Annotated in this window: 45 protein-coding genes and 1 tRNA gene (1 of these 46 running past the window's edge); 20 read left to right on the top strand and 26 right to left on the bottom strand. The window is 42.0% G+C overall.

The window, feature by feature from the left end; genetic code table 11:
* From MHN81_RS16570 to MHN81_RS16560, 3 genes are all read left to right on the top strand, one after another.
* Window positions 1–878: the 3' end of an amidohydrolase gene (locus MHN81_RS16570; RefSeq protein ID WP_239426252.1), read on the top strand. 889 nt of this gene lie to the left of the window's left edge; 878 of the gene's 1,767 nt are visible here — the last part of the coding sequence; its start codon lies beyond the left edge, outside the window; the stop codon is at window positions 876–878.
* Window positions 879–1,145: 267 nt separating this feature from the next.
* On the top strand, window positions 1,146–3,164 hold the full coding sequence (locus MHN81_RS16565) for a methyl-accepting chemotaxis protein (protein WP_275447016.1): 2,019 nt from the start codon (window positions 1,146–1,148) through the stop codon (window positions 3,162–3,164).
* Window positions 3,161–4,405, top strand: coding sequence for an extracellular solute-binding protein (locus MHN81_RS16560; RefSeq protein WP_239426250.1), 1,245 nt, complete (start codon window positions 3,161–3,163; stop codon window positions 4,403–4,405). The genes MHN81_RS16565 and MHN81_RS16560 overlap by 4 nt, the downstream gene beginning before the upstream one ends.
* 735 nt (window positions 4,406–5,140) lie before the next feature.
* On the opposite strand, the gene MHN81_RS16555 is transcribed toward MHN81_RS16560, so the two are convergent.
* Window positions 5,141–6,928 carry a S41 family peptidase gene (locus MHN81_RS16555; RefSeq protein ID WP_239426249.1) on the bottom strand — a complete coding sequence of 596 codons (1,788 nt, stop codon included), beginning with the start codon at window positions 6,926–6,928 and terminating at the stop codon, window positions 5,141–5,143.
* 413 nt (window positions 6,929–7,341) lie between these two features.
* On the opposite strand from MHN81_RS16555, the gene MHN81_RS16550 reads away from it, so the two are divergent.
* From MHN81_RS16550 to MHN81_RS16535, 4 genes are all read left to right on the top strand, one after another.
* Window positions 7,342–8,037 carry a fimbria/pilus periplasmic chaperone gene (locus MHN81_RS16550; protein ID WP_023398223.1) on the top strand — a complete coding sequence of 232 codons (696 nt, stop codon included), beginning with the start codon at window positions 7,342–7,344 and terminating at the stop codon, window positions 8,035–8,037.
* Between the two features lie 53 nt (window positions 8,038–8,090).
* Window positions 8,091–10,499, top strand: a complete 2,409-nt coding sequence (locus MHN81_RS16545) for a fimbria/pilus outer membrane usher protein (protein ID WP_239426248.1) — start codon at window positions 8,091–8,093, stop codon at window positions 10,497–10,499.
* Complete coding sequence (locus MHN81_RS16540) at window positions 10,499–11,365, top strand: hypothetical protein (RefSeq protein ID WP_023398225.1); 867 nt, start codon at window positions 10,499–10,501, stop codon at window positions 11,363–11,365. The genes MHN81_RS16545 and MHN81_RS16540 overlap by 1 nt, the downstream gene beginning before the upstream one ends.
* Window positions 11,366–11,538: 173 nt before the next feature.
* Entirely contained in the window at window positions 11,539–12,045 is a 507-nt protein-coding gene (locus tag MHN81_RS16535; protein WP_023398226.1) for a hypothetical protein, read from the top strand.
* A gap of 489 nt (window positions 12,046–12,534) precedes the next feature.
* On the opposite strand, the gene MHN81_RS16530 is transcribed toward MHN81_RS16535, so the two are convergent.
* Window positions 12,535–12,951, bottom strand: a complete 417-nt coding sequence (locus MHN81_RS16530; protein WP_239426247.1) for a BLUF domain-containing protein — start codon at window positions 12,949–12,951, stop codon at window positions 12,535–12,537.
* Between the two features lie 100 nt (window positions 12,952–13,051).
* On the opposite strand from MHN81_RS16530, the gene MHN81_RS16525 reads away from it, so the two are divergent.
* The gene (locus tag MHN81_RS16525; RefSeq protein ID WP_239426246.1) at window positions 13,052–14,836 is read left to right on the top strand and encodes an ATP-binding protein; all 1,785 of its coding nucleotides are present in this window, start codon (window positions 13,052–13,054) and stop codon (window positions 14,834–14,836) included.
* Between the two features lie 176 nt (window positions 14,837–15,012).
* Here MHN81_RS16525 and MHN81_RS16520 read toward each other — a convergent pair whose 3' ends face one another.
* Genes MHN81_RS16520 through MHN81_RS16495 form a run of 6 tightly spaced genes read right to left on the bottom strand, consistent with a single transcriptional unit; the run spans window position 15,013 to window position 22,170 of the window.
* The gene (locus MHN81_RS16520) at window positions 15,013–16,305 is read right to left on the bottom strand and encodes an ATP-binding protein (protein ID WP_239426245.1); all 1,293 of its coding nucleotides are present in this window, start codon (window positions 16,303–16,305) and stop codon (window positions 15,013–15,015) included.
* Entirely contained in the window at window positions 16,298–17,563 is a 1,266-nt protein-coding gene (locus MHN81_RS16515) for a sigma-54 dependent transcriptional regulator (protein ID WP_239426244.1), read from the bottom strand. The genes MHN81_RS16520 and MHN81_RS16515 overlap by 8 nt, the downstream gene beginning before the upstream one ends.
* A 57-nt stretch (window positions 17,564–17,620) precedes the next feature.
* Window positions 17,621–18,844, bottom strand: a complete 1,224-nt coding sequence (locus tag MHN81_RS16510; protein ID WP_239426243.1) for an FtsX-like permease family protein — start codon at window positions 18,842–18,844, stop codon at window positions 17,621–17,623.
* 10 nt (window positions 18,845–18,854) lie between these two features.
* Complete coding sequence (locus tag MHN81_RS16505; RefSeq protein WP_023398232.1) at window positions 18,855–20,144, bottom strand: ABC transporter permease; 1,290 nt, start codon at window positions 20,142–20,144, stop codon at window positions 18,855–18,857.
* Between the two features lie 10 nt (window positions 20,145–20,154).
* Window positions 20,155–20,877, bottom strand: a complete 723-nt coding sequence (locus MHN81_RS16500) for an ABC transporter ATP-binding protein (protein ID WP_023398233.1) — start codon at window positions 20,875–20,877, stop codon at window positions 20,155–20,157.
* Between the two features lie 24 nt (window positions 20,878–20,901).
* Window positions 20,902–22,170 carry an HlyD family efflux transporter periplasmic adaptor subunit gene (locus MHN81_RS16495; RefSeq protein ID WP_239426242.1) on the bottom strand — a complete coding sequence of 423 codons (1,269 nt, stop codon included), beginning with the start codon at window positions 22,168–22,170 and terminating at the stop codon, window positions 20,902–20,904.
* A 455-nt stretch (window positions 22,171–22,625) separates the two neighbouring features.
* Here MHN81_RS16495 and MHN81_RS16490 point away from each other — a divergent pair, with 455 nt between their 5' ends.
* The gene (locus tag MHN81_RS16490) at window positions 22,626–22,850 is read left to right on the top strand and encodes a hypothetical protein (RefSeq protein WP_023398235.1); all 225 of its coding nucleotides are present in this window, start codon (window positions 22,626–22,628) and stop codon (window positions 22,848–22,850) included.
* Window positions 22,851–23,027: 177 nt separating this feature from the next.
* On the opposite strand, the gene MHN81_RS16485 is transcribed toward MHN81_RS16490, so the two are convergent.
* Both MHN81_RS16485 and MHN81_RS16480 read right to left on the bottom strand, forming a co-directional pair.
* Window positions 23,028–23,492 (bottom strand): nuclear transport factor 2 family protein, encoded by a 465-nt coding sequence (locus MHN81_RS16485; protein WP_239426241.1) that lies wholly within the window; start codon window positions 23,490–23,492, stop codon window positions 23,028–23,030.
* Window positions 23,493–23,737: 245 nt separating this feature from the next.
* Window positions 23,738–24,364, bottom strand: a complete 627-nt coding sequence (locus tag MHN81_RS16480; RefSeq protein ID WP_239426240.1) for an NAD(P)H-dependent oxidoreductase — start codon at window positions 24,362–24,364, stop codon at window positions 23,738–23,740.
* A gap of 451 nt (window positions 24,365–24,815) precedes the next feature.
* Between MHN81_RS16480 and MHN81_RS16475 the strand changes: the two genes are divergently transcribed.
* Entirely contained in the window at window positions 24,816–26,993 is a 2,178-nt protein-coding gene (locus MHN81_RS16475; RefSeq protein WP_239426239.1) for a fasciclin domain-containing protein, read from the top strand.
* 67 nt (window positions 26,994–27,060) lie between these two features.
* On the opposite strand, the gene MHN81_RS16470 is transcribed toward MHN81_RS16475, so the two are convergent.
* The 3 genes from MHN81_RS16470 to MHN81_RS16460 all read right to left on the bottom strand — a co-directional run bounded on the left by MHN81_RS16470 (window position 27,061) and on the right by MHN81_RS16460 (window position 33,269).
* Window positions 27,061–27,936 (bottom strand): ROK family protein, encoded by an 876-nt coding sequence (locus MHN81_RS16470; protein WP_023398239.1) that lies wholly within the window; start codon window positions 27,934–27,936, stop codon window positions 27,061–27,063.
* A gap of 1 nt (window position 27,937) precedes the next feature.
* The gene (locus MHN81_RS16465; RefSeq protein WP_239426238.1) at window positions 27,938–29,185 is read right to left on the bottom strand and encodes an MFS transporter; all 1,248 of its coding nucleotides are present in this window, start codon (window positions 29,183–29,185) and stop codon (window positions 27,938–27,940) included.
* A gap of 1,111 nt (window positions 29,186–30,296) precedes the next feature.
* Window positions 30,297–33,269, bottom strand: a complete 2,973-nt coding sequence (locus tag MHN81_RS16460) for a TonB-dependent receptor (RefSeq protein WP_239426237.1) — start codon at window positions 33,267–33,269, stop codon at window positions 30,297–30,299.
* Between the two features lie 512 nt (window positions 33,270–33,781).
* Between MHN81_RS16460 and MHN81_RS16455 the strand changes: the two genes are divergently transcribed.
* Both MHN81_RS16455 and MHN81_RS16450 read left to right on the top strand, forming a co-directional pair.
* The gene (locus MHN81_RS16455; protein ID WP_239426236.1) at window positions 33,782–34,648 is read left to right on the top strand and encodes an AraC family transcriptional regulator; all 867 of its coding nucleotides are present in this window, start codon (window positions 33,782–33,784) and stop codon (window positions 34,646–34,648) included.
* Window positions 34,649–34,776: 128 nt separating this feature from the next.
* Complete coding sequence (locus MHN81_RS16450) at window positions 34,777–35,565, top strand: serine hydrolase (protein WP_023398243.1); 789 nt, start codon at window positions 34,777–34,779, stop codon at window positions 35,563–35,565.
* 61 nt (window positions 35,566–35,626) lie between these two features.
* Here the strand turns inward: MHN81_RS16450 and MHN81_RS16445 are convergent, their stop codons facing one another.
* A complete protein-coding gene (locus MHN81_RS16445) occupies window positions 35,627–38,131 on the bottom strand; it encodes an FtsX-like permease family protein (protein ID WP_023398244.1) in 2,505 nt (834 codons plus the stop codon).
* Window positions 38,121–38,840, bottom strand: a complete 720-nt coding sequence (locus MHN81_RS16440; protein ID WP_023398245.1) for an ABC transporter ATP-binding protein — start codon at window positions 38,838–38,840, stop codon at window positions 38,121–38,123. Before MHN81_RS16440 ends, MHN81_RS16445 begins: the two co-directional genes overlap by 11 nt.
* Between MHN81_RS16440 and MHN81_RS16435 the strand changes: the two genes are divergently transcribed.
* Both MHN81_RS16435 and MHN81_RS16430 read left to right on the top strand, forming a co-directional pair.
* Window positions 38,839–39,465 (top strand): arylesterase, encoded by a 627-nt coding sequence (locus tag MHN81_RS16435; protein ID WP_036975387.1) that lies wholly within the window; start codon window positions 38,839–38,841, stop codon window positions 39,463–39,465. The genes MHN81_RS16440 and MHN81_RS16435 overlap by 2 nt on opposite strands.
* 141 nt (window positions 39,466–39,606) lie before the next feature.
* Window positions 39,607–40,227, top strand: coding sequence for a hypothetical protein (locus tag MHN81_RS16430; protein WP_023398247.1), 621 nt, complete (start codon window positions 39,607–39,609; stop codon window positions 40,225–40,227).
* Between the two features lie 44 nt (window positions 40,228–40,271).
* Here MHN81_RS16430 and MHN81_RS16425 read toward each other — a convergent pair whose 3' ends face one another.
* The 4 genes from MHN81_RS16425 to MHN81_RS16410 all read right to left on the bottom strand — a co-directional run bounded on the left by MHN81_RS16425 (window position 40,272) and on the right by MHN81_RS16410 (window position 44,413).
* Entirely contained in the window at window positions 40,272–41,525 is a 1,254-nt protein-coding gene (locus tag MHN81_RS16425; RefSeq protein WP_023398248.1) for a HAMP domain-containing sensor histidine kinase, read from the bottom strand.
* A 4-nt stretch (window positions 41,526–41,529) separates the two neighbouring features.
* Window positions 41,530–42,240: a response regulator transcription factor gene (locus MHN81_RS16420; RefSeq protein WP_239426235.1), complete on the bottom strand. Its 711-nt coding sequence runs from the start codon at window positions 42,238–42,240 to the stop codon at window positions 41,530–41,532.
* A 283-nt stretch (window positions 42,241–42,523) separates the two neighbouring features.
* Window positions 42,524–42,940 (bottom strand): winged helix-turn-helix domain-containing protein, encoded by a 417-nt coding sequence (locus MHN81_RS16415; protein WP_023398250.1) that lies wholly within the window; start codon window positions 42,938–42,940, stop codon window positions 42,524–42,526.
* A 366-nt stretch (window positions 42,941–43,306) separates the two neighbouring features.
* Window positions 43,307–44,413: a DJ-1/PfpI family protein gene (locus tag MHN81_RS16410; protein WP_239426234.1), complete on the bottom strand. Its 1,107-nt coding sequence runs from the start codon at window positions 44,411–44,413 to the stop codon at window positions 43,307–43,309.
* Between the two features lie 257 nt (window positions 44,414–44,670).
* Here MHN81_RS16410 and MHN81_RS16405 point away from each other — a divergent pair, with 257 nt between their 5' ends.
* Entirely contained in the window at window positions 44,671–45,138 is a 468-nt protein-coding gene (locus MHN81_RS16405) for a DUF3293 domain-containing protein (RefSeq protein WP_023398252.1), read from the top strand.
* Between the two features lie 314 nt (window positions 45,139–45,452).
* On the top strand, window positions 45,453–47,840 hold the full coding sequence (locus MHN81_RS16400; RefSeq protein ID WP_239426233.1) for a hybrid sensor histidine kinase/response regulator: 2,388 nt from the start codon (window positions 45,453–45,455) through the stop codon (window positions 47,838–47,840).
* On the opposite strand, the gene MHN81_RS16395 is transcribed toward MHN81_RS16400, so the two are convergent.
* From MHN81_RS16395 to MHN81_RS16385, 3 genes are all read right to left on the bottom strand, one after another.
* Window positions 47,820–48,146 (bottom strand): cupin domain-containing protein, encoded by a 327-nt coding sequence (locus MHN81_RS16395; protein WP_239426232.1) that lies wholly within the window; start codon window positions 48,144–48,146, stop codon window positions 47,820–47,822. The genes MHN81_RS16400 and MHN81_RS16395 overlap by 21 nt on opposite strands.
* Window positions 48,147–48,225: 79 nt before the next feature.
* Window positions 48,226–48,301, bottom strand: a tRNA-Ala gene (locus MHN81_RS16390).
* A gap of 167 nt (window positions 48,302–48,468) precedes the next feature.
* Complete coding sequence (locus MHN81_RS16385) at window positions 48,469–48,996, bottom strand: NAD(P)H-dependent oxidoreductase (RefSeq protein WP_239426231.1); 528 nt, start codon at window positions 48,994–48,996, stop codon at window positions 48,469–48,471.
* A 120-nt stretch (window positions 48,997–49,116) separates the two neighbouring features.
* Between MHN81_RS16385 and MHN81_RS16380 the strand changes: the two genes are divergently transcribed.
* Window positions 49,117–50,013 carry a LysR family transcriptional regulator gene (locus MHN81_RS16380; RefSeq protein WP_023398256.1) on the top strand — a complete coding sequence of 299 codons (897 nt, stop codon included), beginning with the start codon at window positions 49,117–49,119 and terminating at the stop codon, window positions 50,011–50,013.
* Window positions 50,014–50,024: 11 nt separating this feature from the next.
* Here the strand turns inward: MHN81_RS16380 and MHN81_RS16375 are convergent, their stop codons facing one another.
* Window positions 50,025–50,759, bottom strand: coding sequence for a transporter substrate-binding domain-containing protein (locus tag MHN81_RS16375; protein ID WP_239426230.1), 735 nt, complete (start codon window positions 50,757–50,759; stop codon window positions 50,025–50,027).
* Between the two features lie 396 nt (window positions 50,760–51,155).
* Here MHN81_RS16375 and MHN81_RS16370 point away from each other — a divergent pair, with 396 nt between their 5' ends.
* The 3 genes from MHN81_RS16370 (at window position 51,156) to MHN81_RS16360 (ending at window position 53,443) form a co-directional block, all read left to right on the top strand.
* Window positions 51,156–51,539, top strand: a complete 384-nt coding sequence (locus MHN81_RS16370) for a hypothetical protein (protein WP_023398258.1) — start codon at window positions 51,156–51,158, stop codon at window positions 51,537–51,539.
* A 404-nt stretch (window positions 51,540–51,943) separates the two neighbouring features.
* A complete protein-coding gene (locus MHN81_RS16365) occupies window positions 51,944–52,585 on the top strand; it encodes a response regulator transcription factor (protein ID WP_239426229.1) in 642 nt (213 codons plus the stop codon).
* 222 nt (window positions 52,586–52,807) lie between these two features.
* The gene (locus MHN81_RS16360; RefSeq protein WP_023398260.1) at window positions 52,808–53,443 is read left to right on the top strand and encodes a cohesin domain-containing protein; all 636 of its coding nucleotides are present in this window, start codon (window positions 52,808–52,810) and stop codon (window positions 53,441–53,443) included.
* Window positions 53,444–53,594: 151 nt separating this feature from the next.
* On the opposite strand, the gene MHN81_RS16355 is transcribed toward MHN81_RS16360, so the two are convergent.
* The 3 genes from MHN81_RS16355 to MHN81_RS16345 form a co-directional block, all read right to left on the bottom strand.
* On the bottom strand, window positions 53,595–54,752 hold the full coding sequence (locus MHN81_RS16355; RefSeq protein ID WP_239426228.1) for a PQQ-binding-like beta-propeller repeat protein: 1,158 nt from the start codon (window positions 54,750–54,752) through the stop codon (window positions 53,595–53,597).
* Window positions 54,753–54,839: 87 nt separating this feature from the next.
* Window positions 54,840–56,222 (bottom strand): winged helix-turn-helix domain-containing protein, encoded by a 1,383-nt coding sequence (locus tag MHN81_RS16350; RefSeq protein WP_239426227.1) that lies wholly within the window; start codon window positions 56,220–56,222, stop codon window positions 54,840–54,842.
* 180 nt (window positions 56,223–56,402) lie between these two features.
* The gene (locus MHN81_RS16345; RefSeq protein WP_023398263.1) at window positions 56,403–57,155 is read right to left on the bottom strand and encodes a hypothetical protein; all 753 of its coding nucleotides are present in this window, start codon (window positions 57,153–57,155) and stop codon (window positions 56,403–56,405) included.
* Window positions 57,156–57,671 lie beyond the last annotated feature (516 nt).

The following is a 57,671-nucleotide window of genomic DNA, read 5'->3' as shown; positions in this document are numbered from 1 at the left end:
CTTGGCTAAAAATAGCGAATGAAGATAAGCTCACACTCAGAACACATTTGGGCTTGTGGGCATATCCGCAGATGAATGATGCCACTCAACTAAGTAAACTCAAGTCTCTCTACCAAGCCGATCCAGCTAGCTTGCTAAAGGTTAATCAAGTCAAATTTTATGTCGATGGGATATTGATCAATACTACTGCTGCAATGCACGAACCCTATCACCAAGATTGGTTAGAACTGGATGGTAACAAAGGGCTCAATTACTTCACGCAAGCTCGCTTAGAAAAGTATATAAAAGCACTTGAACCAACAGGCTTTGATTTTAATATCCATGCAATTGGAGACAGAGGTATACATGAAGCGCTCAACGCCATAGAAAATGCTTCTTCTGGCGCAGCTCGACACAGATTAACGCATTTAGAAGTCGTTGACCCTGCTGATTACGCACGTTTTGCCAAACTTGGTGTAATAGCTGATGCGCAGGTTGCAGGTGACTTTACCGACCCAAGTCACTGGCCAGAAAATATCCCTTTACTTGGTAGCGAGCGCTCTCAAGATTTAGTGCCAATAAAAAGCTTGGTAGACAATAATGCAACCCTCACATTATCTAGTGATTGGAATGTCAGTCCATTTAACCCCTTTATTGGTATCAGCAATGCAATGACGCGCACGCCACAGGCCATTACGTTAACGCAAGCACTTGAGGCCTACACCCTTAATAGCGCCTTTGCCATGCGACAAGAACATCTAGTCGGCAGCCTTGAAGTCGGTAAACTTGCAGACTTAATCGTATTAGATAGAAACTTATTCGATAGCACGGTAAAAGAAATAGCCAATACCCAAGTCGTGATGACGCTACTTGATGGTGAAATCGTTTATCAAAAATAAGCAACACTTTAATAAGGGGCGTAAGCCCCTTTTATTACATCAAAGCAACAACCCCTCCGTTAAAATCAGTTTTGATTACCACTAAATTACGAATAAAGTCACTTTTTTACTCTTACAACACAGACTAAACACTTACTCAACAATCTGATTGCGATAAATTACATTTTATTGTTTAAATATACTGAATAAAGGCTAGGTTCTTTTAAAATAGACAGTGTTACCATTGCGCAAAATTTAAACCTGTATTACCTATAAGTTACCCATACCATGTTCAAAGCATCCGTAATATCAAGAATATCAGTCGGATACACGGTAGTTCTCCTGGCAATGGTTGCCATCAGCGTTTTTTCTCTTTTCAGAATGTCTGAGATCAACAGTAATTTGAAAAAAGTCACACAAGTAGCTCAACCAATTGATATAAAAGTAAATTCTGTAGAAAGTAAGCTGGACCAACTCAATTTATCTGTTTATCAGCACTACCATGCAGATACCATTTCTGAACAGCTAAAATTGGAAGGTTCCATCAATGCATATCAGAAAAAGATCCAGCAGCAACTTGATGAAATGGCTAGATTGTTTGCCGATCTGCCAAATAATGATGAAAAGCTACACGTCGTTGAACAGTTTGAAGCAAGCAAAGCGCAAGTATTTAATGCACAAAAGAAATCAATGAATGTCGCAAGTGCCGCGCTGAAGAACAAAGCCACCTTAGAGCAGTACCAGAGTCAGGTCCGCCAGCTAGATGAGCAGCTGGGGAACATAACAGAACGATATAAGCGCTACAGACAAAATCAGCTAATTACAGCATCTTTGAGCCAGCTAAGGTACGGCATTTCCATCGCAAAGCAGTATCTGCTTATCAACAACTTACAAGAGCTTCAAGCACTATCAAAAGAGTATAAACTGTGGCTAGATGATTATGTAAAAAGTGGCTATCAGCTGCAAACACTGTCGTCAAATACCACATTACAGCGCAATATTCTTACGCCAATGGGGACAGTCGCCACTGAACTAGCTTGGATCATAGGCAAACAAGATGGTATCAAATCACTGCAAAGCAGTTACCTATCAAGTAAAAATGTGTTGATAGACAACCTAAGTCAGGTAGAAGCCGGTTTACTACAACTAAAATCTGATATGGCACACATTAGCCAGCTCAGCCAAACCTTTAGTGCAACCGTTGAGGAACAAACCACCGCTTCGGTTGAATCTAGCTTCACTTGGATTTCTTTGGCGACACTGACCACCCTCATGTTTGGCATCTTAACGGCCTTTTATATTACCCGCAGTATTAGCCGGCCATTGAAGCAAACAGTGGCTGACATCGAAAAACTAGCGACAGGAAACCTGGGAGAACAAATTTCCATCGCTGGTAAAGATGAATTCGCACAACTTCGCCAATCGCTGCAAAGTCTAAGGGTTGCTTTTGTTAATATCATTACTGACATTAAAACCCAATCCGAACACATTAATGAGTCAGTTGACACTTTATCAACCAGTGCCCAGCACACAACCACCATCGCCAATCAGCAAAAAGATCAAACGACTCAAGTTGCCAGTGCAGTTCTTGAAATGACAGCAACCTCCAGTGAAATCTCAGATACCGCCGAACAAGCCACCCAACTTATGGCTCATGCAGATGCACTAGCCACTCAGTCACAGGGGTTAGTGCTCGAAAACCAAACCCTCAGCGAACAGTTACGCGGTGATATGACCTCTGCAGCAGAGGTTGTTGCATCTCTTGACCAAGAGTGCCGTCAAATTCAAGAAGTTGTCAATGTCATCGATACCATTGCCGATCAAACCAACCTGCTGGCACTCAATGCAGCCATAGAAGCGGCTCGTGCAGCTGAGCACGGCAGAGGATTCGCTGTCGTTGCCGACGAAGTCCGAACGTTGGCGATGCGCACACAGACCTCCACTGAACAAATTCAAAGCAAGATTAACCAGCTCCTTTCATCTTCGGAGCTCGCTGTAAAAGCGCTTCACAGTTCTGTTGAGAACACTGAATCTTGCACGCAAATGGCTAGAGAAATTGATATTCAGATCAAAGAGTTTGCGCAGGGCGTAAGCAATGCACATCAGTTAAATGAAGTCATCGCCGAAGCGGCCAAACAACAACATATTGCAGCTCAGGAAATCAGTACCAGCATCGAAAACATCGATGGGTTGTCGTTACAGACACTAGATCAAATTCAACATAATAATGCCGCAGCCACAGAGCTGGATAAAGCTTCTGGCGCTCTTGTATTGATGAACGAACAGTTTAAGGTGCAATCAAAATGATCAAAGCTAGACTAATATACCTCATTGTTTTTCTGTTTGCTTACCCAGCTTTTGCCAGTGCCAAGCAACAACTTGATCTTTATACATGGCGCCAACAAGAGCAGCTGCTATGGGACAAGATCAATCGCCAAAACATTCTTAATGGCATTCAAGTCAATGTAAAAGTCATCGACTTTGATACTTATCAGGCACATATCCAATTAGCGGTTCAAAATCGTCGCGTCGACCTATTCCAGTGGATGCCAGGGGCTGCTGCCCTTGCACCATTGATTGAACACGGCGTGATCACAGCACAGTCATCTCCACCAGATTCTATTAACCCAAACGCACTACCTGCTGCAACAGGTGCTGATTCTAAAATCTATGGTGTCCCATTTGCCATGCAACTTGAGGGCATGTTGATCAATCAAAAGTTGCTCGCCAAACATGGTCTAACAGTTCAGCCTCGCACCATATCGCAATTGGAAAGTTTATTTGCACAACTTAAAAGCCACAATGTGACACCACTCCAAATGGCTAGTGACCAATGGTATCTGTCACAAGTCGTTGCCGAGGTCATGACTGCGGGTCTACTCAACGCCTCTCGCGCTAAAGAGCTCATTGCTGGTCAAGCGTGTTTTACCGATTCTGACTACCTCAACATACTCGAAACATTAAAGCACTGGTATGCTAAAGGCTATATCAACCAAAATGTTTTAACACAAGACTATCACGGTATGGGGACCAGCAAAGCGCTGGGGAACTCGGCGATTGCACTTGATGGTGGCTGGCGTGCAGGGCCAAATTCTGTTTTCTACCAAGTTGATAAAAGTTACCAAATCGAATTTTGGCCAGTACCAGGCGAAAGCGGACATTTCTATGGCTTTGCAGATGGTACCTATCAAATCAATGCGAAAAGCAAACAGGCAGAACTTGCTCAAAAAGTGCTACATTTTACTACCACTAAAACATTCGCCAACTTATTTGCCAACACGCTAAATGAGATCCCGGCTTACGGAGGACAGGTGCAAATTAACAGTGCAAATTTGCGTGCTCAAGCAAAACTGCTTAACGAGCAAAGTTATGATGCAAGTTTATTTACCGCTCCTTCATTAAATCAAGGCACACCGAGTTACCAACAACTCGTTGCAGAAGCAATAAAGCAGGTATTTTCCGGCAGCTCGGCTCAACAGGCGGCTTTACATATCCAACGAGGTCTGAATAGTTGGGATTATGTCGGTGCTAAAAGCTGTACCATTTAAATCCCCCCTCACAGGCAGCATTTGAGAAGAGGTAGATTACGTGGCGAGAATAGGTCGATTGTTATTAAACTAAAAACATCCCTAAATGCACATATCTAACCTTTGCTCAGTGATGCCTGTGCTCTTTAGTAAAAAGACCAGATAAAAACAGCGGGAAATATCATAGCGACAATGCGGGAGATAGGCGTGTAAAGATAAAATGAAGATTCTACTCTCATAAACACATAACCTGAACACACCTCGAAAGAACGCTAACCCATCCAATTGAGGTTGAAGTTAGCACTGTTAAGCATAGCCAAAGCTGGCGATAAATCAGTTGAAAGTTAAAAAAAATCAAGAAAAAACAGTAACAAAAGAAGAGTACTTCCAATTTTATCCGTAAAAATTCAATACCCATAGCCATGGGTATAACGCTGCAATCACGGCCAACTTAAAGGTTGCCACTTACTCTTTAAGTAAACTATTAAGTTAATTTGAGCAATGAAACTTATTAGTAAAATCAAACTGATAAATTTTACTTTACTATGTTCATAGCTTTCACGGTAATAACGCAACGTTGATAGTGTTGCACAGGGGGTATAATTGATGAAACATCGGCAAAAAATTGCGAGACGATATCTTGTCAGTGCATACAACTTCCGTAAACATGCACTTGGGTCATGGATCAAGCGCATGAATAAAATACATAAGTGGTGAAAGTTCACACACCACTTATGGGATCATTTCACCGACACATTATTGTGCCAACATTTCAAGCACCACTTGATGTGCCTTGTTTAACTGAATATCAACATTGTCAGCTGTCGAAGCTTGTGTAACAGGAACCAAGTAGTCTGGCTTAATTCCAACACCGATAAGTTTACTGCCATCCACTTGATCCGATCGTGCGCCAGTATAAAAGTAGTAAATCCCACCGTAAGCAGGACCACTAAAAACCCCGCCGAAGACGTAGTCGCCGTTGATCCCTGAGGTAATTTCACCAACAATAGGCATGTTCAAGTTTTGTGCAATCATTAAAAAGTGCTCTCCGGCACTCATGTTAAACTTAGAAGAAATCGCCACTGTTGGAACATCGAATAGCTTCTCGTTTAGAGGTACGCCCACTTTAAATGAATGGACGTATATATCTTCTTGATTTGGCGCCCTTTGAGAGTGATGATAAAAAGGCCCTACAGCCGTTTCGATATCCGAAAAATATCCCATAAATTCACGAACAAGCATAAAGTTCCTTGGATAGCCACGCATGTCTAATACAATAGCAGCTGCATTTTTCAGCGCTTCTTTCGCTTCATTAACTTGAGCCTGAGTGCCAATATCAAATACGTTTAGTCGAACAATGCCATTGCCTAACTCTTGCACCAAGGGTTGCGCTACTGCATGACTATGGAAATCTCCAATGACATCTTGGTGTATTGTTGCGGTGGTGGTTGTAACCGTTTCACCACTTGGTTTTCTGAATGTTAATTCAACTAAATTTGGAGATTTATAGTTTCGCGTCAACCCAGTAGTTGCTTCTAATACTGCCGCGTGATCACTTTTTGGAATCGTGGTAGTCGCCGCTTGGATTAGCTCCTCTACAGCCACACCATCAATAGAAACAAGTTCATCTCCGATCTCAATTTGCAGTGATATGTAATCGGTTTTGCTCGTTACAATTGCTTTACTCTCAATATAATCTAAACCAATCGGTAGCTGGTACACACCTTCATTTCTAAATTCGTTAGGTAACGCGATAAAAACATGATTGTCCTGTAGCTTTTTAAACTCAATATTGATGGTGCTCTGCAGATTTTTCGGGTCATCCAGACACCCTTCCAATAAGGCCACATGACTGTCTTCCCATTTAACAGTTACTTGCTCAAAGTACGGCCAAAAATGATAAATTTCTGCCCACATAGAACTCAGCGCAGCCATACATGTCGCTGGATTCATCAAAGATGACTGTTTAGGGTTGGGCGGCCTAAAAGTTTCTCCGCTTAAACTGTCTTGGCTATTTAGATAAAGCGGCCAATAAACTGGTTGATTACCATATACATCGCTGTAAATTTTAGACTTTGGAGTCTCTACATTATTGACAAGTTCTGAAAATATTCCAGACTCTAGATTCCGTTCATACGCAGTCACATTACGCGCCCCCGTTGCAACCCAAGTTCGGGCTACTTCGTTATTTTTAACAGCTGGTAGATCGCTAGGCTGGGTGGATATATGTGGGGCTATTTTTTTAAGCTGCGCAAAGGCATACTCTAGACGCTCGCGCTGCGGTAACTCAACCATTTCATTGATTGTTTTCTCAAGGAAATAACTCCATATAGTTTGAGAAACAGCTTCACTGGGATAAAAATATCTGACTCGATGTACAAATTCACTAAAGGTTATAATATCAGGTAGTGCTTGTTGAAATTGGCTGGTGCTCACATTGCTGTTTTCAGGTGCTTGTTCAGCCAAGGTATTGGCGTGCAACAATCCACTCGCTGTAAATAGCGTCCCGATACAAAACCCGCGGCCGAGAAATTTCAAGATCATAGTAACTCCTTTTGTTATTATCATTTTTCAGACCTATAATGGTTACAGACAATCAAATTTGTCAACTGACAATCCCGCTTATGATAATTTTAATACATTGATATTTATTAACTTTTTAATAATTAGATATAATACATAGCGATATAAAATACGAAGAAAGTCACTTAATATTCTTGTCTCCAATCCACACATAGAAGCCAATAAAGTATTTATTTACTCGGGACTCAAGGCAATAAAAGAGGAAATGTAACGAAGATAATGCTTTAAATTACGACATTCTCTAACCTAATGTCAGCGCAATACTAAAATCTACTGGGAAATTTTTATCAAAAGGATAATTTGTACTTGTTTTAGCTAGTAGTAACGGTATCGTATAGCAAATTTTATAATCAAGCTTGTCTGTTGGAAGTCAAATGCGTTTACTAATGTTTCTCCTTTTTTGGTTATCAATCCCTGCTATAGCCTACCAAGTTCAACCCATGATTGTTGACTTAGCAGCGCATGGCAACAAGTCATTAGTCACATATCGCTTGCAAAACCCCAGTGAAAACACATTACCCATCGAAATAGAGGTATATAAACGTACATTTGATGAAAACCAACAGGAAATACTGGTACCTGCAGAAGATGACTTTATTGTTCTACCGCCGCAAGTCGAAGTAAAAGCAAAAAGTTATCAAGTATTCCGTGCCAAATACTTAGGTTCCCCGGAGCTTAAAGAAACTCATTCTTACCGAATTGTATTTAAACAACTGCCATTGCCCGATGAAGACGACAAATCAGGGGTTAAAATGGTGTTTAATTTTGCAACTCTGGTATTTGTCAGCCCTGATGGTATAAAAGCGCAACAACAAAGCGAGATAAGCTGTGAAAAAATCGATGATTGCAAGCTCACAATTGCTAACAAAGGTAAGCGAGTATTAGACTTATCTCATTTCGACTACCACTTCCACCAAGGCGAAACAGTTATTAGTTGGGCGAAACTGCAATCAATTACATCTGGACGTTTCATCATGCCTGGACACAAGATGGAAGTTGATTTAAAACCCGTCATTACCAACAAGCCTTCCAAAAGCGCAGAGCTGATAAACCTATTCGATAAAAAGTAGCTTTATCTATGTTATTTTTGGGCGCTTATATTCGGCCTTTTGATTGGAAGTGTGTGTTATACGCACTTCTTTTATTTTGGGTTTCAAAGACGTTTTCCGCTACCTTCGAGATGGACTTTCCTGTGCGGCTGCATGTTGCCGAGATAGGGCAAGTTTCTGCCGCTACCGATGGATTAGAGTTGAAATCAATTGCCGCTGCCGAATTTAAAAACAAAATGCACTCAGTGTTGAGTGAAGAAATTCTGGCATGGTTAACCGAGCTAGGTGATACAGCCGTCACACCTGCTGAGTTCTCAGCTAAAGGGATTGAACTTACTCTACAACCACAGGATTTGACTATTGAAATGTCACTGTCAGAAGCAGCAATGGCCACAGATAGCTTGTCATATGGTAGGCAAAAGCACTTTGAACTACCCGAGGGAGAAGCAAAGTGGGCTGTGTTGAATAACTTTAACTTGAATCATGAACGAACCAATAATAACCATGACCATAGATCACAGCTGGAGTGGTTAATTGATGCCAATATTGGCGGCACAGACGGCATCAATATGAAAAGCTCTGTGTTTTGGGAAAATGGCAATCAGAGATCTAGTAAAGTTTATCGAGGAGAAACAGCATTTTACTATGATCAACCAGATAAACCCTTGCGATACACATTAGGCGACACCAGCATGAATAGCGCAGGGCACCTGCCTGGTGCTCAACTGGCAGGATTTAGTATTGAGAAAGCCTACTCTAAATTGCAGCCACAACGCCGCATCACACCAGGCAATAGCCAGCAATTTGTGCTTCCTCGTACGGCACTGCTCGAAGTTTACATCAATGATTTTTTAATCTCACGACTGCGTTTGAAAGCGGGTCGATATGACCTAAGTGACTTGCCGCTCACTTCTGGAGAGAACAATATTCACGTGGTTGCAACTTACCCCAATGGTGAAAAAGAAGAGTTTCATTTTACAACACACTACAACGCTAGGCTGCTAGCTAAAGGACTTAGTGACTATTCACTATCAATTGGTTATCTCTCCTCTCTTGAAGAACAGCGCTTTCACTATGACGACGACTTAATCATATCTGGCACCTATGAATACGGACTCAGCGACTCCTTTACCTTTGGTTTCAATGGCGCTGTACACCCACTGGGCCATGTGCTTGGTACACTGGCGACTATTAATAGCCCGATTGGCAATCTCTCACTGCGATACTCTCAAAGTGAAGTGAATGGCACTGCGGGCAGTATCTATTCGCTTGAAACTGAACATAGTATATTTGGTCACGGTAATGTTGGCTCACCCAACTTTCGTTTGGGGTACGAAATCAGCCATGACTTTACCAGTAGCCCATGGCTTGAATTCGATACCAAAAACAACCGCAACCGCGCATTTGTGGATTACAGCTATTTTATTAATGAACATATGGACTTGAATTTCAACGCGACGCGCGCCGAGAACGATGACAACTTTGTCACCGATAGCATCACCGCTGAGTTTAATGTTCGGTATGAAACAATTCGCTTGAGAATGGGTTACAACCACGCCAAAAGTGACGATGATAGATTTGAGCCTGACAATCAGTTCTTTCTCAACTTTACTTGGAACTACGACAGCCGTGAAAGTAGCAATCGCGCTAGAGCCCAGTACAACAGTCGCACCAAGGTATCGAGTGCAAGTTATGCAAAAACCAATCACAACTTTGTCAACGACTATGGTTACCAAGTACTTGCCGAGCAAGGAGAAGACTTTAGACAAGAGCAATTAGAAGCGAGTTATACAGGCGCTTTTGTCAGAGCAGATATCAGCGCCAACAACCACTCTCGTTTTGGCATTCGTTCAGACAGCAGCGCAAGTGTGAACTTATCAACCAGCTTGGGAGTTGCTGATGGTTACCTTGGTATGGGGGCGACCACGACCGCACCATTTGCCGTCGTGACCAAACACAACTCACTTAAAAATGCAGATGTCTTGATAAATGTTGATCGAACTGGGCGAGCACAAACTAAACCGAGCAGCCAGATAGGTGCACTCGTTGATCTAGGTAACGGCTATAGTAAAACTCAGCTTAACGTCGATGTACCCGACGCTCCACTTGGTTACGACTGGGGTCCTGGCATCTATGTTAAAGTAGGAGGCGCAGCAACAGGCCATCATATTCAAATAGGATCTGACTTATCATATACCATTATTGGTACCTTAGTAGATGATAAAGGCACACCAATTGCAATGAAACGAGGGCGTATTGTAAAACAGCAAAACGCCGAGTCCGCCGACTCCCAAGCACAAAGTTGGCCGTTTTTCACCAACCGTACCGGGCGTTTTGTAGTAGAAGGAATAAGCTTGGGTCACTTTGACATCGAGCTAGATGACTTAGTCGGACAACTGAGTATTGCTGACACCGAACAGCGGTTTGTCAGAATAGGTAAAGTAGTATTAAAACCAGCCCAGCCTAAAGGAGGCGCACATTGATGAAGTTCAAGATCTTGATATTGCTGATTTTGAGTTATCTGCTGTCCACTTCACCAGCACAGGCTAATTGGCGGAATTGCTATGGTAATTTATTGGCTACTTCCAATCCAAGCGATATTATTACTGAACATAAAAATCGTGTTTCAGTCTTTTTACCCCTTAAAGTACAAGTATCGGATAGGTTACTCGACTGCGCCGATGAAATATGGGTTGAAGATGTCTACTACTACTCAATGGTTTTTGAGGGCCCTACTCAAGATAAATATGCCAAGCTGTTTGACGCTCAGTTTAAAAAGATCAAAGTAAGAAATGGTATTTGGAAGTCAAAGCTCAAGGACCGCACTACTCAAATGTGGGTACGTCTGCGGCACTACAGTTTATTTCCAGCTGGTGAATATTACGGTGCCATTAAAGTATCTGTTGTTAGAAATAATCAAGTCGTAGAAGAGCAATATCTAGACATGACTTATTATTCTGAGCCTCAAGTTTCAATATCACTGGATAACAATAGTAAAGGCAAAGTATCAGGTGGTCATGGCCAATACCAGATCAACTTAGGCGAGCTTAAGAGCAATATGCGTTTTTATTGGGGCATTAAAATTCTCAGCAATAGCTCTTACGATATTGTCTTAGACTCAGAATTCAATGGATTGCGTCATGAAACCAACACTCGAGCACTAATTGACTACACCATCGCCTTTGATAACGTCAAAATTTCGTCATCAGAGCAACTTAATCGCAGCTACAACTTTTATTCAGGTGTCAAAAATAAGTGGTATGGCTTTGAATTTGTTTTGGGCAATGTCGAGCTAATGCCCGCAGGTTATTATCGAGATAATTTATCACTCACAGTATACCCAAGGTAAGCATATGATAATAAAAGGTTAAATGATTTTTTACCACACAAAACACAAAAAGTTTGGAATAAATTTTAATTCTTGGCACACCCTTTGCTTTTAAAATATCAACTAGGCAACGGGGCCTAGCACTGAAAACTAGATATAAAAACTACTTCGTGTTTTGTTTAAGGGGAAAAGCCATGAACGCATTACTAAAATCACTATTCGCTGCAACTGCATTCACATCAATCACTGCAGCAGCTGCTGTCTCAGATATCTCAGGTACTGAAGCTAAATTCACTTTCGAAGGTACAATCGCACCAATGTGTAAAACAAGCAGCGGTAGCAGCAACAGCGTTACTGGCCTAAAGCTTGATTCTTCTCAACAGACGCAAGAAATCGGTACTCTAGACGTGTGGTGTAACACTGGCGAAAATGCAACGACAGAGTACACATCTGCAAACGGTGGTTTCCTAGTCGCAAACAACGCGAAAGGTAGTAAAATCGCTTACACACTAAACATCGGTGATACTTCTGGTATCGATTTACAAACTGGTACTTACAAGCATTCAAAAGCAACGACAGCGGGTACAGGTGTGACTGGTGAAACTCAAGCTACATCGCTTAAAATCACACCTCAATCAAACGGTCTAGATGACGCAGGCACTTACTCTGATACTATCACAGTAACAGTAAGCCCTAACTAATTTGAAATTGGGCAGATAAGTTTATGGCTTAATCTTTACTGCCCAACTCATCAAAAATGAGTTGACTAAAGTAAGTGTCAGCTCATTTCTCCAACCAAGCCGCTCCCGTATTTATGCCAAATACGTGGTGCTTCATAAATAATTATATTGAAGCAATTTCCACAGAACCTACTCAGTTTCAGTACATTGTTTTTTAATACAAGCTGATTAAACTCTAGCTTATTCGTCCCTACTTATATGGGTTTAGCTAAATTCATAAACCGAACTAAGCAGCCTCTTATTCGAAAGTACAGCGCCACTTCTTTGACCTAGAGAATACAGAGCAGCATTGACACTTTTCAGGTTACCATTCAATACAGCTTGATTGCGCCCTCACTCATAAAATGCGCCTTCTACAATCTATATTTTCAAAGCTAAAAAACAAACACTCGTTGAGTAATACCCAAATTCAATGGGCAAAAAATAAGAGTAGGATAAAGCACCTCCTGTCTAGATATCAGTTTGAAAAGCAGCCATGTCGGTTAAAAAGGAGAGAGCCTGAACTTGGCTCATTTGCTCGGGATCAAATTCAGTTTGGCCGTTTTTACGCAGCAACTCATAAAAAAATTCAGAGCCCCCTGCATAGCCCATTTGCCACTTTGCAAAGGTTGGGCTTTCTACCTCGTCATAACTAATTATGGTTGCTTCTTCATGCCTTGGATCATCGGCAATATCGAGATACAGTTCATTAACGGCTTCTCTGTCACCTTCTAATGCTTGCAAAAAGAACTGGTTTTCAAAGCAGAGCATACCGCACACCGAGATTTCATCGTTGTTAGAACGCGCCGTTTCCAAAATATTACGTAAATCCGACAAGCTCATACTGCGAGATGCCTGACTAAAATATACCAATCTCACTTGCTTCATACCCTTACGCTCCTAGTAATGACTACTCAAGTGCCTTTGCACAGAAAGTGTAATCATTGGCTATAGTTAACAAAAATACAAGGCAAGAACAGTAATGATTATGGAAAGACAACAACACACAATTTTGAATATTGGTCCGCATTCAGCGCCTCTTGAAGCACTTTTAAAACAACTAAATTGCGATGTTGAAACTGCCACCAACTTAAGGGCAAGCAAAAAACTTATACGTAAGAAAAAACCCGGACTCATCGTGCTAAACGTTGAAGACACAGAGTCAGAAGAATTAGCCGAACAGTTACTGGAATATGTCAGAATCGGTTGCCAAGACAAGGACATGATATTTATTGTAGCCCACCAACCTGAGCGCATGCCCGATGCACTAAGCTGGATTGAAAACTATGATATTGCCAGTTTTATTAGCCTTGCCCAAAACAAAGAAGCCTTCAATTTAAGCGTCATTGAGCGCAATCTCAAAGCTTGGCAGCGGCTTTTGCAAATTAACGCACAGCACAAAGCTGAAAGCGATTTATTGATGAGTGTTGCCCACTTACATCGCAACAATAATGACATCAATGAAGTCATGCTCACTTTTATGCAATCTCTTGCCAATATCGCCTGTGCGACAACACACTGTAGAATTAAGATCAGCAATCAAAATGAAGGTGAGCTAAGCCAAGTTTGGCCACAACAAGAGTCAATGGAACAATTACTCTCTAGTGCTTTTGGACTGCCAACTCTGCCCGCCTACTTGGCTCGCTCACTGACAGAAAAAAAGCCTCAAATTGACCTTTTACCAGGTAAGGAAACATTTCACTCGGTTAACCAATTGCTGGGGTCAAACCTCAGTAGCTATCTGATATTTCCTATCGTTGTATACGACAAAGTGCTGGAATTAATGGTATTTTTCATTGATGAACAAGCGATGGACTCAGTGTCTATGCGACAGATAGATGTTGTCAGTAAATCCGCAGAGCAATTAACCATCTTACTTGAAAGAAAGGAGTCAGAACGGCGCTTAAAGAAGCAGTGTAAAAGGTTAAAAGAAGCGCTGATTGAGCTAAAGCAAACCCAAACACAGCTTGCTCATAGCGAAAAAATGGCAACTGTCGGCCAGTTTGCCGCAGGCATCGCCCATGAGATCAATAACCCGCTCTCTTCTGTGCTAAGTAACTTTGGTTCGATGGATAACTATTTGGACAACATCCTTAATTTGCAAAATTTGCACGACCAATTTTTAAGTGCCGTTGAAGTTGGCAATCAGCATATTGGCGCTGAAATTAAAAACCAAATCAGTAACTATCGAGGACAATCAGATATTGATTTTATTTATGATGATATCCGTGAAATCGTCGCTCAATCTCAAATGGGGTTAAGCCGAGTCAGCGAAATCATCAAAGATTTGCAATCATTTACAGTGCCGAACAATCAACACCATACCAAACTGGACGTCGCCGCAATTCTAAACCAAAGCCTGACCTTACTAAACAACCAAAACCCCAGCGCAATTTCAGTGACAACCAATTTTTCACATACTTGCCAGCCAACTTCGAATCCTGGATTTGTGCAACAGATCTTAACCAATTTACTGAAAAATGCTTTTCAAGCCATAGCACAATACAATAATGACCACCCGTTTGTTGAGCTAAGCTCAAAAGAGACCGATGGCATGCTACTGTTAACAGTAAAAGACAATGGCCCTGGGATCCCTTTGGATATTCAAGAGAAGGTTTTTGACCCATTTTTTACGACCAAAGAAGTTGGTCAAGGCAGTGGGTTAGGCCTATCGGTGAGTTACAACTTGAGTAAGCGACTTGGTGGTAGTTTATCGCTTCAATCTGAACCAGGTGAATGTACCTCATTTACCTTAGCGCTGCCGATAAACTAGATTAAATCACTATGCTGGCGCTTAGTGATTTCCTAGTATGTACCTTGCTCATTTTTCGACGGTATGAGGGTCCAACAGCCACTAAAGGTACAAATAAAATAAATAACACTCTTAATATATAAGTCAGATTATGTAATGCCTGCCCTTGTTACAGTGGGGCTTGTTATTACTGGGGATCAACATGGCAAATAAACACTGACAACGGCACCGCCATCTTCACAATTGCGAAAAGCGAGCTTGCCCTGATGTGCATCGATAATCTCGCGACACAATGCTAAACCAAGTCCAGTACCCGAATGCTTTGTCGAATAAAACGGTAGCAGAGCGTTTTCAAGTACCTCTTGGGCCATGCCCGTGCCAAAGTCGCGCACTTCAATGGTAATTCCCTGTTGCTCTAGTTCAATAAAGCGTACTTGCACTGGAAGTGACTGTGCTTGCTCACTTTGTGCTTCATGGGCATTTTTCAGAATATTGATAAGTACCTGCTCCAACTGGTGCTCATCGGCATACAGCGATGATTCAGGGATCTCAGTTGTCAATTCAAATGGGTACAGTGCGTTTAATTGCTCTAGCAACGTTGGCCATCTGATCAGTGTTTTGCTAGGTAACTTTAGCTTGGATAGCTCACCATAGCCTTTGATAAACTCATTTAAATGACCTATCCGCCGCGATATAGAGCTAAACACTCTATCGAGGCGAGGTTCTTCTAGATTCTGCGCAAGTAACTGACCTGAATGACACATGGAGCTGATAGGGGCTATTGAATTATTTAGCTCATGGCTAAGTACCCTGATGACTTTTTTCCAAGTCTGTACTTCTTGGCGACCAAGCTCATGTGTGATGCTTTTCAATAGATATAAGGTATGGCTAGCCTGATGAATACGCATCCCTGACTTTGCCAAGTGCCAAGCTTGCTCATCACCACTGGCATCTTTGAGCGTGAAAATGCTCTCTCCGCTATTTTGTAGTGCCTCTGCAAACCCACCGTCCAATTCGCTTCGAATAGCTAGCCAATCGTGTCCGAGCAACGACTCACCATGATTAAACATTAATTCAGCGGCCCGATTGGCAAAAATAATTTTGTGATCTGGACTCACTAAAAACGTGACCACAGGCGACGTATTGAGCACTTTATCTAACAGCATTTCACGCTGATATAGATGTTGCCGCTCTTTTCGCAACTTTTCTGCACACTGGTTAAATACTGTAAAAACACTGTCGTAAATTGGGTGTTTTTTGGGCGCGATACTGACTGAAAAATCACCATCAATTAAACTTAACAGACCCTGTTCAATGCTGCGCTGAATATTGGCCTGTGCCTTATTGTATCTGTGATACATGTAGCCAATTAAACTAAACATCACAGTGCCAATCAGTAAAAAAACCAGCGGATAGTCAGGGCCATATACAACCCCAGCAAGAGAAAAAGCGACTTGGCACAAAAAGAAAAAGATCAGTAACTTAGTCATCGCTCTTTTCCAGTTTGAACTTTTCGATGCGTCGATAAAGGGTCTGGCGACTTAAACCGAGCTCCTGCGCTGCATGCGCAATTATCCAGTTGTGCTTGTCCAACACCTGCTGCATATGTTCTTTTTCGCTCAGTATTGAAGTTTGTTCCTGCCCTTGGAACGCACTTGCGGTTACACAGTCCCCCTCAGCAAAAATAAGTGCTCGCTTACAGGTATTTTCAAGCTCGCGTACATTGCCCGGCCAAGTGTATTGCATCAAAAATTGTTCGGCATCTTTTGATAAAGTATACGCGTCACCAATAAAGTGATTCGCCAGCGGTATAATATCCGCTTTGCGCTTATTGAGTGGCAAAATAGTCAACTCCATTCCATTTAATCGATAGAACAGATCTTCTCTAAAATCACCATTTTTAATATCGAGTTGCAGATTTGCATTGGTCGCACTGATCACCCTAACATCCACTTTTTGCGTCACATTGGAACCCAGCCGCTCAAACTCTCCGGTTTGCAAAACCCGCAATAGTTTCATTTGACCTGAGAGCGGCAAATTACCAATTTCGTCTAAAAACAGAGTGCCTCCATCTGCGGCTTCAAATCGTCCAGCTCTGGCTTGATTTGCCCCAGTAAACGCACCTTTTTCCGCGCCAAACAGCTCTGCTTCCATCAACTCTTGTGGAATAGCGCCCATGTTTACCTTGATAAAAGGCTTTGTGGCACGTTGAGATTTGTGATGTACAAAGTCAGCTAGTTTTTCTTTGCCAGAGCCATTCGGACCTGTGATAAGCACATTGATATCTGCCGCTGCAACCTTGGTTGAAGTATAGATAAGCTCTGACATTTCTTTGCTTTGGTAAACGAGCGCGCACTCAGTTGATTGTGTCACCTTGACCGCTAACTGCTCTTTGATCGCACCAAGTAACTTTTGGTCGTCCCAAGGCTTGGGAAGATAATCTGCGGCGCCAGACTTTACCAATGTAATAGCGGTTTCTAACTGGCTCCAAGCAGTGATAATAATAATCGGCAGTGACGGATTGAGCTCTTTTAGCGCACTAAATAACTGTTTGCCTTCCTCTCCTGATGTGGTGCCTTCGCTAAAGTTCATATCCTGGATCACCAAGTCGATCTTTTGATGCGACACAGCCAATAACGCTTCTTTTACACTGGTCACACTCAGTACTTGGTAATCGTGAATACTCAGTAGCAAATCTAGTGCATCTAAAATATCTGGGTTGTCATCAACAACGAGAATTGTGTTCATATGTGCTCTGCATACATACAGCGACTATTATGCCGCTGTATGTTGATTCCTTATTATTTATAGCGTGCGAGTCGCTGTGACAGGCGCTATTTTTGTTGTTTTCCAAGCTGGTAACCCAGTTGCTGCAGTACCAGAGATAAACACGATAATAACACAAATCAAATAGCTCATTACATCGGGTTTAGGCATTAAAATAACGTTAGCTAACAACATATTAATGGCAATAACACTGGCCACACCCAGCCCAGCAGCAATTGCACTTACCAGCCAATTTTCACTCAATACATACAACAATACGTCTTTTTTACGCGCGCCAAGCGCACGTCTTATCCCAATGAGTTTTTTCTGCTTTGAAACATGAAAGTGTGCATGTGCAAAGCAACTTATCATTGTTACCAACAGCATAAATGCCGTCAACAAACTAAATAATGTGGCTAAGCTGGTTGCTTGTTTAAAGTAGTCACTGTGATGCTCTTTCATGGTTATCATTTCACGTATGTCGCGCTCAGGATGTACTTTTTTCAGCGCATCCCTGATCACCTGTTTAGTTTGCTTTAAATCTCCCGGCGCCACTTTAACCAAATAGATCAATCTAGATTGCGCACGTGCCATATTGCGAAATTTAAAAATACCGTAATGAGGATATGTACGACCGGGCCTAATCGCAAAGTCAGAAACGATACCGACGATGCGCCCCTCTATTGTTTGTTTTCCAACCGCTGACTCCCCTGGGTAAAGCGCTTCAGCCAAAGCTCGAGAGATAATGATATTAGGCTCAAAATCAGGGGACTCTAAATAACCACGTGTCGCATTGTCGCCCTCGTTAAAGTTTCTGCCAAGGTGAATTGGCGCATCTAATAACGTAAAGAAATCTTGCCCAACATAGTAGGTAGGTATGCCGCTAAATTGACGGTCAACGGGCATATCTTCTGGGTGATTAATATCTTCAATTGAATGATAGTTCCCGCCACGCATTAACGGTAACTGGTTGGTATACGTCACCCTGTCTACCACTTCGAGATTTGCCAATGCAGCCATGTCTTCATCAACGACTGATAAAAAGAAATCTGCATCTAAGAAAGCTTCTGATGTGGGGCGTACTTGGAATGCCAACACATTTTCCATATCAAAGCCAACATCACGAGATAACTTTTCATTCGCTTCAATACTTAGCAATAAGCTGTTGCAAGCTAGCCCGATAGTTAGAACCAGTTGAAAAATTAGTAAGCCCGTCGCAAACTTGCGCAGTAACATTGATTTAAATAGTGCTTTTATGTTCATCAGCCTGCCCCTACTTTAAAATACTTGCCAATGGCGTACGAGCGCCTTGAACCAATGGGTAAATCGTACTTAATAAACTCGATGTGAGCGCCACACCGAACCCAATCACGACCATATGCAAGGGTAATTCTGCTACCGGCGCTAGGTCTTCAAAAAGCTGACGGTACAAAGCCAACAAACTGATTGCCAGCACCAAGGATACCAATGCACACGTTATACCTAAAATAACGCTTTCAATAACCCCTTGATAAAACACCTGTTTGCGACTTGCACCAACAGCGCGCCTTAAATTGGACTCAAACTGCCCTGCTTGATAGCGCGACAACATTAAGCTATTGGCATTGAAAATACATACGAGTAGAAACAGCCCAGTGGCAAATGTAAACGCCAATAGATCTTTGTCTATCACTTCGTTTTGCTCAAGCCACGCATTGACATCATATAAGCGATTGTCGACTTCATGACGATGATTACCTTTCTCGTGCAACTGCTGTGCATAGGTATCAATAAAGGTCTGAAAAGCGAGTTGCTGCTCAGCGTCTATCAGTTCAACAAACGATTGAATGTAGTATGCATTTATCTGTCTTGTTTCACTTAAGGTGGTGTAGTCATCGGTTGACAATGTACGGGCGTGTACGGCCCAGTTATTATCAATCGCCACTTCAATTGGCACAAAAATATCATCGGTTTTGTTAAACGCTCGCCCTTCTGTTGCATGATAAAATAGAGGCTTCATGATCCACGGTTTTAGTACCCCGACGATATTATAAATTTGGCCTTGTAACTCTAACTGTTCACCAACACTGTTTTCGCCCCCAAACAATTTGATGTTAAGTTCATGGCCAATCACGATGCTGTTGCTGTGCTCATTTTTCCACGTTTCGCCAAACGCAAATTCAGCCCCCATCATGGCGAAAAAAGACGCTGTGGTTGCACGCGTTGCGCTTGAATAACGCGTTAAGTCTTGCGAATCTGCACGACGGCTGTAAACGTGGGTCGCATAGTGCATCGTAGCGCGATGCGCGACTCCTGCATCAACAATCGCTTTGGCATCGCTATACCTTATGGTGTGCATACTACCAAAGGTATTATTTGCCCCCGCGTACGTGTTCATATTCACACTAAATATTTGGTCACTTTTTCCCGGAATAGGGTCCTGCGACATCAATGACAGCATGGATAAGTTGGCCAGTAAAGTTCCTATGCCTATTGATAAAGTAAGCATGATCAAAGCGAAAAATAGCGGTGTTCGTCTAAAGTTTCGTATGCAAAGTTGGACATAATAGGTAAACATTTCCATTGTGAGCTCCTTAAATCGACAGCGGTTCTTGACTGGTTTGTTGCGCCTTACTGACTGGTGCGTAGATGCTGTAGTCTGTGATCTGCCCATCAATGATTTGAATATTGCGATTCACCTCACGAGCCTGATCCGGATCATGGGTCACCATAATAATGGTACTGCCCTCTTTGTTAATGTCTTTGAGCAGGTCCATGATCTGTCTCGCCATTAAAGAGTCGAGGTTACCTGTTGGTTCATCCGCTAATAAAATTTTAGGCTCTCCAGCCAAAGCTCGAGCGATGGCAACACGCTGCTGCTGACCACCAGAGAGCTGGCTTGGCAAATAGGCATGACGACTGGCAAGGCCCACCAACTCAAGCGCATGCTCAATACGACTGCGTCTTTGCTTTGAACTCAGGCCGCGATAGCGCAGTGGCATGTCCACGTTGTCGTAAATACTGTAATCAGGGATCAAGTTGTAGTTTTGAAAGATAAATCCTATTTTTTCATTTCTCAGACGAGACAGGTCGTCGTCTGACAAACCATTTACACTTGTCCCATCTAAGATATATTCCCCTTCATTAAAGTCATCGAGTAATCCAGCCACGTTTAAAAACGTTGATTTACCCGAGCCCGATGGTCCTGTCACAGCGACAAACTCGCCAGCCTCAACTTGCAGATTAAAATCGCGCAGTGCGTGAGTTTGAATGGTTTCACTGCGATATACTCGGCTAATATTTTTCATAGAAAGCATAATGAGATCCTTAATTCTTATTAATTATTTTGAAATTTTAAAAGTTTTACTTTGGCTGAATGCGTCATAATCTGAAATGATCACTTCATCACCTTCTTGAACACCGCTGAGTAGCTCTACGTACTCTACACTCGATGCCCCCACTTGAATATTCATTAATTGCGCAACTTGGTCGCGAATAACAAAGGCTTGTTTACCACCAAAACTGGTTAAAAATGGTCCTCGTTTTACTTGCAGAACCTGCGATTTTTTCTCAAATTCGATTCGCCCATTTATACGTTGGTTTTGGCGCAATTTTACATTGTTGCCAGATGCCAATTTAACTCGCACAGCAACTTGGTTTTGCTTAATTTCTGGTGACACTGAGCTGATCGCACCCTGGTACTGTTGACCTGAAAATGTGATCTCAACATTTAAGCCAATGCCTAAATCATCTGCATAAAACTCAGGCACTTGTAACTCTGCTTCATATTCTGACAAGTCAACTATGCTCATCAAGGCCTGTGCATCTGCCACTTGCTCTTTTTGTTGCACTAGCCAACTTCCCACCACACCATTGACAGGTGCACGTACTTCTAGCGCGCGCTTTCGGCGCTGTAACTCTTGCAATATTTGAGTTTGGCGTTTAACAGATAAGTCACGAGTTTGCGCTTCAAAATCTAGGCGCTTTTTTGCCATGCTGACACGCTTTTGAGCATGTTTGTGCATTAGCTGAGCTTCAAGCAGCGTATCTTGACTGCGCGCATAATCTAACTCACTTATCACTTGTTTATCGAAAGATTCTTGCGAGCGCTGCTGTTCACGCTTTGCAGCATTGAGGCGTACCACAGCTTCATCTAAGCTGCGTTCTAAGTCCAATTGCGCTTCTTCATCTGCCAATGTGCCTCGGTCGGCATCTAACTTCAATTGCGACAATAACGAAGTCTGCTGCTCTATTTGCGCACTCAACTCAGGGCTTTCTAAAGTGGCTATCACTGTGTTTTTTTCAACAGTATCTCCAGGTTTAACTAGTAAAGTAACTTGACCCGGCTCAGGGCTATAGACCTGTGGAGCATTGGCAGCAACCAAACGACCAGATACAGATGCATCTCTAATTAGGTCTTGTTTAATTACCTTAGCGGTAAGCAATTGTGCGTATGAAACCGTTTTGATCCCTGAGTACCATTGACTGATCGCCGGGATAGACAGCACAGTGAAAAGTGTCATAAATACCGCTGACACAACATATTTAAGTTTGCTTTTTGCCTTACTTGGCGCGATGACTTCATCCTGAGACTGAGTTCCTTTAATCATAATCCTATACCTGTTAATTGATATACCTAGGTATAAGCGAGGACAGTGCCAAAATTTTAATAAAAATAAACCATTGAAAAATATACACTTTTATAAATATGGGAAATAATTGGTGTCCGAATGGACACCAGCGCTGTCCAATAGTGTCACAGTGACACGGGTGTGGACACTCAGTGTCCACACCCGTGTCCGTCCACCTGTCCCGTCGCGATTTTCATTAACTTGTCAAAATTTCAACGCGGTGAACTAGGGCTAAATGCACTACAGCGCACCATTGATTCAGCGCTGCAAATACAACTCTTGTTTCCAATAAAGATACTCCTTCAATACTGATCACGCGGTTGTACATGAAATGCGATCAGATCACATGGTCAACAATTGAACAATTCAATCTCATCTTTTAGGGTAAGTACCAACTTAATTCAATAAACCACAATGGAAACAAGGGAATAACTATGCATAAAATTAAACTATTAATCTGTTCAATGTTCGTGGTCTTCGCTAGCAGCGCAAGTGCTTGGACAACCTCTCCAGCAGGTGTAGTGGAAAACTGTACTTGGCAGTATGTAAATACGTATAAAGGGATCGGTGTGTATATTGTTGAATACCGCTCTGTAGGCAGCTGCCGCTACAACACAAAGCTATATGATTACAGAGTGCGTGAGATCCGCTACTACTAATAAACCATCGACAGGATAGCGAGTTGATACACCAGTTCATTATTTCCTAGATATACGCTAGTAAAAGGGAGTTTACTCCCTTATTTACTTTTACGAAGCTTTGATCAAACTACCAGTATTGTATCTAGCAATAAGTTTGATAACACAGCACCATCAGCTCATCGCCAATGGCCATTGTTAACCATGATGTCGTCGTATGTGCGTAATTAATCCGCTGCTATCAAATTCTAGTGACACTATATTGGTTGTTTTGTAGTCGATGGTTTTGTCCAAGTGTGCGGGCTTAGCTTGGCCAGATTCTGTCATTTTAATGATCACGACATTACGTCCAATCATCATATTATTAATTTCAATGTGACTGTGGATGACTTTATCTTTGAGTTTAGCAACCATGTCATCTCGTAGTACGGCTTTACTGGTGTATGTAAAGTTGTATTTAACGTGTTCGTCTACAAATTCATCGGCCAATAATGAGAGAAAATATTCAATATCTTTACGCGTTGAATTTGGCTGTTGGCGTGCATTTTTCGCCGCAACAAACCCATTGGCTTTTGCGACTAGCTGCGCGCGGGTTAGATCACCTTTGGCATATGCCAGACAAGAAATAATAGATAGAATTGTGATTAATAGTGCTTTTTTCACTGCTTGCTTCCTTTCACTGACATTTTGGCGACAGTAATCGCGATTTAAGTCGTTCAATTACGCCGCTCATGCTATTCACTAACTGTGATGTTGATATATTTAGTTAATAGAGAAATGACTAAATTAGCGCCTTCCAAACTAACCTCACATTCCCTTTACTCATATTAAGACCCCGCATGGGGTACAACTCTAATATAAATAACCATAGCTGTAAAATCATGCGCAATATCTCAAGTAAAAGCCCCCTAACTTTGCGCTAACGTCAATTTTTTTTGTATATGAGCCGTGTAACTTGCAAGTATATCAAGCCGCTGTTGGTGACTTTTTTGTTGCACACCATGGGCAATGAATGGCGGGATAATCTCCCAGCCCATGAAGGCAAATACATCCTGATACAAGCCGTCTATTTTTGCTTGATAGTAGTCGAGTTCAGACTGATTTTTAGCCCCTCCAGTTGTGATAGAGTACATCACTTTTTTTGCTTTTAGGGTTGCACCTTCCCCATAGGCAAACCCGGATGTAAGCACTCGGTCAATCCACCCCTTTAAAATGGCCGGAAATGACCACCACCACAGTGGAAATTGCAGCACCAAAACATCACACTCTTTAAGCTTGTTTTGTTCGTGTTTGATTTGCCTAATAAATGCATTGTTTTCCAGCGCAAAACGCTGTGCCTTGGCAAGATTGAAAGACTCTCCATCAGGAAATCCTATCACGTCATCGTGTCCCGCTACGGGGTTAAACAAGTCAGCATATAAATTAGATTCACTATATCTAATGCCCATACCGCTCAAAGTTTCGATGGCAACGCAGTGTAGTGCATAATTGAAAGAAGACTTTTCTGGGTGGGCTATGACTAAGTGGACATGCATTGTGGTTCCTTTGTCAGATATTATCTTTATACTCTATTTAAATCATAGAGTTGTGAATCATGAAAAAGTTCCTCTACAGCGCGCCAAACTAAAACTCATTATTTACACCAGCTCAAACTTGATACTTTTGCAGTTTGTCGGTATCTAATCCCACCTTGTTTCAGTTGATGTTAACCGAACTTAAAGTGTACAAAATACAGCCGATTAAATTCTTTATCATATTTAGGTTAAAGTTTTTTGTCTTTTTTAAAAGCGAGTTAGCTTAACTTTAAGCATGGTGGATTAAAAATAAATATCAAATAAAATCAAAAATATAAATCAATAACTATTGATTAAAAACATTGCTGTTGTCGAAATAAAAATTTAAGAAAGTTAGTTTTTTATACTTGAAACACCTGATCTGAATTTAAACCAAGCCCGTATTGCCGGAAAATTAACCACTCCAATGGAGATGATCGTGAAAGTACTTGCAAAACTGGCTATTGTTGCCATTGTTGGGCTTCTCTCTGCTTGTTCAGATGACGACGACCCAGTTATAACCCCACAGCCACACCAACCAGAAAACTCAGTCTATGACGCTGCAAAAGCAGCAGGGTCATTCAACACCTTAGTTGCAGCGCTCGATGCGACTGGGTTAAACGCAACACTAGATGATACGAACAATAAATTTACCGTGTTTGCACCCACTGATGCTGCTTTCGAATTGTTGGGTACACAGGCCATTAATGACCTGTTAGCTGACACAGATACACTCAGCAAAATTCTAACTTATCATGTGCTCAATTCCGAAGTGAATGCAGAAACGGCGTTGACGCTCGCAGGACAAACAGCTGACACCGTAAACGGGGCAAAAATTGCACTGTCTCTATCTGGTGAAAGTTTGCTGATCAACACCGCAACCGTTACACAAACAGACATTCAAACTGACAATGGTATAATTCATGTTATCGACGCCGTGCTCATGCCACCTGTAGAATCAACACCATCCCAAAATATTGCGGAAGTCGCGACCCAAGCAGGTAACTTTACTACTTTATTGAAGGCGGTCGAAACCGCCGGTCTCACTAGCGCGTTGACAGGCTCTGATCCGCTCACAGTCTTTGCACCCACTGATGCCGCTTTTGCCGCACTCGGGACTAGTACCATCAATACTCTGTTGGCCAACCCCGATGTCCTCGGTGATATCTTAAAGCAACACATCGTTTCGGGCAGCGTGGATGCAGTAACCGCAATGTCACTCAATGGTAAAAACGCCACAACATTGTTGGGTAATCAAAAAAGCGTGGCCATTGACCCGGCAGCTGACATGCTAAAATTCGCTGGGATCAAAGTTACACAAACGGATGTACGCGCATCAAATGGGATTATTCATGTACTGGATGCCGTTGTTGTTGGAGATATAACTGTGCCCGAGTCTCTTGGCTTGATCCCCGAAGTTGCCTCTAACGCCGGTTCATTCAACACCTTGATCAGTCTATTAAGTGCAACCGGTTTGGACCAAACCTTGTCTGATCCCACGGTGAAGTTTACCGTATTCGCGCCAACAGATGACGCTTTTTCAGCGCTTGGACAAGCTACATTAGATGCACTTGGCGCTGACACTGAAATGCTCAAAGATATTTTACTTTATCATGTTGTCTCTGGTCAGAGTGTGATGTCTGACGCAGCTGCCGCAATTGCCTCTTCTCAAGACAATATGGTTACGATGGCCAATACCGATATGGCGGCGCTAAGTACGGTGGATAGTAAGTTATTCATTGACGATGCAGTTATAAGAACAGCCAATGTGAAAGCGGACAATGGTGTTATTCATGTGTTGGATAAGGTCATTATGCCACCAGCTGAGAAAGCAACTTCTAACAAAACAATTGCACAAGTGGCTTCGGAAACCGATGACTTATCAACCTTGGTGACGGCACTTACAGCAGCAAACTTGGTCGATATCCTGTCTGACACAAGTGCTCAGTTCACTGTGTTTGCACCAACCAACCGCGCATTTCAAAAAATTCCAACTGATACACTCAACGCGTTATTGGCCGATCAAGCAGGATTAACCCAAGTACTGACCCAACATTTACTTGCACTCGAAGCGCCTGCTATGACTGCACTTAAGCTCAATGGTAAACAAGTTGAAACGATCGCAAAAAACATGTTGGATATTAGAGTCGTTGACTTTGCAGGAACAACCAATAGCGAAACCGATGCCGTGGCTTACGACGCAAACCAGCAGACTTTGGTCGCAGGCAAAGGGCACGACAAAGCTGGGTTCACGCTATATGTATTTGATAACGACCTGAGCTTTGCACAGAGCCAGTGCAACGACGCATGTGCAGCCGCGTGGCCCCCTGTGATTGCAACACAAGCACAAATCGCCAACATTCCTGGATTGAGTTTGATTGCTCGTCAAGACAGTCAAATGCAAGTCGCCTATTTGGGACGTCCGCTTTATCTGTATGCGTCAGACACAGCACCTGGGGACATGTTAGGCAGCGCTATCAATAATTGGTCGCATATTAGCTTGCCTACATCAGGGCTGCAAATCGAGGGCAGTAATGTGATCCAAAAAGATATTTACACCGCAAATGGGGTGGTGCATTTAATTGATACTGTGATCACATCTGTCGACTAGTTTCCTCTTCCTTTGAGTTAGGTATGGTTGTCTGAATTAGCCAACCATACCTTATTTCGAAAGGTATCTAGATACATTCCCTCTCAAAAGAAGCAACTTTATATTTTTGCTCAAACAGTGCACATGCCCCTAACAATGCTGCATAAGGAAGCTGGCTCACGCGAATATTCAATTGTTTGCACTGCTCATACTGTGTAAATGATGACAGCATATGCTCGCCAAATAAGTCATAGGCTTGGGTTACCGAGCCCCCCAATACAATCACATCTGGATCATAAGCTAGCTGCATATGAGCAAACGCTATTCCAAGGTGCGTACCGAGTTGCTCAAATAATTTCAGCGATTCTACATTGCCTGCTTTGGCCAATTGATATTGAAACGCACCGTCCGTCCCCTGCTGATTAAAAAACTGGCCACTACAATAGTCTTCAATGGTTTTGCCAAGATAAGGCGCACTGCCAAATTCTCCTGCCAACCCATATCGCCCCGTATATAACTTTTCGTCAATCACCACCCCTGCACCAAGCCCTGTACCTAGGCAAACTCCCAATATGTTTTTACACGGCATAAAGTCACCACCATGACTTCCAAAGCGGTACTCACCAAAAGTGAAACAATTGACATCATTATGAACAAGAACAGGGACGTGAAACCGTTGGCTTAACTCCTCAGCCAACTGTACATCGCGCCACGCTGGTATATTTGTAACTTCAAACACTTCTCCGGTGTCACTATTTACAACCCCTGGGATCCCAATGGCTACGCCGATGCAATCCGCAGTTATCGTCATTCTAACAAGCTCGACAATATAGCTAGTCACTTCTTTCTTTGTGCCTGAAGCTGGCACTGGGTAGCGCTTCACCTGCCCTACACGCCCTTGTTTCGCTAAACCACACAATGCTTTAGTACCACCAAGGTCAATACAAACAATCATTCCTGACATCTTATGCTTCCTGCTCTGGTGATTTTCTTTCAAAAAGACGGAATGTATGGTTATTTACCAACGGATTTGATGAATTTGCTATATAAGCCATGTACCCCAAAGGAATAAATAACAAACATAGCGCTAGCGTCAATGAACCAGATATATACGTCACGGCCCCAATTAATGGTGAAGCCACCGCTCCGCCAACAATACCCGTGCATAGGATCCCAGCGATCGCACCGTGTCCTTGAGCAAATGAATTCAGCGCTAATGAAAATAACGCGGACCACATAATGGATAAGAAAAACCCTGCGGCAGGAAATGCAATCAATGCCAGTTCGGCAGAGCCAAATATCGCCATTGCCAAACTCACTCCCGCGCCGAGACAAAACCACACAAGCACCTTGCGCACGTCGAATAACTTCATCAAGACCAAGCCGACCATGCAACCGATTGTCAGCATAAGCCAAAATTGACTCACCACTTTAGCCCCAACACTTTTTGCATCTAGATCATGGGTTTGCTGTAAAAAAATGGCTATGGAATTCGCAATCCCTTGCTCCAAAGCAACATAGGCTGCAATCGCAAAAAAGAACTTTATGACTGTTTTATTCTTAAATAACGCCGTACAGTCACCTAAGGTGTAATTTGCCATGTGCTCGTCGTCAACAACAGCAAAGCGAGTCAGTGCACTCCACACCAACATCGCCAAGCACACCAAAGCAAATAGCCAATACATACTTAGCCACTCCATTTGCGCAGGAACCAGAATACTCATCAAAGAGTTAGAGTTTTGGGCCGTCTCAGATAATCCGACATATACAACTGGTGAGAGGGTCGCGCCAGCACCAAACAGCAATTGCGCCACGACAGATAACACGGCAAAGTGTTCACTGCCACCGGCGCGGCGTAAAAGAGGGTTGATGGCTACTTGTAAAAATGCCATGGCACTGCCAATCATAAATAGGGCAAACATGGCAAGTGCAAAGCTGGGTAAGAGTGCAAAAAGCAGCGAGCCGCTGGCAGCCAAGCTAAAAGCGATCAACATGACAAATTTTTCGCCAATACGCTGCGCTAACAAACCTGCCGGGATAGACATTACGCCATAGGCGGCGAAAAAAGCAAAAGGAAAAAAGCCAGCCAGCGCAATGCCGATATCAAAGCTTTTTATCAATTCAGGAAAGATTGGACCAAGAATATTGGTGATAAAAGAGATCGTAAAGAACGTCGCGAGAACCACAAGCACCGCAGGCAAATTCTTCTTCATTACTAGTACCTTATTTAATAAAAAGGCGATGGCAAAAATAGGATCTGTTTGTTGGCAGACAAATGATCCAAGGGGAATCCGCCATCACCTTAACTCGTCAAATAAGGTTAGTGTGCCGCCAATTAACTTCATATTGCGGCACTATTCAATCCTTTATCAATACAATTCAAGCCCACCAGCAGCAACAGACAACCTACCCCTGTATGTTAGTATTTCCTGTTACCTTGTTTGCACTGATAAGCATGATTGAAAGGCTTGATTTCAATACTGATTTATCACATAACTTTAATTATAGCGTCTGAAATTGTAACCATGGATCGCAGAGGCTGCTGCGCAGTTTTGCTCGTTGAATAGCTTGATTAAAAGTAAATCTAAAGAATTCATATTCGAAACTTAACACTATAACATTCACATTTACCCATCATAAGTATTAGAAAAAATAAAGTTATAGCAACTATATATGGTATCAAATTGGCTTTGTAACTCTCACTTTTGTGCTAAAGCTGTGTCGATTACACTTTAGATATTGTACTATTTTCACCCGGCCAACCGCATAAGCCTACGATGTTAACATCTAGACTTTTCGTTGCTTTGTGACACCAGATAATCGTCATTCCAAGTCCATTTAGACTACTAACTTCAGCCATCATACTTTAGTGATTTAACATTAACATTTTGAAGTATAAGTTTATTTATAATATTGGTATAAACCCCAATCATTTTCTGAATAAGGCTTCTCAGCTATTTTACGCCTTAATTCGCCTCATGATGACTCCCTCTTTATCTCTTGCACTACAACCTATGCCGCTTTGAACTATGTTACTCACTCTGGTTGTGCTTGACATAACTGAGCACCCTTTTACGCTAGTTGCACAACTTTACATAACCAATTGTTCCTTTCTGACAGCCTTAGTAGTATTGATAATTTTTGGCGTATTAACATGATGTATATGCAATTATATTAAGTTGAGATTAAATCCTCAGACTCACAGGCGCAGGCTTCATTTTTGCAATTAGCACCACTGAAGAAACATCATTGGAAATTACTCTGTTGCTAACAAAAAAGGCCGTTAAGGCCTTTGTGCTACGATAATGAAAAGGAAGTTAGTGACTACCAGCGACCACGTACACCCAGAGTAAAGCGGCGCTCATAGATATTTTGTGCCATGCGGTTGTCTTTCCACTGCGCGTATTGTGATTCATACTCTTCGGTCAAGTTGCTGCCTGACATATACACAGTAAGATTGTCATTTATGTCATAACTTGCAGACATATCAATGTAGGTAGTCGGCTCTGTCCAAACACCTATATTACCCATACCACCTGGTGTTGACACCGTATGCAAACGCTTGGAGCGGTAGTTTGCGGCCAATCTGAATTGAAACCCATACTGCTCGTACCATAAAACTGCGTTACCTGATTCTTTAGAGTTGTCTTCAAGCGGCAATGGCTCCCCACCAAAACCTTCTTTGCCACTTTCACTTTCCGAATATGTATAGTTGAATGCAGCGCCAAAGCCACTCCAAAAACCGGGCAAAAAGTCAAAAGCTTGCTGGTAGCTAAACTCCGCACCTTCCATCGTGCCACCTTGACCGTTAATTTGACCATTCACAGTAACATTACGACGCACCACACCATCGCCATCTTCTGCGGCGATCTGCCACTGTGCAGATTCAATAAATGACTCTAAATCAATGTTGAACAATGCAACACTAACCAGCGCACTTGGCGAGAAATACCATTCCAATGTCACATCGGTATTTTCTGCGCGCCAAGGCTCAAGATCTGGGTTACCTTGCATGGTAGCGTTAGTTGCGATCAGTAGATCCGGGCTGATCCCTTCGCTGGCAGCCAACTCATCACCCGCCCTAGCTCGGCTAATCGTAAGACCGCCACCTAGTGACTTTAGGTCCAAACGTGTCATTGTTTTACCCCAAGATGTACGCAAAATTACATCGTCTCTCAGGTTAAACGCCACATTCACAGACGGTAAAAAGTCACTGTAAGAGCGTGCGGTTACAATGTCACCCACATCTTTTGCCACTTCACCAGGACAGTTAGAACAAATAGAATCACCCACTTCGTTTTGTACGATATCAAGATCGGTTTCTATGTATTGAAAACCCACGTTAGCACGATAAAAATCATTTGATAGATCGGCGCGCCAATAAACAGACTGCGTTTGCTCTTCTATTTTATAAGAGCTTCCAGGCACTCCACCTCTGATATTGCCCGGATAGAGCGCATTTTGAAATGCAAACGGATCATCAAGTTGGCGCGGATCAACGAAATAGTATTCACCTAAATTAACTGGACCAAAGTCGCTGTTTTTTTCCACCCACCCTTCTGGCAAACCAGTAAAATTAAATGGTGTATTAGCTCCCATGGTAATATCGCCATCTACGACACTAACTTCCCCATCACCATTTGTATCAAATGCAGCCAATCCCTGATCTTTCCACATGACATTGACACTGCCCTCGCCCACAGGGTTGGAAAAAGGCGCGAGCAAAACAAACTGATCACGTGTTACGTCACGCTGACCAACTCGCACGCCAAATGACATCTTTTCAAGGTGCTTATAGTCAAACTGATACTCACCATCCAATCGCAAAACATCTAAGCTCGCTTCTTCGTCATAGTTATTTTCGGAATAGGTAGAGACAATGGCATAGCGGTTGATATTGGAGCCAAATACCTCTCCTTGCAGCTCACTAGGCCCAGTCAATGAAGGATGTTTGCCTTTGAAATTCAAACGCATCGGAATAGGGTTTGGCCCATACCCGCCAGGATTTACAGCAATTGGACCTGTGCCATCATTTCTTCGTAAGCCATGGGCAAGGCCATTGGTCAGGTAACCCTGAGCGACGTTTTCAGTGTGGCTACGCTCAGCATCCGCAGTAATAAAACGCGCTTTACCGGAAAAATTACCGTCTCCTTTAAATTCTAACTCAAAATTAAAGTTTGTTGACTCACGCTGGTTAGTATGACTTTCTGAGTGGGACACAACACGCGGTGAATTGAGCGTTATATCTTGCGCTGTATACAGGTTGTGGCCATTATCTAGCACACCCCGGTTAATGGGGTCATGCTGATCTTGCCAGTGCCAGTGACCGCCCCAAGCATTGTCAGCTGTGATCCCTTTATGACGATCAGCATCATCCATATCCGTATAAAAAACATCACTACTGAAGGTCCAGTTGTCACTTAACTGAGCTTGGAAGCTTACCGTTGCGCCGAGGCGCTCACGCTCAGTGAAGCGGTTCATAATACCGTAACTCACATAAGTGAATTCGGCATCATCAGAGTCCCCATCACCATTCATATCCTGTTTGGGACAAAACCAACATGACACTTCTTCGTGGTTTTCAAACGGCGCATATGCCCAACCATCATCAGTCGAACCATAGCGGTAGTTTGCCAGGTTTGCCTCATCGTACGAAAGGGTAGCCAGCACCGCAAAGCGGTCACCGTTATAGCCTGCGGACACCATAAACTTTGGATCTGTTTCTTCTGAGTATGACCCCGTTGAAGCCTCCGCCAGTGCCGCACCACTGAACCCCTCTTCCAGATCAAAGGGTTTACGCGTTAATAAATCAACCGTACCGGATATACCACCTGCAAGGGTGTCTGCGGTTGGCGATTTCATCACGTTCATAGAGCCAACCAAGCTGGAGGGAATATCGGTGAAGTCCGGCTGCACTTTAGTGATAGAGCCTGCACTTAAAAATTGCTCTCCGTTAAGCAAGGTTGTTACCTGAGGCATACCACGGACATTGATAGTAGAACCTTCACCAGCACTGCGACGAATTTGGATCCCCGGAACACGTTGCAGAGAGTCAGCAATGGTTATATCCGGTAATTTACCGATATCTTCAGCTGTAATAGAGTCAACCACACCATCGGCAAATCGCTTGGTATTTAAACTTCGTTCGGTAGAGGCTCTGATCCCGCGAACCTCGATAACTTCAACTTGCTCTGCTTGAACACCTGCATCTTCTGCATATGCGCCTACAGACAGAACAGCAGCCATAACAGCAAAAGATACGCGTGACCGTTTAAATGGAGATAAATTATGTTTCATCACTTTTCTCTCTGATCTATTTTTTTATCTGTTTTTGAAAAGAAAATTAGAGAAAACTCAACACTTATTAACTAAGTAAACACCTTGACCTAGTCGCCCAAGGGTACTGAGCGCCTGAATAAATCACGTAACGAAAAATGCTACTTAAAATTAACAACTCTAATTTCAACCTTTACATATTTGAGCAGTCAGGGAGACAAGATGTTTGCATTTTCTATCTCATACAGGTACAAATCTATCAATAAACAGCGCTGTCATCTCAGTGGATGAACCTTTATTAGGTATTAATCGTGAAAAACATGGCAGTTCCCGAGGTGAATATGAAGTGGATAGATAAGTATTATGATTGATTTGAAATGTATCACCACGTTTTACATAGGTGATTGAGTATTTAAATATATGTAACAAAGAGTAATAACGCTTAAAGGCTTAAGCGTCGAATAATTACCTTACAACATGTGCTCGTTAAATATTTTTAAAACATATAAAGAACAAAAATTAAGGACAATATTATGAGAGCGATGTGCGAAAAAATCATACCTTCAACCAATTGTTCTTGGCGATACTGTTTATACCAGTTAAATGAAATTCCATTCAATTGGCACTATCACCCAGAGTATGAGATATGCCTCACATTAAATAGTAAAGGTGTGTGTCATATTGGCGACTATATTGCGCCATTCGGTGACTATGACTTAGTCTTATTAGGACCTGAACTCCCCCATACATGGCAGTCAAAACCTAATTATGATGGCAGTATGCAAAAAGTATATGTCGCACAGATCCCAGCACTTTGGCTAGAGCAGCAACTGCGACTCAACAAAGAGTTTGAAAGTTTGCACACCCTGCTGCACAAGGCAAAATGCGGATTAAAGTTCAGTGAACACCTTGCTAGGACCACTGAGCAACTGTTTATCCAGATGGCTGAAGCTAACCCTCTAGAGCGATATGTACTGTTATTTAATATGCTCAACTTGATGGCGACCAGCGACTATGACACGCTTTCTAGTATGGAGTTTAGCTACGCTAATCAACAAGATCCGGCGAAAGACAAATTTGACCGCGTGATCAACTTCATCTATGAAAACTATACTGAGCAATTAAATGCGGACCTATTAGCTGAGCAAGCCCACATGAGTACCAACCATTTCCATCGATTCTTTAAAAAGCGCACCGAAAAAACAGTCACAGAATTTATCAATCAGTTACGTATTGCCAGAGCCTGTAAATTACTGATCAGTTCTAAAGCACCCATTACTGTGATCAGCGATCAATGCGGGTTTAATAACCTGTCAAACTTTAACAGGCGGTTTCTTGCGATTAAGGCCTGCACCCCGAGTCAATTTCGCTCTCGAATACAGCACAAAGCCCTGCTGTAAAAATGCTTTATCCACAAGCTAACAACTGACTTTAACACTAGGATTGTCAAAAAGGGGTCAGTTCAGGGTAAAGTCAGTTGTCACTAGGTAATTTGCACACAAAATAAAAATAGATCCAAGGAACAACCATGCGGTTTCAACTCTGTGCGCTGCTCGCCAGCGGGCTAATACTCTCCACTTCTCATGACACCTTTGCCGAAGAAGGGTGTCAAAAAGATCAACGCTGTACCATGGTGGTTTACAGTGAACAAACAGATAAATGGCAAGTCATCAATAAGTCCCGGGCAGAACGTGCTTTTAGCCCTTTCTCTACATACAAGATCCCCAATACGCTGATTTTGCTTGAAGAGCAAAAAATTGATACCAAGACAAGCTATAAAGTTGATACCCAAGCATACCCGGTAAAGAAATGGTGGCCGAGTGTCTGGCAAAGTGACGATATTAAAGTGAAGGATGCATTTAGCTACTCAGTGCTCCCCTTATACCAAATGTGGACCAATTCACTAAGCAAGCCCGAAATAAAGACCTATTTGTCACAATTTAACTATGGAAACCAAGATATCAACGGTCCGCTAGACGAGTTTTGGCTCAATTCAAGCCTGCAAATCTCAGCAATGGAACAAATTGAATTCTTACGTCAACTCGACGATAAAACGCTTGGATTAAGCAAGCAAACTTACCAAACTTTCGATGCGATTTTCTTAAAACAAAGTACACCTGAGTATCAGCTATACGCTAAAACAGGAACAGGCCCTATTGCTAAAAAAACATACTTAGGTTGGTATGTAGGTAAAATAGAAAACGCCCAAGGAACACACTATTTTGCATTTAATATGCATGCCCCCTCATTCAAAGAAATGGTGAATGTACGTGTGGATAAAGCACATGCAACGCTCAAGGCACTGAAGATAATTTAAAAGAGCAACACCGTTTCACGCACAAAAAAAGAGGTAACTTCGTTACCTCTTTTTTAATTTCCTAAGCAAGTTTTCTCAATAAGCCTTGGGTGTTTTGCCGCATCGTACTGGCCACCATAAAGTAACCTATCGCAGCCACAAACAAGGCACCACTTGCAGGACCCAATGCCCAAATATATGGATGCAGCTTACCGTCTACTTCAAACAACTCTCGTTGGATGATAAGTAAAGTGACGTCACTGACCAAGGCAGCAACAAAGCCCGCCAAAGCACCCAATAGTAAAAACTCATACAAGGTTGCCAATTTAATCAAGCGTCCACGTGCGCCTAAAGTACGCAAAATAACGATCTCCTGCATACGCTCGGCTAGGCTCGCCTGTACCTGAGATATCAGTACTAAAGCACCACTGGTTAACACGATAGCCAATACGAAACTGATAGCCAAAGACACTTGGGCAATCATTGACTGCGCTTGCTCTAAACGACTTTTAATATCAATCATACTCACTGTAGGGTGCTGCCTAAGTAGCGTACTGACGGTTTTTTCATCTCCTTCACCAAATTGCGCTGCACTGAAATAAGTCACAGGAAATTTACCCGCGACAGGAGGGTTAAATATCATCACAAAATTGGGCTTAAGCGATCCCCAGTCAACGCTGCGAAGACTGGTAACCTTAGCATCAAAACTGCGCTCATTTACTAAGAATGTCAGCGTATCACCAACTTCAATCCCTATCCCTTGCGCCATTCCTCGAGAAACAGACACTTCTAATTCAGTACTATCCGCATCGAACCATGTGCCATCGACCACTTCATTGCCATCTGGTAGCTGCGTCATCCAAGTCAGATTCAGCTCTCGACCAGCCCCTTCAGTAGCCTCTTCATCTTGCTCTTCACCTTCTTGCTTTGATGTACTGCGCGCAAATTTTTCTCCATTTAATGCATTCGCACGACCTCGGAATATAGGGAAAAACTCTGTATGCGTAATTTGATTTTGTGTGAAGAAGTCCTGGATATCACTGACTTCTGATTCGTTTATATTAATCAGAAAGGCATTGGGAGCATCCGCAGGTACTTGCATTTGCCAATCAGAAATCAGGTCATTTTTGAGCACAAATAAAAACAACATAAGCTTTATCGCCAAAGCAAAGCTGATCAACTGTACAGCATTTGCGTTGGCACGCTTTTGTAAGGTCGCAATGGCCAAAGACCAGCTGCTGCCAGGGCTCAAGCCTAGTTTTCTGCCAGCACTAAACAGCAACCTCGAGACGCCAAACAACACCAGCATCAATATTGCGGTCCCACCAAAGAGAAAAAGGGTTGTTTTTAACTCTCCACTGAAAAACCACATCAAGGCAAAAATAGTGGTCACAGACAGTGCCATATGAACTCTACTCACAGCCAGTTTATCCCCTAAATTACGACGTAAAACGCGCAGTGGCGGGATATCAAATAAATCGAGTAGAGGCTTCAATGAAAACATCAATGCGCACACCACACCAATGGTAATGGCTAAAAACCACGGCTTGAAACCCGCAGCAGGTAATTGCGTGTCCATAAAGCTGGCGAGATAATCAGTCGCCACAGCTTGCAACCCATAGCCAATTACTATGCCTATTGAGACTGAAAAAGCTGTCACCATAGAGAGATGAAGCAAAAAGATATTGCGAATTGTAGCTCGACTACCACCGAGTGTTTTCATCATGGCAACCGGATCGTACTGACGCTCACAGTAACGCTTCGCAGACACAGCCATTGCTACCGCTGCTAGCATTATTCCGAATAACCCAGCTAGCAATAAGAAGCTCTCTGAACGCGCAAGGTTCTCACCTAGTGGCGACTGACGATCTTTTATTCCCTGCCACCTTTGATTTTCTCTCAATTGAGGCTTCAGCCACCCATAATAATCTGTCAACAGTGCTTCATCACCCGAAAATAACATGCGATAAAACACTCGGCTTCCTGGCTGGACCGCCTGTGTTGTCTCAATATCGGTGTAATTTAGTAAAACACGTTTATTCCCCGCCAACGAGAAAAATGGTGCATCTGGTTCACTGACAAGGATTTTACTGGCGCGGAACATACCTACGCCAATTTCAACTTGGTCACCAACATCTAAGCCTAGACTATAAAACATCCCTTCACTGAGCCAGACCTCGCCAGGTTTAGGTACATCTCGCACCTCATATTCTGCTTGGGCAAAATCATCTTTGAGCTTGACCAAACCCCTTAAAGGATAACCATTAGACACCGCTTTAATCGAGCCCAATACCAATTCATCATTGGCAAACAGCATAGAGTCAAAAAACATTTGTCGTGCCGTGTTCAGACCTAAACGTTCAGCTTCAAGAATATAATCATCATTTAAAGCATGGTTGCTCACTAAACGCCTATCAGCAGCAATAAAGTCTGCTGATTTTTGCTCAATGTTCATCCGAATGCGCTCTGTCACAGATGACAAGCTAAATACTGTTAGTACAGCAAGGGCTATCGCCGCAAAAATAATGGTCAACTCACCACGACGCAGCTCTCGCCAAAATAAAGTGAGTGCTAACTTAAACCACATGAACTGTTGCTCCTTCACCATCGCGTATTTTTTCTAGCTGGCCACCCTCGATGTGAATAATCCGATCGCACTGCCGAGCGAGCGCTTCATCATGGGTAACCAGAATTAATGTAGTCCCATTTTGCTTGTTGAGGTCGAAAAGTAGCTTTTCTATCAGGTGACCATTTTTACTGTCTAAGTTTGCCGACGGTTCATCAGCAAACAGGATTTTGGGCGAACCGATGAAGGCCCGCGCTATCGCTACTCGTTGTTGCTCTCCGCCAGAAAGTTGCGACGGATAGTGACTAACTCGATGGGATAGGCCTACTTTTTCGAGTAATTCCGAGGCCTGTTGTTTCGCGCCGCTATCACCAGCCAACTCGGCGGGCAGCATCACATTTTCCAGCGCTGTTAAGCTTTGCACCAACATAAACGATTGAAATACAAAGCCCACTTTTTCTGCTCGTAGGCGCGCACGCTCTTCTTCATCTAATTTGTGTAGTGCCGCACCGTCCAAAAATACTTCACCAGCCGTTCCTGTATCCAGTCCAGCAAGCAAACTGAGTAGCGTAGATTTACCTGAGCCGGACGTGCCCACAATCGCAACAGACTCTCCTGACTTGACAGTGAAATTGATATCGCTAAGGATATCTAAGTCACCTTCAAAGGTACTGACTGTTTTGTTAAGTCCTTTGACCTGAATAACATTTAACTGAGAAAGTACTGACATGATTCGAATTTTCCTAAAACTTGTGCTGTTCCTCGCATGCCTCAATCAACCCTTTGGGGCAACAGCTAGCGAGACTAAAATTATGATCATAGGTGATAGCTTAAGTGCGGGCTACGGACTTAAACAAGACCAAGACTGGGTTAATTTGTTACAAAATAAGTACGCTGAAACGAAAAAATCGATCTCATTAATCAATATGAGTGTCTCTGGCCAAACCACGGACAATGCGCTGCTCACCATTGACGCCCAACTTAAAGCGCACCAACCTAGCCATGTATTAATCGAATTAGGCGGAAATGATGGTATTCGCGGTTTTCCAATTAAACTGATCCGCAAGCACCTCACAGAGTTGGTTGCAAAAAGTAAAAACAGTGGCGCAAAAGTCGCGTTAATGGAAATTCAAATTCCGCCAAACCTAGGCCCAAGATACACCAAAATGTTTACCGGTAACTATCAAAAGGTAGCTAAAGACACAGGGGCTTATTTGATGGATTATTTTATGGTGCCGATTGCAATCGACAAGTCGTTAATGCAAAACGACAACCTGCATCCCAATGAAAAAGCCCAGCCGCTTATTAGAGACTTTATGGAAAAGCAATTTGATGTATGGCTGAGTAAATCATAACAGGCTGAATTAACAGATATACCGTTGTACCCAATTGCGCTTTTGGGTACAATTTAGTCGTGATTTTAGTGTTAAATGACCCATCTGAAAGTCAAAATTCACTCCCCTTTATGGAAACGCTATATAATTAAGGAAATTAAAATGAAGAAGTATTGTGTAACTGCGCTGGTCGTCGCGACCTTATCAGGCTGTGCATCAGTTGACATGCAAAGTTATGTTGATCCGAAATTTAAAGCCACCCAATATTCAAGTTTAATGGTTGACGCTGCACTTACTGACTTAACCATGAAAACACTCATTGAGGACAGAGTTTGTAAACAAATCAACCTCAAACTCAGTTCAGTTAAGTGTGTCAAAGCAATCGACGTCTTCCCCCCAACACGAGAGTTCAATCAGCATACTTGGCAACAAGCGTTTGCAAAAACAGGTGCACAAGCGCGATTACAAATAGAGCTACTATCACAAGAAAGCCAAACCTCACATGCTTTCAACGCCAACTCGACAACACCTTCTTACTCATCAGTAGGCACCCCCTCTACTAACTATACGTCGTATACCACAGTGCACCTGACCGACAAGTTTCAAATTACTTTGTTCGACAAAGGGGATCAAAATAAAGCCATGACAGCAACAGGAGTTGTAAAAGCGCAGAAAACCATTCGAGATCACAACAAGACCATCGCATCGATGCTATCAGAACGAATTACACAAGAGCTCCTCGATAAGGGCTTAGTTAAGCAGCCTACATCTGTAAAACTATAACTGGGTAAGCAAAGGCTGAAACTTGAGGCACAGGCCTCAAGCTTCTAATTTTTTGGGCAGGTGAGGTGGAATGCACTTCCCTGTTCGCTGCTATCTAGCGACAAGTGAATATCCAACCTCTGACACAACCTGAAAACAATCGATAAGCCCATACCTAGCCCAGTGCTCGAGTCACCCTTTATCCCCGATTCAAAAATTCGCCCTTGTATGTCACTCGGGATCCCCTGACCTGTATCAATAATACTCAAGGTATTGTTGGAAAAGCGCACCGTAACCGTGCCTTTTTCTACATGGGAAAATGCATTTCCAATCAGGTTGCTTAATATCAAGTTTAAAGCACTTTCACCAAGCGCAATGGTTGCACTACTTGGTACGTCAATCTCTACCGAAATATCTTTACTGTCAATTTTATGGGCTTGTTGCAAGACACAGCTTTCAACCAAGGGAAGTAACTTTACTTCTGTTTGGTTAATCGTCTCTTCTCTGGCTAATGCTAACAAGGTTTCAACGCTTTGCGCCATTTGCGCCTGTGCAGATACAGCTCGCTCTACCAAGGCTTGTTGTTTATCATTCAATGCTTCTTGCTGTAGCAAGGTCAGCGCCCCTTGTGTGACCGCAATGGGAGTGCGCAGCTCATGTGACGCATCTCTGGTAAATGCTTGCTCTCTATCAATAAATTGACGAATTCGATCCAGAGCCTGTTCAAGCGTACGTGCAAAACCGCCTATCTCATCATTCACGAATTGATTGGAAAAATTCTGTGGCAGCTTTTCAACGGGTGCCTGCGCAACAATATCAACCAACCGATCGAGGGGTTTAAGCAGCTTCTTAGCCATGGCAAGTGACAAATAGGCCAGCAATATGGCAACAATCAACACGATTACGAGCGCCACCAGCAAGAAGTTAAACATGCCCATTTTTATTTTTCTCACTACCAGCTGCTCACTGACCTCGGCCAGTAAAACGCCTTTATCTAACCACATTAGGTGATAGTGCTTATCGTCTATTGAGGCAAATTCAACAGCGCGTGGCTCCTCGATCAATGCCTCTTTTATAAACGAGGGCAATTGCTGCTTATGCTCCAAATATTGAATAAAATCAAGTCGAGGTTGAGGTGTATTGCCTAAGTTCAACTGCTTGGAGACATATGCGGCTTCATCTTTGAGCAATACATTAAATAGGTGATCCTCGATTGTATATGCAAAAAGAAAACAGACGAATCCAAACAAAAAACTGATAAATACTGATATGCCAACAAAATAGGCAATGATTCTAGTGCGTAATTGACGAGCTTTCATAAGATTATGCTATATCCAAGGCTAGGCCAACACTGTGAATCGTTTTAATGATCGCAGTATCAAATGGCTTATCGATCGCTTTTCTAAGTTGATAAACATGTGAGCGCAGCGCATCTGAGTCAGTTGGATCATCTCCCCAAATTTTGTCACTGAGTTCACTACGACTCAGGGGTCTTGGGTGGTGCTCCATTAAAAGCTGCAAAATCTTAAGTGGGATCGGCTGCAAGATAATCTCTTGACCGCCTCGCTTCACTTGCTGAGTTTGGGCATTGAGACTTAAGTCACCAAGCTGTAGAGTTTTTTCACAGTTAAGCAAATGGCGCTTAGCAAGCGCCAAGCACCTTACAAATAACTCCTCCAAGGCAAATGGCTTGGTTAAATAGTCATCAGCACCTGTTTCAAATCCGGCTAACTTATCATCCAGCGCATCACGTGCAGTCAACATAATAATAGGAATATGCCGACAGGCTTTATTTCGCAAGATATTACACACCGCCAATCCTTCCATTTCTGGCAGCATGATATCGAGAATAATGCAGTCATAGTAGTTCTGTAATGCCAGATCTACGCCTTGCTTACCATCGTAAGCAAAGTCCAAGACTAATCCACGTGGCTCAAAATACTCTGCGATATTGCGACTGATTTCGAGATTATCCTCAACCACCAGTACTTTAAATTGCATATCCATTTTGCGCATAGACGAGTGTTTTTCCATGTTAATACCGTATAAATTGGGTTATTGCACACAGCTTATCATGCTGATCTGTGAAATGATTGTGAAATAGCAGGGGGCTTGGTAAAAAGTGCGTATGAGCCGCTCTATCGATTTTACCAAGCATGAATACTTGCGCCACCTTAAGAAAAAGTGGGCACCAAGTGGACAGTCAAAATGAGCTTTGACCCTCATCAATTAACTTAAGCACGAAACATGAATTTTTTTATACTTATTTTTAAAATTAAGAACATTTAGCTCTATTTTCTCGTAACTTGGTGCTTATTTATGTTAACTTTCCTTTTCTCATCGGGGACTGATTAAACAGTCGTGTTAGCCATTGAAATAGGCCAGGACGGGGGTCTAACTTCACGTTTAAGTTAAAGCTATACCCTTTTTTGTAATGGGTTCTGATTACTTCACCTTCTAAATTATGTTTTGAAATACTGCGACGTAGTTCTGACACAGCACGATTTATCGCGTTGTTGTCAACATACTCTTGTTGCCAGATTTCTCGACACAATTCATCGCGGCTAATCACGCGATCTCTGTGCTGAATAAAGTAAACTAACAAGTCGTAGATCAGGGGTTCAACTTTAACCCTTTCACCGCAGAATGTTAACGAACGTTTCCTTTTATTCAGTGCATAATGACCAAATACCGCAAAGGTAAAGTCAGTATTTTCTTTATCACTTAAATTCATGATCAACAATATACTTCCTTTATATATGACTTTAAAAGCCCTTATATTTTATCGCTCTAGGCAGTAAATTGGTATTAACTAAGTCATATTTTCACATGACTTTTGTTAATAGAAACATATTACCCAATTGACCACAAAAGAGACAAAAAACCTTAACAGTCAACCATTGATACACAAGTTTTATACAAAAAAAACACATATGAGAACAAAAAACCTTCGCTTTATTTTATAAAATTGCCGTTTATTTCAGTATTCATGACAGTCAATTATTTAGGCTTTTTTTATCCACATTAGTAAAATTCATGATGTAGTCATTTTTTCTTAATTTTGACTCGAAAGGGCCTATTTCTAGGCCCTCATAATTCGCTAAAGAGATGCTATAAACGATTTGATTTTTTCGTTTTCAGGGAACTGTTTCGCGCTTGTTTGCAAAACCTCCAGTGCTTTATCTGACTGATTCATACGCACATAGGCTTGAGCAAGTGTGACTGCTAAAACGGGATGTGAAAACTTAGGTAACACATACTCTAATAGCTGCGCACTGGCATCAACTTGATACTCTGTCGTAGCGTGTTTAATTTGAAAAACACTAAGCATGGCAAGCATTTGCATATCATAAAGTGCCGGCGTCGCTTCCAACTTTTGGATAGCAGTATCTTGGTCTCTTAAAAATAGCTCATATAATTTAACACTGGCATCATCTTGATAGGGCTGAGCGGACAATAGTTCAACGCCCATAGCTGTCACCATTGCACGAGCGGTATCCACGGTTGAAAATGGATTTTGGCCTGTGATCAGTCGGCCGTCGACAGTGACTTGGTTTAACATCACGCCATCTTGTTCGAATTTTGCACCGCGCTCTTCTAGTTTGTCTTGCAATAAAAATGGGAAATCTTTTAACCACTTAGAGCCAAATGCATGTTCTTCCGCATTGGTAAATCCATTCACTCGCTTACCTGCTACCAAGTAACGCCCATCACTCAATTTTACGTCAACAAAAGCCGCTGGCCCATGGCACACGCCAGCAACCACACCACTATTTTCATAAATTTTTGAGATAGTTTGCTTTAGCGGCTCATGTTGATGTAAGTCGAACATAGGGCCCTTACCACCAACAACAAATATGCCATCAAATTTACTGGCATCAATATCTGCCAGTTTATAGCTGTTTGTCAAAGACGCTAAAGCGGCCTCATCGTTCAGGAATTTTTGGTTATAAATTGCTGACTTATCATATTCGTCCGCGACAGGTTTACCACCTGACGGAGAAGCAATGGTCACTTGAATACCATGGCGTTTAAATACATGATACGCTTTGCTTAATTCACCAAACTCGTATCCTGGCTTTACAAGTTCTTGGTTTTGATTTACTTCACCGTAGCTACTGATCACAACTAATACATTAGCACTATCTTTTGCAGCGACGACTGAACTAAAAAGTGCAATACTGGTTAGCATAACGAGGCTTTTCATAACGACTCTCCTTTTGGTTGGGAGTATCACAATAAAGGAGTGGATGTGAAACTGGTGTGAAGTAAAGGGCAATTACTTTCGTAGAAGTTACAGTGTAGATTTAAGTAATTAAATTGATTGAGGTTACTTACCTGCCAAGGCTAGAAAAATTTACTTTGTTATTTTTCTTAGTTCTTGCTCTGTAGTTTCAAACTCTGGCAATAGTGAGTGACACAGTTAAAATAAATGGAATATTCCAAAAATCAAGAATAATCACGATGATTAATATAACTGCCGATGCCAAAAATCAGCATATTTCAGAAAATATATGGCAGCTGTATAAAGAGGTGTACTTCTATCCTCTAATGCCAGTTCACCATTATAAAAATGGTGCAATTATAAGCGTATGGAATACGCATGGTCATCGGTTAAGTCGGAAGAAGAATACCAGCTTACAACAAAAATATATTGCGTTATTGTCTCGGTTACCGTCATCAGTTAAATATCTATATGGTGGTAATCATGACATGTCTTATCGCGAGTTGAGTATTTGTCTAGACCTCCCACTAACACTTGCACAATCTATTTCCAAGCGCTATAACCAACGCGCTTTTTATTACCTAGTTGATGGTAAAATCACTTTATACAATAGCCATAATTTGACACAGTTTTACACTTTTAATGATTTGATCACCTCACGATTACGTCGGGTTACGCTACCTAGCAAAAACATAGCCCTTTTGTGAAACATGATGCTCACTGCAACACCTTTAATCCAGCAAACTCATATATCAGGTTCATAGATTTACGCCGACACTTTGTTTTATTCATCATTTTTATTGCATCAAGCGTTCATACATACATTAACACCCTATAGGCAAAATTTTTTTGATTTAGAATAACAAATATTAACACGGGTATTTTTAAACTTTTAAGAATCACCTTAAGCAACTGAATTTAAATGTGTTATTAATTTCGTTCATCCCTAAACTGACTTTAGCCCTCGCACCAACTAATTCTTGACTAAAATAAGAGTTAAATAAACAGCCCTGCTGCGCCTATGCAACTTAAAACCCGGCTTCCTCTGGTGTTAGCTATTACAGCTCTAGTGCCCATGCTTGTCATCTTTTTCATTGCGATGCTTCACAGTGCACGTCAAGCGGGAGAAATGAGTATTCGAGCAGCGCAATCAGAGGTACTCAGTGCGGCCGCACTATTTAATGCCTACTTTTCTCAACGGAAATCAGAAATTTCAACCCTAGCGCGCCAACCAGCTCTTCGAACGATGGACTTTAACCAAATAAAGCCTATCTTAAACACCGAAAAACAATCACACCACGGAGTATACGAAAAGTTTATTGTTGGGCGTGCGGATGGCAGCTTTCACAATACCGAAGGAGGGAATCCGTATCACAATATGTTGCGCACCTTTGATGATTCAGATCCACAAGCCAAGATAAAAACCATTAAACAGCGAGACTACTGGCAATACACCATTAATAATAATATTGAGCAACTTCCTAGAGTATATGTTTCTGAACCCATGATCTCATACACCACAGGCGTTAAGCAGATTGTTGTTGCTGCGTCAATTTTAAGCCATGACGACAAGGTCGTTGGCTTATTAGGAGGCAGTATTCCCTGGCGTGAAGTCGACCGCCTCATCGTTAATGTCAAAAACCATGTACTACAACAGTTCGGCGAGCAAGCCAAATTTATGCTGGTGTCTAGTACTGGGATTTATATGTACCACTGGAATGCCAATAAGACCATTGAGCATCAATATAAGGATGGCAACTACGTGCTCAATGATATTGGCGAAAAAGCCAGTACAGTCAACAGGATCACCAAAGAACAAGATCCCTTGCTTAAAGCACTGGGCATAAAAATGATCGCTGGGCTTGAAGGGCATGGACAACTAATGATAGATAATCAGACACATGCATTTATCTTTTATGCACCTATTCGTGCTGCCAATTACAGTCTTGCTGTAGTTTTGCCTGAACAGGTCGTTTTTGCGTCGGTGAAAACCCTTAAAGAGAAGTTACTGCTGACACTCACATTTGCTACATTATTGAGTATGCTTGTGGCCTGGTGGATAGCATATCGACTGTATAGCCCTATTTCACGTTTAACATATGCTGCAAAATCGCTTGCCAAAGGTCACTACAAGATTCATATCAAAACCAAAGGCAATGATGAAATCGCTGAATTGAGTCGTACATTTGAAACTATGCGTGACACCATCTACGCGCGAGAAAGTGATTTAGAGTCCAGAGTAGAAAAACGAACGCAAGCACTTGAAAAAGCGAAGCGCGAAGCCGAATTCGCCGTTACTGCAAAAAGCCGCTTCTTAGCCAACATGAGCCATGAGATCCGCACGCCCATGAATGGTATATTGGGCACTATCCAGCTATTAGAACAAGAGGCAAACTTCAACAAAGAACAAAAACACCTCCTTAAGCTGGCCAGTGTTTCAGGCAGTAACTTATTGACCCTCATAAACGACATATTAGATATCTCGAAACTTGAACAAGGGCAAATCAATTTATACGAAGAACCTTTTGAGCTAAAAAGCACCATTGCACATTTACTACACCTTACGCAGTCAAGGGCTCAGTCAAAGCCTATTGCCTTATCACACACCATAGTGGCTGATACGCCTCTTGAAATTGTCAGTGATAAACACAGGTTACAGCAAGTACTGCTCAACCTATTGAGCAATGCCTATAAATTTACTATACAAGGTGAGATATCTATATTGGTTCAGCTCAACCCAAATGACGCGACACAATTGTTATTCACCGTTACAGACACTGGTATTGGCATCAAACAAGAGCAGCAAAATAAAATTTTTGACCCGTTTTGCCAAGAAGACGACAGTACCACAAAGCGTTTTGGCGGAACTGGACTTGGGTTGAGTATTTGCAAGCAGCTAGTTAACCTTGCTGGCGGGATAATATACTGTGAATCCACACCAAATGAGGGCGCAACATTCGCGTTTACTTGGCCATTTAAGCCTTGTTGCTTAATCGAGTATAGTGCTGCAAAAACTGATCAGTGTATGCAACTCAGTGGGAAGGTCTTACTTGCTGAGGATAATGCAATTAATCAGGTTGTGATCAGTGCTATGTTGGAAAAGTTTGGTTTGCGTGTCGTATTAGCAAAAGATGGCCAACAGGTATTAGAAAAAGTTGCACAAACCTATTTTGATCTGATCCTCATGGATATACATATGCCTAAAATGGATGGTATTGAAGCAACCAAACACCTGAGAATGCACCCCCAGTATAGTCAAATGGTGATCATTGCGATCACTGCCAATGTGTTTTTAGAAGATATCGCGACGTATTACAGCGCTGGCATGGATGACTTTGTCGCGAAACCCGTTGAAATGGCAAAGCTAGAGTCTGTATTAAGCAAATGGCTAGGTGTAAAAAACCGCTAACCAAATAGTATCAGTATCCGGTTTAGTCCAGCTTACTTTATGTTTGCAGTGCGCCGGAATATTAATATGCTCGCCGGCAACCAAGGTCACAACTCGACCATCTGAAAACGTGAGCTGCCCCTCACCTTGCAGCACTATTACCCACTCATTTTGCGCTTGGTCATACCAACCTGTTTGCGGAGAAGTATGTCCTCTGGAGATAATACGTTCAATTTTTACATCATCGCTGCTTGCAATGACTTCGAAAAATTCGTCTGATAAATCTCTGGGTATACCTCTAAATACACTTTGTTTGTTTTCAACCATGCGCTCACCCCGATTTTGGTGGATACATTATTTAAATTGTGCAGTTTGATGCTGTTGCAAGAATATGCTGGATAAGATTTGGTGGAGCTAGGCGGGATCGAACCGCCGACCTCTTGCATGCCATGCAAGCGCTCTCCCAGCTGAGCTATAGCCCCAAGTAAGACGCTAAGATTCTATTATATCTTATTAATTTGTAAAGCTGTTTTTTACGAAGTGTGAAAAGCTCATGACCTTAAATTGCAAATGTGGCTGTAAATTGCAGCTGCTCTGCGTTGATGCTGGCAGCTGCAAAAACAGTATATTTGGGAACAAACTTGTTATTTTAGTTTGCCAGTTGTTTTAGTGCATTGCTCAAGGCGTCACTGATTTCGCCATTAGTTAATTTACCCGCTTCCATATCAAAGTTATCAAAAAAGCTAGGAACTGATAAATGCGCTTTTACATCTGCTGCAAAATACGGTGCAGAGTTCACCGCGGCACCTAACACACTTTGTGCTCCACCAGGGCCTGGAGATGTTGCCAAAAGTACCATCGGAGTATTTTGATACACTTTCATGTCAATACGAGAGGTCCAGTCAAATATATTCTTGTACGCTGCTGTGTAAGAACCATTATGCTCAGCAAATGAGACAATAACTGCATCTGCAGCGCCTATCTTGTCGTAAAATTTCTGGGCCTGCTCTGGGATCCCATTGTCTTTTTCTCGGTCAATGCTGTAAATCGGCATTTCAAAATCATTCAGATCTAAAATTTCTATCTCTGCGTTCTCAATTTGTGACGCCGCATACTTTACCAGTGCATTGTTGATTGATTGACGGCTGTTACTTGCTGCAAATGCTAGTACTTTCATGATGTTCTCCAAATTAACTTTTTATGGGTTGTCGAATATGTTTGCTCGACTTGATGACAAACAGTGTAGATTAAGTTTTAATAAACATTAATAGGGCAAACGTAAACTTACTATTTCCATATGAATCATAATGTGTTTGACGGTATTCCTGTCTTTATTAAGGTCGTACAATGTAATAGCTTTGCATTGGCCGCAGAACAACTTGGCCACTCACCATCTCATGTCAGTAAAGTTATCAATCGTTTGGAAGCTCGACTGGGCGTCAGGTTACTCAATCGAACAACCCGAACTTTGGCACTTACCCCTGACGGAGAAGTGTACTATCAGCATTGTGTGCAATTACTCAGTGATGCCGAACAAACACTGCAACTGCTTACGCATCAGGAAAATAAACCCAAGGGGGTGCTTAAGATTAGTTGCCCTGTCGCATTTAGTTTGGACTACCTCAGACCTGCAGTCACAGAGTATTTACGCAAATATCCTAATGTCACTATTGAATGGGAGCTCAATGACCGAGCGGTAGACGTGGTTGGTGACGGCTTTGATTTGGCAATTCGTGCAACCACCCAACTCGAAGAGTCGAGTTTGATCTGTAAACGTATTTACCGCTGTAGAACTTTGGTTGTTGCTAGCCCAAAATACATAGAGCGATATGGAAAACCCCATCATCCTAGAGAGCTAAGCAAACATCACTGCATCTGCTACAGCAACCTAAAGCATCCAGATCGCTGGGAGTTTACAGATCAAGCAGGTAAGTCATTTACCGTTGATGTTAGAAAGCGAGCGAATATTAACAACGGGCATATGCAAGCCGCGATGGCAATTGACGGCATAGGTATATCTAGGTTGCCCGAATTTTATCTGGCAGATGCCATTGAGCAAGGCCAGCTTGAAATCTTACTCGAAGCCTACTTGCAAAGGCCTGTGGAAGTCTATGTGGTTTATCCCAGCCGCAAGCACCTATCACCTAAGGTTAGATACTTTATAGATATATTGTCATCCCAACTAGCATCATAGGACCTATCACACTATTGGTTCAGTGCACCATATTGGCGATAGATGGCATCAATCTCGCCGTTGCGCTGCATTACTTGTAGCGCTCGATTCAGTTCCGTCTTTAATTGCTGTAAATGGGGTTGTAATCGCATATGCACTGGCAGCTTGCTAATTTCAAATACGACTTTGAACGAAGCATAATGGGGATTATGCTTTTGATAATACGCCGCTGTAACATCGCCAATCATCACGTAGTCAATTCGTTTGTGAGCCAACTGAGACAATAGCTCTTTTTCAGAAACGTTGTCATAAAGTACAATTTTGTTCTCGCCAAAGTGAGATTCAAACTGTCCGTATCGATAACCCCTTACACGACCAAAGACCTTACCATAGAAAGATTTTGGGTCGGCGGTTGGCCGTTCACCTTCACGACCCAACACCACTTCCTTAGAATATGCATAAGGCCGCGAATAGATCCCGGGATTTTTTCTTTGCGCACGCCAAATAGGATTGACACCTGGTTCAATGTCTATTTTTCCCATATCAAATAGCTTTTGACCACGCGCCACAGACCAAGGCACCAACTTAAAAGTGTGCCCAGTTAGCTCGCCAAGTCGAGCAAACAAGTCGCTAAAAATACCTGAGGGTTGATGATTGTGAATGTAGTTGTATGGCGGATTCGCACCGTGATACACCAAAACACTGTATTCCTTTGCAACCACGACACATGAAAAAAACAACGCCGCCAAACCGAATAAATAGTACATAACTTATACAAATTAACTCATCCTTTATCAACTTAGCATAAATTTTACACATATTATGGTTTTGCGCCTTTATTGCTCAAGAAAAACGCCATTTCTTACCTAATTTATAACACTGCTAATAACAGCACTAAAGCAAAAGAAACAATAATTCACACACCGGAATAAATTGACTATTTAATACCCATAAATTTCATTTTATAAATTTTTTCTTCATTTTTTTGACTTTAATCATAAATATTAACTTCATTTATTCGTTTAATAATGGTGTGCGAACACAAGATGATTTGTCTTGTAGTTTGATGTTGTGAAGGAAATGGCACGACATAAACAACCCCGTACACTTAACTTTTTACCAGCCAATAAGGCTATTTTATTCTCAAGAAAAGGAAACTAACTATGAAAACTGGCGTATTATTCTCACTAATTGCCGCTGCGGCCGCTGCCAATGTTTCAGCTCAAGAGCTGTCTGCACAGGCGGGCTATGCAAGTGTTCAAGAGGTGCTTGAATATGGTCGTAAGTATCAAGCTATCAGAACACAGCTTAAAGATGCAGGCTATCGCTTCCACAATTGCCATACTCAAGTCATTAATTATTTTGTGACGCCAATGCAGCCTGAATACCTATATGCACAAACTGAATGTACTTACTCGACGCCAAGTGGCGGTAACTACTCGCTCCAAACAGACTATGCAAAGGTCACCATTGATGTGAACTTCAATCAAGAGCACGGACTGTACCGCGAAGGCGATGTAACTGTGAACTACATGACTGTTTACTAGCCATACAATTACATAGCAATTATTCATACCGGTTAGCAATAATTCGCCATGTAATAACAACTCAATGGGCGCACCTTAAAGGTGCTCCTATGGCTGTTAAACTCCAAAATAAAGCTACTTATAGCCAGGTAAAACGGTTACAGCTAAACGCACAAACACCACTAAATAAGCCTTATTCAATTTTGTGTATTATCTTAACGATATTCATATGCACCGTGATCAATTACATATAAAATACTTACCCATCTGATAATCATATACTTTAAGTTACTGTAGACAGGCAAACTCGACTACTGCCCGATGAAAACAGAACAAAAAATCGACGCTATTTATTAATAAGGCAATAGTCTAGAACTATAATCTCAGCCAAGCTTTTGCGAGACAAGTATATACATGGAGTTAAAATGGGTAACGGAAAAGAAAATAGTTTAACCATATTAATCGCGGATGATCACCATTTAGTGCGTCAGGGCTTACGTTCTCTTATCGAGAGATCACAAACTCAATACAATATTAGTGATGTCGCCACAGGCGAGCAAGCATGGCAATTTATTTCCCAATATCAACCCGATCTCGCCATATTAGATATTGCAATGGGAGATTTGAGTGGTCTCAAAGTGTGTGAACACGTAAAGCAACGAAAATTAAAAACCCGTATCATTTTTCTTAGTATGCATGATGATATTAAGGTAATTCACCGTGCGTTTGAGGTCGGTGCCGACGCCTACCTCTCCAAGAGTGAAGCATTTGATACTCTCATTCAAGCCTTGCAAACTGTCGCTGCCGGTCACTCGTTTATTAGCCCAAGTATAGAAAGCGAATTAGCACGATATAAGGCTGCTAGCACACAGTTTCTCCTTACAGCAAGAGAGAAACAAATCGTCAGCTATATCACTCAGGGAAAATCCAACCGACAAATTGCCGATACACTGTGTATTTCAATAAAAACTGTTGACAATCACCGAACAAAAGCGATGAGAAAGCTTGGTGTTAACAAAGCAGCTGAATTAGTAAAATATGGCTTGGAAGAAGGGCTAGTTGTGTAGATCAAGCTCAATTTAATGGTCAATTGGGGTAAATACACTATTTATATTTTTTTGACACAATAGTATTTTACTCTGTAATGGAAACTAGAATATGGCAAACGCCGCAATACTGAAATTTTCAAGTTATTGGCTACAGGTCGTATTTAATAAAATTGATTTACGCACTAAGCTATAGATTAGTGTAACTACATACTTAATTTAAAGATAAGATGAGAGTGCCAGATGGAAAAGGTAATCGCTATATATTTGCTTCTTTTTGTGACCGCTATCAGTGCACGTGACGATTCGATTTACATAAGCCTACCAGTAGACCATATCAAAACAGGAAGCGAGTTTTATGTCGATATTATGGCCGACGACATACCAGCCATATATGGCGTACATTTAACACTCAAATATGACCCTACAAAATTAATCATGTTGCCGCCACACAACAAAGAAACATCACCGCATCTGGAACATGGAAATTTGTTTAATCATAAAGCGCTAACAGAGCAAATTAATCTGGCAAATCCTAATTCGGGAACTATCAGTTACACAGTTAGCCAATCAATGCCAGCAAAAAATATCTTTAGCACCAACCGAATTGCACGTGTTTTCTTTAAAAGTCATGTAGATGCAACCAAAACAAATATCGTTATAGATACAGCCTATTTTGTTACCAAAGACGGTCATAAGCTACACTACCCAACCCAGCCATCGGTGGAATTACAATTTGCTAACTCTTACGCCCCACCTAACAGCCCTACAGCCGACTTTTCGTTACCGAGATATTTGTTCCTTGTCGTTCTAGCCTTTTTATTTGGGGTGATCACGCTACTTAATCATAAAAGTGCATTAAGGTATCATGCTGACTAGATCCGGAGGGTATTTTTAGCTTGTTTACCTTGATGCTCGTTATTTATTGCCCCATTGCTCTCTTAAAAAATTAATGAGACAAGCTAGGGCTTAAAAAATTATAAAGGCACCATATCGTGCCTTTATAATTGGCTAAAGCCTCTTCGCTTGCTTACTGCTGGTAAACATGAATAAAACCATCGAGGTCTGGTACCAACACCTTACCGGCTCCGATTGCCGGTGAAGCATACACGCCACCATGTACAAACCCAGGGATCAATTTAGGTTGATACTGCCAAACCCTCTCTCCAGACGCTCTGTCTAGCGCCATAAACCCGCTTTTAGTAACGTACCAACCCGGTTCATCATGACCTGTAGAACCGATATAAACATGCGATTGGTCAACCACAGGTTGCCCCCAACTCCAGCCAGGCGTCGCCACTTGCCAAACAATCTCTCCAGTTTCTACTTCCATTTTAAACAGTAACTTGGCATCTGAGCTACCAATATAGAAATAGTCATCTTCAATGTCTGCAATAGCGCTCGACTCAACCCAAGAACCACCTGGCAATGCTTTTTTCCACACGACTTGCCCCCTGTGAGGGTCTAAACCATACAAGTAAGTATCACGAGAGCCAATAATGAGTATATCGTCGAGCACAACTGGGCTCGAAGGTATCGCGCCTTGAGTTTTAAATTGCCAAGCAAGTTCACCCGACAGCTTATCGAGTGCGTAAACATGGCCATCCCAACTCGCAAAAAATACTTTACCCTGATAGATGCTGGCAGTCGCTCTTATCATCCCACCAGTATTAAAACGCCACTGAATCTTGCCTGTACGTTTCGATATGGCATAAAAATTTGAATCAGCACTGCCAACATAGACAAAATTACTGTCGGCCACCGGGCTAGATTTAGTGTAGTCAAACTCCCATGGAGCATGGTTGGCCGGCAGAATACGATTGTGATCACCATCATTAAGACTGGTCTTCCAGAGCAGCTTTCCATTCCAGCGATTCAACGCATAAAGATAACCATCATCACTAGAAAAAAACACTCTATGGTGGTCAACAAGCGGCTTCGACCGAACTTTATCGCCTGTGGTGAATACCCAACGAGTTTTCACTCTATCAACATCAAACGCATACACCTTGCCATTATCACTACCAAAGTAAGCCTGATGATTTTTTAGCGTAATGCTCCCCCAGTTTTCACTGCCAGTCTGATAGCTATATAAATAGTCCCCGCTTTTTGCCAAAGCAGTGATTGTCGGCAAGATAGATAGCAGCCCCAAAATGAAGGCTGCAATTAATTTTTTATAGATTGTCATTATGCACTCCTAATTAAATTCGAGTGCGACATTAACTTGACGTAAAAAAGATGTCCTGAATACCTTCTAAAACTTTCTTAGTAATTATTAAGTGCCTGATGTATCAGCTTTTAAAATGTAATCTTGTATTAATTGATTAAATCCACTTTCCTGTTTTAGCGGTAAAAAATGAGGATCTGCTGCAATCCACATGAAGGCATACTGACCTGCTAGTCGCGATTGTTCCAAGTAATGCAGCGCTAACTGAGTCTCTCCAATGGCTGCAGCATACCGAGCTTGGGACATCGGCGCTTCATAGTGTCCAATATCGGCCTTACGAGTATCATGATAAAGTAGCCAACGATAGACACCTTCTATACCTTGGTCGTCAAATTGTTGCTCGACCATAGCGATTTCTAAGTCACTATACCCTTCAAATTTCATGACCCAAATAAGCTCTTTAACAGCCAGTTCAAACTGACCGAGCTGTTCATAAATTGCTCTCAGGCATACATGGTAAAATCGATTACTGTGTGAGTACGGCCTCAATTTATCTAGGGCTAAAAACGCTTCATCAAATTGTAAACTCATCATATAAACCCAAGCCACGCTTTCACTTGAATAACCATCAGGCTCAAGGGATTGATAAATTTGAATGTGCTGTAATGCTTCTTCTAACCGACCTACAGCAAGTAAGTATTGGCCGTACATATGATGCGCTTCGCTATTTGGAAGCGCATTTAAAAAGTAAACTTCAACATCTTGAGTATTCATTTCCCCCATGAATAAAAGCTTGGCATAGAGTAAATTCGCCTCTTTATGTTTGGGGTCCCGCGAGAGAATACGCTCCAAAATTGCCTTTAGGTGTTGCTTAGCTTGATGGTAATCAGCTGCCTGTGGGCGAAGCTTATAATAATAAGCCTTTGCCAACCATACCAAAGGTTCTGTGAGTTTAGGTTGCTCAACCGTTATTGACTTAAGCAAACCAATTGCCCTGTCTATATCCTCTGGGTGACTAGTTATAATAAAGCGGGCTTGATTAAATGGTTCAGTCAAATGGGCAGGGATCTCCTCTTTTACGGGCTCCCGTGGCATCTGCCAAAAAACAAGCAATGAAATTGCAACCAAGCACAACGCAGCTTTTAATAAAAAACTATCAAGAGATGATGGCAATGCATCACACAAGGGAGGCCCTATCCAGCGATAACCAATGCCGGAAATTGTTTTAATATACTTTGGCGATTTAGCATCATCACCAAGTAGCTTTCTGAGTCCATTGATTGTCACATATATCGCATCTTCGCTAACAACACGCTGCCCCCACACTTCCGAAAGGATCTGAGATTTACTGACATCTTGATGCTTAAATTTTAAAAGCAAAACTAACAGAGCATACTGTTTAGAGTCTAGTTCCACTACTTTCGTGTCATTATGTAAGCTCAACTGCCGATGATTTATGACCCACTGTCCTTTGTTGGCGGTCTTGAGCATAATTCCTACCTAAGAATAAAAATCTATTGTTATTTATATTTTAAAAAATACTTGAGTGAAATATCGCCACTAGCATAATGGACTTGAAGTGTCTTGTTAAGGAAATGATCAAAAAAGTTACACTTGTAATAAATTTTAAATATAAAGGGATGAATAATCTCATCCCTTTATCCGTTAAAGTTAATAATAGTTAGTACTTAACTCACCAATTTGAGCAAACTCATGGATAGTCCACTCATCAAACAGCAGTGTCATACCGCCGGCATTGACACATCTTATAGCGTAAGTGAGCGATGAACTATACGCGTCGTAAGCGGCTTTTCCTCCATGGCTATAAAAATCACTGTGTACATTTTCGACGCTGAACTTTCCGTTAAATAATGCTGGCACATCGCCATTTGGAAATCGAAGAATACTGCACTGTCCATCAGGTGCAAATGTATTAACTGATAGTTGGCTCGTCAAATATACCGACTCAAAGTACCCGGGCACTCTGCCATTTCCTGCATTCCAATTATCAAACTGTATTGCTCTATCATAAGTAATGGCGGGGGCTGCTGGCACTTTATGATGCACACTATAACTACTGCCTTCAGCGTCATAGCAAGTGACTTTGAGTACCTTAGCTAAGGTTTCGTGACCCTCAGCTACAGGACCTGATATTGATTTATTATCAGCCACTTTCAGCTGCGCTATTAGCTTGTTACCCGCTTCATTGTAGAGCCCTGCATCAGTGCAACTGGCCTGCTCATTCAGGGTTAGGTATGCCGCAAAATAGTGCGCAGAACTAGTTTGCACCATGACACTTTTCACAGGTCCATGATTATATTGAGTTATTCTACCTGCGTTGCTATCTGCATCGTAAACTGGTTCTAATGCGTATACATTTCCAGCTATCAAAACACTGGCTGCGAGAGCATGGGACAATTTCATAACAATCTCCTTTTAAAATCACCACTTAATAAGTCTATTATTTTTACTAATTATTTTAAGTACACGAATCTCCACCTATGCGTTTGCAAAACACCTAAGTCATCACGCTAAACGCATCGGGTCAACGCAATCAATACTTGTAATGTCAGCAATCAAATTCGCCGCATACCTGTGCCATGTACCTCACTAATAATGACGATTTAAAACAATAAGTCAAACATTTTTACTTAATTGATTTTCGGGTTTTGTACGTTAGACTTATTCAGATAAAAAAGATAACCCCTTGTAACTTATAAATATAATTATTATATAGTTGTCAAAAATAAAAGCTCAGGCTCTTCTATTCAATAAGTAGTCCAAACAATTTTTACCGTATTTAATCCACTTATAATGCGGTAATACGTTTATCTAATCGGACCCACACCTGACATTCCTAAGATTGAGTATTGAAATATTTTAATACGCTTCCCTTTAAATGGATAAATTCAATCAAAACTTTACATAAAAACCCCCACC

The organism is Pseudoalteromonas sp. Of7M-16, from assembly GCF_022347805.1.
GTDB classification, from domain to species: Bacteria; Pseudomonadota; Gammaproteobacteria; order Enterobacterales; family Alteromonadaceae; genus Pseudoalteromonas; species Pseudoalteromonas luteoviolacea_F.
This window is presented reverse-complemented; position numbering and strand designations above follow the sequence as displayed.

Excerpts from the sequence above, each read along its gene's own strand:
- MHN81_RS16565 (WP_275447016.1), top strand. The coding sequence starts at position 1,146 with ATGTTCAAAGCATCCGTAATATCAAGAATATCAGTCGGATACACGGTA.
- MHN81_RS16560 (WP_239426250.1), top strand. The coding sequence starts at position 3,161 with ATGATCAAAGCTAGACTAATATACCTCATTGTTTTTCTGTTTGCTTAC.
- MHN81_RS16555 (WP_239426249.1), bottom strand. The coding sequence starts at position 6,928 with ATGATCTTGAAATTTCTCGGCCGCGGGTTTTGTATCGGGACGCTATTT.
- MHN81_RS16550 (WP_023398223.1), top strand. The coding sequence starts at position 7,342 with ATGCGTTTACTAATGTTTCTCCTTTTTTGGTTATCAATCCCTGCTATA.
- MHN81_RS16540 (WP_023398225.1), top strand. The coding sequence starts at position 10,499 with ATGAAGTTCAAGATCTTGATATTGCTGATTTTGAGTTATCTGCTGTCC.
- MHN81_RS16535 (WP_023398226.1), top strand. The coding sequence starts at position 11,539 with ATGAACGCATTACTAAAATCACTATTCGCTGCAACTGCATTCACATCA.
- MHN81_RS16530 (WP_239426247.1), bottom strand. The coding sequence starts at position 12,951 with ATGAAGCAAGTGAGATTGGTATATTTTAGTCAGGCATCTCGCAGTATG.
- MHN81_RS16525 (WP_239426246.1), top strand. The coding sequence starts at position 13,052 with ATGGAAAGACAACAACACACAATTTTGAATATTGGTCCGCATTCAGCG.
- MHN81_RS16520 (WP_239426245.1), bottom strand. The coding sequence starts at position 16,305 with ATGACTAAGTTACTGATCTTTTTCTTTTTGTGCCAAGTCGCTTTTTCT.
- MHN81_RS16515 (WP_239426244.1), bottom strand. The coding sequence starts at position 17,563 with ATGAACACAATTCTCGTTGTTGATGACAACCCAGATATTTTAGATGCA.
- MHN81_RS16510 (WP_239426243.1), bottom strand. The coding sequence starts at position 18,844 with ATGAACATAAAAGCACTATTTAAATCAATGTTACTGCGCAAGTTTGCG.
- MHN81_RS16505 (WP_023398232.1), bottom strand. The coding sequence starts at position 20,144 with ATGGAAATGTTTACCTATTATGTCCAACTTTGCATACGAAACTTTAGA.
- MHN81_RS16500 (WP_023398233.1), bottom strand. The coding sequence starts at position 20,877 with ATGCTTTCTATGAAAAATATTAGCCGAGTATATCGCAGTGAAACCATT.
- MHN81_RS16495 (WP_239426242.1), bottom strand. The coding sequence starts at position 22,170 with ATGATTAAAGGAACTCAGTCTCAGGATGAAGTCATCGCGCCAAGTAAG.
- MHN81_RS16490 (WP_023398235.1), top strand. The coding sequence starts at position 22,626 with ATGCATAAAATTAAACTATTAATCTGTTCAATGTTCGTGGTCTTCGCT.
- MHN81_RS16480 (WP_239426240.1), bottom strand. The coding sequence starts at position 24,364 with ATGCATGTCCACTTAGTCATAGCCCACCCAGAAAAGTCTTCTTTCAAT.
- MHN81_RS16475 (WP_239426239.1), top strand. The coding sequence starts at position 24,816 with ATGATCGTGAAAGTACTTGCAAAACTGGCTATTGTTGCCATTGTTGGG.
- MHN81_RS16470 (WP_023398239.1), bottom strand. The coding sequence starts at position 27,936 with ATGTCAGGAATGATTGTTTGTATTGACCTTGGTGGTACTAAAGCATTG.
- MHN81_RS16465 (WP_239426238.1), bottom strand. The coding sequence starts at position 29,185 with ATGAAGAAGAATTTGCCTGCGGTGCTTGTGGTTCTCGCGACGTTCTTT.
- MHN81_RS16460 (WP_239426237.1), bottom strand. The coding sequence starts at position 33,269 with ATGAAACATAATTTATCTCCATTTAAACGGTCACGCGTATCTTTTGCT.
- MHN81_RS16455 (WP_239426236.1), top strand. The coding sequence starts at position 33,782 with ATGAGAGCGATGTGCGAAAAAATCATACCTTCAACCAATTGTTCTTGG.
- MHN81_RS16450 (WP_023398243.1), top strand. The coding sequence starts at position 34,777 with ATGCGGTTTCAACTCTGTGCGCTGCTCGCCAGCGGGCTAATACTCTCC.
- MHN81_RS16445 (WP_023398244.1), bottom strand. The coding sequence starts at position 38,131 with ATGTGGTTTAAGTTAGCACTCACTTTATTTTGGCGAGAGCTGCGTCGT.
- MHN81_RS16435 (WP_036975387.1), top strand. The coding sequence starts at position 38,839 with ATGATTCGAATTTTCCTAAAACTTGTGCTGTTCCTCGCATGCCTCAAT.
- MHN81_RS16440 (WP_023398245.1), bottom strand. The coding sequence starts at position 38,840 with ATGTCAGTACTTTCTCAGTTAAATGTTATTCAGGTCAAAGGACTTAAC.
- MHN81_RS16430 (WP_023398247.1), top strand. The coding sequence starts at position 39,607 with ATGAAGAAGTATTGTGTAACTGCGCTGGTCGTCGCGACCTTATCAGGC.
- MHN81_RS16425 (WP_023398248.1), bottom strand. The coding sequence starts at position 41,525 with ATGAAAGCTCGTCAATTACGCACTAGAATCATTGCCTATTTTGTTGGC.
- MHN81_RS16420 (WP_239426235.1), bottom strand. The coding sequence starts at position 42,240 with ATGGAAAAACACTCGTCTATGCGCAAAATGGATATGCAATTTAAAGTA.
- MHN81_RS16415 (WP_023398250.1), bottom strand. The coding sequence starts at position 42,940 with ATGAATTTAAGTGATAAAGAAAATACTGACTTTACCTTTGCGGTATTT.
- MHN81_RS16410 (WP_239426234.1), bottom strand. The coding sequence starts at position 44,413 with ATGAAAAGCCTCGTTATGCTAACCAGTATTGCACTTTTTAGTTCAGTC.
- MHN81_RS16405 (WP_023398252.1), top strand. The coding sequence starts at position 44,671 with ATGATTAATATAACTGCCGATGCCAAAAATCAGCATATTTCAGAAAAT.
- MHN81_RS16400 (WP_239426233.1), top strand. The coding sequence starts at position 45,453 with ATGCAACTTAAAACCCGGCTTCCTCTGGTGTTAGCTATTACAGCTCTA.
- MHN81_RS16395 (WP_239426232.1), bottom strand. The coding sequence starts at position 48,146 with ATGGTTGAAAACAAACAAAGTGTATTTAGAGGTATACCCAGAGATTTA.
- MHN81_RS16385 (WP_239426231.1), bottom strand. The coding sequence starts at position 48,996 with ATGAAAGTACTAGCATTTGCAGCAAGTAACAGCCGTCAATCAATCAAC.
- MHN81_RS16380 (WP_023398256.1), top strand. The coding sequence starts at position 49,117 with ATGAATCATAATGTGTTTGACGGTATTCCTGTCTTTATTAAGGTCGTA.
- MHN81_RS16375 (WP_239426230.1), bottom strand. The coding sequence starts at position 50,759 with ATGTACTATTTATTCGGTTTGGCGGCGTTGTTTTTTTCATGTGTCGTG.
- MHN81_RS16370 (WP_023398258.1), top strand. The coding sequence starts at position 51,156 with ATGAAAACTGGCGTATTATTCTCACTAATTGCCGCTGCGGCCGCTGCC.
- MHN81_RS16365 (WP_239426229.1), top strand. The coding sequence starts at position 51,944 with ATGGGTAACGGAAAAGAAAATAGTTTAACCATATTAATCGCGGATGAT.
- MHN81_RS16360 (WP_023398260.1), top strand. The coding sequence starts at position 52,808 with ATGGAAAAGGTAATCGCTATATATTTGCTTCTTTTTGTGACCGCTATC.
- MHN81_RS16355 (WP_239426228.1), bottom strand. The coding sequence starts at position 54,752 with ATGACAATCTATAAAAAATTAATTGCAGCCTTCATTTTGGGGCTGCTA.
- MHN81_RS16350 (WP_239426227.1), bottom strand. The coding sequence starts at position 56,222 with ATGCTCAAGACCGCCAACAAAGGACAGTGGGTCATAAATCATCGGCAG.
- MHN81_RS16345 (WP_023398263.1), bottom strand. The coding sequence starts at position 57,155 with ATGAAATTGTCCCATGCTCTCGCAGCCAGTGTTTTGATAGCTGGAAAT.